Genomic DNA, 41,573 nt, shown 5'->3' with positions numbered 1-41,573 from the left:
TGGATGGGTTGGGAACTCAGGATTGCAATACGCTGTACCTGTAGGAGCGGCCTTGTGCCACGAAACATAAACAACAGCCAAATATGTATAGCCGTATTACTGCTCTTGCTCTTGCTCTTGCTCTTGTTCTGTTTTTGATCTTGATCTTGCTTCTAAGCGCGCAATAGTCCAGGCAACACAAATTGCGACTTCAGGAGGCCGAGCGGAGGTGACTGGAGGGCCCTGGTGCGCAGCACCCTTCGGCGTAAGCCGAAGGCGCGAGATGTAGACTTGCGCAGCAAGTCGTAGGCCGCGCGGGCCCGGAAGGCACCGGAGCGAGGGGACCCCGAAGCGAAGCGTAGGGGCCGTATGATGGGAGCAGGCGGCTTTGCCTACTTTGGCCAAGACCAAAGTAGGCCGCCGTAAGGGCGGAAAGGTGACTAAAAGTCGCCATCGCCGCTGAATGCGCATACATCTATCAAAACAAACACTCTGAAAGCCGAAGCCGAAGCCGAAGCCGAAGCCGAAGCCGAAGCCGAAGCCGAAGCACCCACCTACACCCTCAAAACGGCACAGCCACCGTCAACTGGCTATACACATTGGTCCCACTCCCCACCTGATTCCCCCCATTGCTCTCATCCTTGCGCGGCTTGAACAACCCCACCAGCGGCGTAACGATCAGGTGCTCATTCACCGCCCACTCCACATACACATCCAGCTCCTGGGCATCGAGATCGAGCGTGTCCCGCGTACGCACCGTATTGAAGTCAAAGAACAGCGCCCCGACCGTGACGTTGTCCCGCGGCGTGGCCTTGAGCCCGATATGGTGAATCCCGCTATTGGTATTGAACGGCCCGGCATAGTTGCCCGCCACTTCACCCTGTATCCAGGTGCCATAACCACTGGAAAGCCCGGTAAACAGCAAGTCCCAGCCCGCCGAATAACGCGTGTAGCGATAGGTCAGTTGCGGCGCCCAGGGCGCCTCGGCGAAGGTATAGCCCGCCTCGGCGTACCAGGCCGTTTCATGGCCGCCGCGCTTGTCCTGCCAGGCGTATTCAAAGGCAAGGCGGGTGTTCTCAAGCCCGGCACTGCCTTCGCCACGCAAGCTGTAAACGTCCATGCCTTCGCGGGCCTTCTGGAACTCGCTGGCCCACTGATCGGCAACGTCGATGCCGTGGATGTAGGTCAAACCCAGGGTGCCTAGCTCATGGGTGTAGTCCAGGGTCCCGGCAGCCAGCTCGGTCTCGGCCTGCGCTCGGTTATCGGATTTCAACCACAGCACACTGCCGTGCAAGCCCTCGTTACCTCCCAGGCGCAACATGGCCGTGCGATCGAACGCGTGACGGGCCCCCAGGTAGAAGCCACCACCGCGGTTGAGCTGGCCATCGGCCGGGCCCTTGCCGAGGTTGGGGCCGTCATCGTTGATCAGGAACCCGTTGCCTAGCCTGATCACCTGGCGGCCACCGGAAACGTCCACGCCATCCTTGCCCAGCAGCGGGAACAGGTCGCCCGAGCGCCAGCCCAGGTACGCATCCTCGATCTTGGTGGTGCGTTCGCTGCCATCCTGGTTGCCGCCGGCATCGCCATCGCCCCAGGCGCCGGAACTGACCCAGTTCAACGCGCCATACAGGCTGCCATTGCCGGCCAGGCCCTGGTCGCCGCTAAGGCCGTACTTGATGAAGCCTTCGCGCCAGGTCGAGCCGCCGGGGGTGCCGTCGTAGTTGTGGCGGCTGTTGAACATGCCCCACACCGCCAGCATATCGGCGTTCAGGTGGGTGTCGTCGTCGGCATACAGCTCGTAGGCCGAGGTGGCCTGGCCGTTGACCAGCAGCGCCAGGGCGGTGGCCAGCGCGGTGCGACGTGGAGTGAGACGCATGGATCGTTCCTCGTTTGTTGTGTGCGGTCTTGAGTGCCGCGTTGTTGTGGAGGCAGAGGTGTCTGAAGCGACGGGCCATTAGCGCGTGGATCGCCGGGGCGGGTCTTGCCCGTGGCTGCCAGCCCACTTGCACGCCGCCGCCAGGGCGGTTCAGGGGCTGGCCAGGGTTTCGGGCAGGGTGGCGCCGCCATCGACGATCAGGGTTTGGCCGGTGATGTAGGCCGCCGCGTCCGAGGCGAGGAACAGCATCGCCGCCGCGATATCGCTGGGTTCGCCCAGGCGCCCGAGCGGCACCCCGGCCGCGATCCGCGCATTGAGGGCCGGGTCGCCGAGGTTGCCCATGGCCGGGGTGCGCACCATGCCCGGCTCGACGCCGTTGACCCGCACGTTCAGGGGGGCCAGCTCCAGCGCGGCATTGCGGATGAAGCCATTGACCCCGGCCTTGGACGCGGCGTAATGGCTCAGGCCTGGGTAGGCCACCCGCGGGCCGGTCACCGATGAGGTAGCCAGCACGCAGCCGCCGCCCTGGCGACGGAACAACGGCAGCGCCGCCTGGGTCAGCCAGAACAGCGCGCCCAGGTTGACCGCCAGCGTGCGTTGCAGCAGTGCCGGGGTGATGTCGGTGAAGGGGGTGAGCGGAAAATACGCCGCGTTGTGTACCAGCACATCCAGGCGCTCCAGCCCGGCCAGCAGGGTTGCGATTGCCTGTTCGTCAGCGAGGTCCACGGCCAGCCCCTCCACCTCATGGCCCAGGGCGAGCTGCACCTTGACCACCTGGCGCAGTGCCGCCGGGTCGAGGTCCACCGCAATCACCCGCGCTCCAGCACGGGCAAAGCCCTCGACGATGGCCTGGCCGATCCCACCCGCAGCACCGGTAACCAGCACCGTGCGCCCTTGAAAATCGTAACGGGCGCTCATGGCTGTGGCGCCAGGCGGGTGTAGGGCAGGGTGGGCACATCGACCACGGTCGCGCCGCCGTCGGCGGTGAGTACCGCGCCGGTGACGATGCTTGCCGCCGGGCTGACCAGGAACTCGCACACGGCGGCGATCTCGTCGCTGCTGGCCGGGCGACGCAGCGGCACGTCGGCCGTGACCCTGCGATAGGCCGCGTCGAGGTCTTCCTGGTGATGGGCCATCAGCACCTGCATTTCCTCATCGGCCATGGGCGTGCGCACCCAGCCTGGGCATACGCAGTTCACCCGTACGCCGGCCGGGCCGTAGTCGCGGGCCAGTGAACGGCTCAGGCCGACCAGCGCGTGCTTGGCCGTGGTGTAGCCGCACACTTCGGGCCCGGCTGCCAACGACGCGATGGAGCCCAGCAGCACCAGGCTGCCGCGCCGGCGCAGCAGCAGCGGCAGGCAGGCGCGGGCGGTGTGGAAGGCGCTGTCGAGGTTGCTGCGCAGTGCCGCCTGCCAGGCTTCGTCACTGGTCTCGGTGGCCCGGCCCAGGCCATGGCCGCCGGCGCAGGCGATCACGGCGTCCAGCCCGCCGAAACGCGCATCCACCTGTTCGATGAAGCCGCGCCAGGTGGCGCCGTCGGCCGCATCTCCCGCCAGCACCAGGCCGCCAGTGGCCTTGGCGACACGCTCCAGCGCTTCGCGGCGACGGCCCACCAGCGCCACCTGCCAGCCCTGGGCTGCCAGGCGCAGGGCGCTGGCTTCACCGATGCCGCTGCCGGCCCCGGTGATCAGCACGCTGCGGCTCACTGCGGGTACTCCGTGCGGTTGACCACCCGGCAATACGACGACACCGGGAAGTTGGCCAAGGCATCGAAGCTGCCGCCCTCGTAGCCGAAGATCTTGCCGTCGCTGCGGTGCTGCTGCAGGTCGATCATCACCAGGCCCAGGGTCGGCACGATCTTTTCGCACCAGACGAACAGGTACAGCTGCTCGGCGATCTTGTAGTAATGGGCACGGTCGGTGTCGCACAGCCCCTGCTCGACGCCTTTCAGGCACTGCCAGCTGTAGTAGTCGGGGTTGAGGTAGATGTGCTCGTACTCCTCGGTCGGGCTATAGCGGTAGTGATTGCGCAGGCCTACCAGCTCGCGGGTCGGCGCGTGTGGGCAGGCACCGTCCTGCCAGGGGCGGTCGAGGGTGCCGTGCAGGAACCTGGCCTCGACGCCGGTCAGTGCCTCACCGGCCAGGGCCAGGTCGTACAGGCCACGCTGGGTGTGGGCCTGGCCCGGCAAGCGGCCAAGCACGGCCGTGAAGGATTGGCTGAGGGTGTCGAGCACCAGCGACACCGACCAGGCCTGGTCGCCTTCGTGCTTGATGAAATCCACCAGGTAGATGCCGTCGCGCACCGAGGTGGCGCGGTAGCTGGCCGTGCCCTGGCTGTGGCCGTCGGCGGCGTGCCAGTGCAGTTGATCGGTGTCGAAACGGTGCTCGATCAGCCAGCCATTGGCGAAGTGCAGGGTGAGGCTGCGCCCGCTCAGGTCGGCGCGTTGCGGCAGGATGAAGGCTTGCGGGGCGAAGCCCTCGGCAAGGGCGCCTACGGTGATCCAGTCGGCGGGTTTGGACATGTGCGTGACTCCTGGGGTTAAGGTGCCCACAGGGTGCAACGCGGCGCTGCGGCCCGGTATCAACCGGAAGGTTGAGTCACAGGAACAGCAACGCCACCAGCTCGGTGCGGTTGCTCACCCCGAGCTTGCGGAACAGGTTGATCAGGTGGGTCTTGACGGTGGGCAGGCCGACCTCCAGCGCCCTGGCGATCAGCTTGTTGCTGTGGCCTTGGCGCAGCAGTTCGGCGATCTGCCGTTCGCGGGGGGTGAGTTCGAGCGCTGCCGGCCTTGGCGCCAAGGGCTGGCTGGCCACCGCCAGTTGCATCAGCCCGTGCAAGGGCAGCAGGCGCTGCAGCTCGTCAGGGCGAAACTCGCCCAGGCTTGCACAGCGCAACAGCGACACCCCGGCCAGCGGCCGGCCGCCGACCTGGGCGATGATTTCCACCACATCCACCACCTGGTGCCGGGCCAGGAAGCCCCGGTAGGTGTTGCCCTGGGCTTCGGGCAGGTGGGCCAGGCCCTGGCGCAGCGATACCACCGGCGTGCCGATGGCCAGGCAGCGCGCTGGTTGCAGCGGGTCATAGGCGCGGTAGTGCTGCAAGTAGCGTGCATGCATGGGCGCCTGCAGGTCCTGCAACAGGAAATCGCAGGCCTGCTGCCCGGCATCGATGCGGTAGAACGCCGCCAGCGACGCCGGCACCTGCTGGCTGAACGCCTGCAGGCAGTACCGGCCCAGGTTGTCGTGCAGGTTCAATAGCGGATCATCACGGACTTGAGCTCGGTGAAGTCGTCGATGAACGCCGAGCCGAACTCACGGCCGATGCCGGAGGCCTTGATGCCGCCGAAGGGCACCGCCGGGTCGAGCAGGGTGTGCATGTTCACCCACAGCGTGCCGGCCTGGATCTCCGGGATCAGGCGCATGGCCTTGCCCAGGTCGTTGCTCCACAGGCTGGCGGAAAGGCCGTAGGGCGTGGCGTTCATCAGGTGCAGCAGCTGCTCTTCGTCGTCATACGGCAGGAAGGTCGCCACCGGGCCGAAGGTTTCCTGGTTGAGCAGGGTGTCGGCGGCACTGTTGGCGAGGATCACCGTAGGCTCGACAAAGCAGCCCGGGCCGTCGCCGATACGCCCGCCGTGGATGATCCGGCTGCCTTCGGCGCGGGCGGTGGCGAACAGCTCGGCCAGCTTCAACTGGTGTGGTTTGTTGGCGACTGGGCCGAACTGGGTCCTCTCATCCAGTGGCGAGCCGGTTTTCAGCTGCCCCAAGCGGTGCGACAGCGCTTCGAGCAGCGGCTCGATCCGCGAGCGATGGACAAAGAAGCGCTCGCCCGCCGCGCAGATCTGCCCGGAATGCAGGAAGCCCGCCTCGATGATGCCATCCACCGCCTTGTCGATACCGACATCGGGCAGGAACGCCACCGAGTTCTTGCCGCCCAGCTCCAGGGTTGCGCGGGTCAGCTTGGCGCCCATGGCCGCCTGGCCGACGGCGATGCCGGTAGGCACGGAGCCGGTGAACGACACCTTGTCGGTGCCCGGGTGCTCGACCAGCGCCTTGCCCACCAGGCCGGCGCCAGTCAGCACGTTGAGCGCGCCCGCTGGCAGGCCGGCATCGGTGGCCAGTTCAGCGATACGCAGCAAGGTCAGCGGGGTGAACTCGCTGGGCTTGAGCACGATGCTGCAGCCGGTGGTCAGGGCCGAGGCGAGCTTCCAGATGGCGATCATGGTGGCAAAGTTCCACGGCACGATCCCCACTACAACGCCGATCGGCTCGCGCAGGGTGAAGGCGCTGTAGCGCTCGCCGGCGAACGAAGGCAGCGACGGGGTGATGGTCTGGCCGGTGATCTTGGTCGCCCAGCCGGCGTAGTAGCGCAAGAAGTGCGCGGCCTGTTCCACCTCGAAGGCACGGGCGATGTTGATCAGCTTGCCCGATTGCAGGGTTTCCAGCTGGGCCAGCTCTTCGCGGTTGGCTTCGAGCAGGTCGGCCAGCTTGAACAGCACCGCGGCGCGGGCGGCGGGGCTGGTGCGCGACCAGGTATTGAAGCCTTGGCGGGCGGAGTCGACGGCCTGCTCGACATCGGCCTGGCAGGCGTCGGCCACTTCGGCGATGGCCTCGCCATTGGCCGGGTTGACCACCTTGATCCTGGCGCTCGACTGGCTGGCGATGGTCTGGCCGTGGATGTACAGGCCGTGGTGGCGGGCGAGGAACGCGGTAACGCTGGGGAGGAGAGGGATGTCGCTCATGCTTTGGGCTCCGCAAGTCAGTGTTCAATCGCGGGGCAAGTCGCAGCGGCGAACCGCCGCTCCCACGCCCCCGATTTGCGACCTGGGCGTCTGGTGTGGGAGCGGCGGTTCGCCGCTGCGACTTGCCCCGCGATGGGGACGTATTCATATCCCGAGCCTAACGCCTGCGTTCCCGGCGTTCTTGCCTGCCCCTGCCACCCTCATGACCCTGCCTGCCAGCCACAAAATCACCCCATGAAAAATACAATCCGAGGTGCGGAAGTTGCATTTTCCAGTGCGCCCCAGGCTCCCATACTGACCCGGCATTCATCAGCGAGCCGCCATTACCAGGCAGCGCTCGCCAGGGTCCAATAACAATGAGCCAGACCATGAAAAAGCCAAACTCCCTGCTCGAAGACCTCAAGCCCCTGCTGCCGGCCATCGCCGCGCGCGCCGACCAGGCCGAGCGCGAGCGTACCGTGCCCGCCGAAAACATTGCCCTGCTCAAAGGCATCGGCCTGCACCAGGCCTTCCTGCCCAAGCCTTTTGGCGGCCTGGAAATCAGCCTGCCGCAGTTCGCCGAATGCATCGCCGCCCTGGCCGGCGCCTGCGCCAGCACCGCCTGGGCCATGAGCCTGCTGTGCACCCACAGCCACCAACTGGCGATGTTCCCCAAGCAACTGCAGGACGAAGTCTGGGGTGACAACCCGCACGCCACCGCCAGCAGCAGCATCGCCCCGTTCGGCCGCACCGAAGAGGTCGAGGGCGGCGTGCTGTTCAGCGGCGAGATGGGCTGGAGCAGCGGCTGCGATCATGCCGAGTGGGCGATCATGGGCTTTCGTCGCGCCAACCCGCAGGGCGGCCAGGATTACTGCTTCGCCGTGCTGCCGCGCAGCGACTACCAGATCCGCGACGACTGGTTCGCCGCCGGCATGCGTGCCAGCGGCAGCCGCACGCTGGTGGTCGACCGCGCCTTCGTGCCCGAGCACCGCATCCAGAGGGCCAAGGACATGATGGAGGGCACCTCGGCGGGCTTCGGCCTGTACCCGGACAGCGCGATCTACTTCAACCCGTACCGCCCGTACTTCGCCAGTGGCTTCTCCACCGTCAGCCTGGGCATCGCCGAGCGCATGCTCGAAGCGTTCAAGGACAAGACCCGCAACCGCGTGCGGGCCTACACCGGCGCCGCGGTCGGCGCGGCGACCCCGGCGCTGATGCGCCTGGCCGAGTCCACCCACCAGGTCGCCGCGGCCCGCGCGCTGCTGGAGAAAAGCTGGGAGCAGATCGCCGACTTCAGCGCACGCCACCAATACCCGACCCGTACCGAGCTGGCCTACTGGCGCACCAACCAGGGTTATGCGGTCAAGCTGTGCATCCAGGCCGTGGACCGGCTGATGGAAGCCGCCGGTGGCGGCGCCTGGTTCGACAGCAGCGAGATGCAGCGGCTGTTCCGCGATGCGCACATGACCGGTGCCCATGCCTACACCGACTACGACGTCTGCGTGCAGATCCTCGGCCGCGAGCTGATGGGGCTGGAGCCGGATCCGGCGATGACCTGAGCCAATCATCGCGGGTCAAGCCCGCTCCCACGCCTGTTACCCAGGTCGCGTGGGAGCGGGCTTGACCCGCGATGAGGTCGCAACTGCCCTACACAAGAACAATCCTGGAGCCTTGCATGTCCACCCCTTTCGATACCCGTGCCTTTCGCCGCGCCCTGGGCAACTTCGCCACCGGCGTCACCGTGATCACCGCCGCCGACGCCACCGGCAACAAGGTCGGCGTGACTGCCAACAGCTTCAACTCGGTGTCCCTCGACCCGCCGCTGATCCTCTGGAGCATCGACAAACGCTCCAGCAGCCACGCCGTGTTCGACGCCGCCGAGCACTTCGCCGTCAACGTGCTGGCCGCCGACCAGATCGACCTGTCCAATACCTTCGCCCGCCCCAGTGACGACCGTTTTGCCGGTATCGATTACGAGGCAGGCGAGGGCGGCGCCCCCTTGCTGGCCGACTGCGCGGCGCGTTTTCGCTGCCAGAAGTTCCAGCAGCTGGACGGCGGCGACCACTGGATCCTGGTCGGCAAGGTCCTGGCCTTCGACGACCTCGGTCGCTCGCCGCTGCTGTACCACCAGGGCGCCTATTCCATGGTCCTGCCGCACACGCGGATGACCCGCCGCGCCGAAGGCGCGCCGGCCAGCAGCCACTTCCAGGGCCGTTTGCAGCACAACCTGTACTACCTGATGACCCAGGCCCTGCGCGCCTACCAGGCCAGCTACCAGCCGCGCCAGCTGGCCACCGGCCTGCGCACCAGCGAGGCACGCATGCTGATGGTGCTGGAACACGACGCCGGGCTGGCCCAGGCCGAACTGCTGGGCGAAGTGGCGATGCCCGAGCGCGAGGTGAGCGAGGCCATCGCCAACCTGACCCGCAAGGGGCTGGTCACCGACGACAACGGCCGGGTGTGCCTGACCGAGGTCGGGCGCATCGAGACCGAAGGGCTGTGGAGCATTGCCAAGGCCCAGCAGGATGAGGTGTTCGGCCAGTTCAGCGAAGAACAGCTTCAGACCTTCAAGACCGTGCTCAAGGCGATCATCAGCCGCTGAACCCTGGCAGCCAAGGTCAAGCCAACGGCAGGCCGGCGCAAGACGGCGGCCGCCGACTTGGGTTGAACTCGCGCTTTTGTTCGATGGTTCAAGGGGGCGTGAATGCTGTTTCGCAATGAACGTTGGGTGGCCACGCTGGCCGAGGCGCTGACCCGCTTTGGCCGGGGCGAGATTGCCGAAAGCCTGGTGGAGGTGCGCCGCCACCCGCCCTTGTTGCAGGCCCTGCAAACAGTGGAGCAGCAGCGCCAGGGCCAGGCGCGGGAGCTGCAAGCGCAAGCACAAGAGTTGCGCTTGCTGGGCGAAACGCTGGCCAGCCAGCAACGGATGCACGCGCAGCAGCAAGCGGTGCATCAGCAGTTGCAGGGCGAATGCGCGCTGCTGCGTGAACAACTGGATCAACAGCTGCGGGCCAGCGAAGGGCACCAGCGCCAGGCGCATTTCTGGAGCCTGCTGCAAACCACCCTGACCGAAGGTACCTGGGACATCGAGGTCGCCCAGGGCGATGTGCACCACCCGCACAGTCGCATGCGCCTGTCCGATGCCTTCCGCGCGGTGATGGGCTATGGCCCGAAGGAGCTGGCCGATGGCTGGGATGCCCAGGTCGGCATTACCCACCCTGACGACCTGGCGCAGATCATGGCCATTTTCGAGCGCGAGATCCTGGGCGTGCATGCCAGCGGGGAATACGTGTTCGAGTACCGCATGCGCCACAAGCAGCGCGGCTACATCTGGTGCCGCGAGCGCGGCCGCGCGGTGCGGGACCCGCAGGGCGTGCTGGTACGCGTGTTGGGTGCTGTGCGCGACATCAGCGACGAGCGCAATGCCCAGGCCAGCCACCAGCAATTGCAGGCGCACAACGAGGCCACCTATGCCCGGATCGCCACCGCCGTGGGGGTGATCCGCAGTATTGCCGAGCAGACCAACCTGCTGGCCCTGAACGCTGCCATCGAGGCCGCCAGGGCCGGGGAGGTGGGCCGTGGCTTCTCGGTGGTGGCCGACGAAGTGAAGAAGCTCGCCGAAAGCACCCGCCAGGCCACCCAGCAGATCCAGGCGATGTTGCAGGGCTGAACTGGCAGCCAGCAACAAGCAAGGCGGCAGGCAGTGGCAAGACCGCTGTGGCGGGGAAAGTCAAAGTGATCGGGTAGTGGTGTCGAGCCCAGCGCGGGGCAAGCCCGCTCCCACGAGGTCAAAGCGTGGGAGCGGGCTTGCCCCGCGATGGATGCCAAACATCCTTACCGAACTCGCGGCGATCGCCAGCACTTGCGGCGCGCCCGGCAAGCCGTCATCTTTCCCTCGTCCAGCCAGGGCCCACCCCATGACAATCAACAATAAGCTCACCGAGCACCTCAACCGCGGCAGCGTCGGCTTTCCCACCGCGCTGGCCAGCACCGTCGGCCTGATCATGGCCAGCCCCGTGATCCTCACCGCCACCATGGGCTTCGGCATCGGCGGCAGCGCCTTCGCCGTGGCCATGGTAATCGCGGCAGTGATGATGCTCGCGCAGTCGACCACCTTCGCCGAAGCGGCGGCGATCCTGCCGACCACCGGCTCGGTGTACGACTACATCAACTGCGGCCTGGGCCGCTTTTTCGCCATCACCGGCACCTTGTCGGCCTACCTGATCGTGCATGTGTTCGCCGGCACCGCCGAGACCATCCTTTCGGGGGTGATGGCGCTGGTGAACTTCGAGCACCTCAACACCCTTGCCGAATCCGCCGGTGGCTCCTGGCTGCTGGGGGTGGGCTTCGTCCTGGCGTTCGGCGTGCTCAACGCCTTTGGCGTGAGTGCCTTCGGCCGTGCCGAGGTGGTGCTGACCTTCGGCATGTGGACCACGCTGATGGTGTTCGGTGTGCTCGGCCTGCTGGCGGCGCCGGCGGTGCAGCTGGAAGGGCCGTTCGGGGTATCGATGGTCGGCACCGACCTGATGACCATTCTCTCGCTGGTGGGCATGGCCATGTTCATGTTCGTCGGCTGCGAGTTCGTCACCCCGCTGGCCCCGGAGCTGCGCCGCTCGGCCTGGGTGATGCCCAAGGCCATGGCCCTGGGCCTGTTCGGCGTGGCCAGTTGCATGTTCATCTACGGCGCGGCGATGAAGCGCCAGGTGGAGAACGTGCTGCTCGACGCCGCCAGCGGCGTGCACTTGCTGGACACCCCCATGGCCATCCCGCGCTTCGCCGAGCAGGTGATGGGCGATATCGGCCCGGTGTGGCTGGGCATCGGCTTCCTGTTCGCCGGTGCGGCCACCATCAACACGCTGATGGCCGGGGTGCCGCGGATCCTCTACGGCATGGCCGTGGATGGGGCGCTGCCCAAGGTGTTCACCTACCTGCACCCGCGCTTCAAGACGCCGTTGCTGTGCATTCTGGTGGTGGCGCTGATCCCGTGCCTGCACGCCTGGTACCTGGGCGGCAACACCGACAACATCCTGCACCTGGTGCTGGCGGCGGTGTGCGCCTGGAGCACGGCCTACCTGCTGGTGACGCTGTCGGTGGTGATCCTGCGCATTCGCCGGCCGGACCTGCCGCGTGCCTATCGCTCGCCGCTGTTCCCGCTGCCGCAGATCGTCTCCAGCATCGGCATCCTGCTGGGCATGTGGTTCATCACCCCGCCGGGCATGAACCCCGCCGATGTGTATGTGCCGTTTGCGGTGATGCTGGGCGCTACGGCGGCTTACGCGCTGTTCTGGACGCTTTGCGTGCAGAAGGTCAACCCGTTCCAGCCGGCGCGGGTCGAGGATGTGCTGGAGAAAGAGTTCGGCGCCGAACCCGGCCACTTCCACAGCGAGCAGGTGCAGCATGTCGGCAAGCTGGCTTGAGCGCCTGACCGGCCCCCGCGCCCCGACCGGCTACCGGCCCGGGGCGACCCTGGCGCGGCTGCAGCGCAACCTCGGTTTGACGGATTTGCAATCCGCAGCATCCGTAGTCCGTTTTACCTACCGCAAGGATGGGCCGCACATCGAGGTGCGCGAACGCACCGTAAGCCACCTGCTGATGCACCTGGTGATGTGCGAGTTCAGCCTGCGGATGCCTGCCTCGGCGCAGGGCACGGTGCAGTTGGACGTGCATCACCGCGGGGCATTGCGCCGTACCGGCCTGGGCTGTCGCCAGCGCGGTGGTGACAAGGCGCTGTTCGACCTGCTGCAGGCGCGTATCGGCGGCGACAGCGCCTTGCAGGCTGCTCTGATGCCGCTGGACTTCAAGCGCCTGAGCATTGGCTGCGAAGGTGGCCAGTGGCAGGTCACCCTGGAGCATATGGGGGCCAGTGAAGTGGTCAACCGGGTGCCCGCGTTCCGCCGCTATATCCCGCTCAGCGCTGATCAGCGCGGGCATCTCTGGCAGACCTTCGAGGCGCTGCAGCGAATCTTGCGCGAGCTCTGAAATCGGGGGCCGCTTTGCGGCCCTATCGCGGCACAAGGCCGCTCCTACAGGCGATCGCGTTCCCCTGTAGGAGCGGCCTTGCCGGGGCGCCGGACCGGCCGGAAAGGGCTGCAAAGCAGCCCCAGCATTCTCAACCCCTGCGCAAACCCAGACCCCCTGGCATGGAACCTGCTCTGTACACCGGCCAACAGATGACAGTTGTGCGCCAATGGATAACATGTTAACAATTGACTCATAACAACAATGCCCGCGTGTGGAGGTTGCCATGCCCCAGCCCGTTTCCCACTGCAGCACCCAGCCCGAAATCGACGGCCTGGACCGTTGGACCGCCGCCATGCAACAGGTGTGTGGCCGTTTCCAGACCGAGCTGGCGTTCAACCGAGCGCTGTTCATCGGCGAAATCGCCACCTTCAATCGCGCAGGCCTGGCCCTGGCCAACCTGCGCACCAATGCCGGCAACATTCGCCGCTTTGGCGACAACCCCGACCGCGACGACGACCAGCACTGTTTCCTGGTCAGCCAGCGCATGGGCTATTCGCGGATCACCCAGGGCGGAGTGAGCCTGCAATTGTCGCCCGGTGATCTGCTGTTGATGGACTCTGTCGGCCCGTGCGAGATCACGCCGTTCGGGCTGATCGAGCACGTCTCGCTGTCGCTGTCCCGCGAGCAGGTGCGCAAGCACGTGACCGGGCAAGGCGCCGCCTTCGGCAAGATTTCCTCGACCAACGCCTGTGGGCGCATGCTGCATGTGCTGATGGACCAGTTGTGCCGCGAAGAGGAAGACGCAGGCGGTGCGCAAGGCGATGCCCTGCAGTCGGCGTTCATTTCCTTGCTGGAGCCCGGTTTCGAGCGTGGCGAGCACAATGCCGCCGCGCTGGGCGGTGTGAGTGGCAGCAACCTGCGCGGTTATGTGCAGAAGGTCATCGACGAATCGCTGGGCCAGCCCGGCCTGACTCCGGCCAACCTGGCCGAGCGCCTGAGCATTTCGGTGCGGCATCTGTACCGGGTGTTCGAGGAGGAGGGCGACAGCGTCTGCCGCTACATCCAGCGTTCACGGCTCAAGCGTAGTGCCGATGATCTGTCCAACCCGTTCCTCAAGCGCGAGTCGATCACCTCGATCGCGTTCAAGTGGGGGTTCACCGATTCGGCGCATTTCAGCCGGGCGTTCAAGAAGCAGTTCGAGCAGTCGCCGAAGGACTTCCGGGCGATGGCCCTGATGGCGGGGCGTTAGGGTAAAAAGATCGCGGGGCAAGCCCGCTCCCACGCCAAAAGCAACGTTCGGCGTGGGAGCGGGCTTGCCCCGCGATGGTGTCGATCAGGCTACCGCAAGGTAATGCTTGACGAAGGTCTCGCTCAACACTTCCCACAACACCGGCGTGCCCTTGGTCACGAACCAGGCATCACCTGCCTTGTAACGGGTCACCTGCCCGGTGGACTCATCAGTCAGCTGAATCTCTCCAGTCACAATCATGGCCTGTTCACTGAACGGGTAGACCATGCGGAACTTGCCCTGGGTGGTACCGAAGTAAGCGCTGCTGACCGGGTCGGTCGGCGCGCCGTGGGTCATCTTGCCGTAGCACTTGACCTCGCCTTCGAGGATGGTCGAACCCAGGTCGGCAACGGTGCCCCAGGCATCGAGTTCGGACAGTTGCACACCCTGGCGGACGGCGGTAAGGGTCATGGTGGTTCTCCTGGTCAGTTCAAAAGGATCAACGGCGGCCGTTGAAGAAGCCCGACAGCTGATGCACGGTCTTGCCGGCGGTCAGCAGCAGTGGGCGAATGTGGTCCTTGCCGAGGATGCGCGCGTGCTTGACCGAGCTGATCAGGTCGTAGCGGCTGGAGCCTTCGCTCATGCCTTCGGCGAGGATCTTGCAAATGATGTGGCTGGGGGTGACGCCAAAGCCCGAATAGCCCTGCACGTAGAAGGCGTTGGGGCGGTTGCTCAGGGTGCCGAGCTGCGGGAACAGGTTGGCGCTGGTGGCCATCGGGCCGCCCCAGGCGAGGTCGATGCGCACGTCCTTGAGGTACGGGAAGATCTTCAGCATCAGGTTGCGGTTCCACGCCTTGAGGTCTTTCGGGATGTGCTCCACGAAAGGCGTGGCGGCGCCGAACAGCAGGCGGTTCTCGCGGGTGACGCGGTAGTAGTCGATCACCGGGCGGATATCGCTGTAGGCGCCGCGGATCGGGCTGATGCGCTGGATCAGTTCATCCGACAGCGGCTCGGTCATCAACTGGAAGGCATAGGTGTTGACGGTGCGGGCGTGCAGCTCGGGTTCGAGCTTGTTGAGGAAGCTGTCGCAGGCCCACAGCAGTTTGCTGGCCTTGACCGAGCCACGGCCGGTGCGCACGGTGATGCGCTCACCGTAGTGCACCTCCAGCGCCGGGCTGTGCTCGAAGATCCGTGCGCCATGGCCCACCAGGGCCTGGGCTTCGCCGAGCAGCAGGTTGAGCGAGTGCACGTGGCCGCCGCCCATGTGCAGCAGGGCGCTGCTGTAGGCGTCGGAGCCGATGATCTGCTTGACCTCGGAGCCGCCCAGGAAACGGATTTCGTCCTTGCCGTTGATCGCCTTGAAGTCTTTCTCCCAGGCGCGCAGGGTCTTCTCCTGGCGGGCGTTGAAGCCCATGTAGCCGTAGCCGTGGCAGAAGTCGGCGTCGATGGCGTAGCGGGCGATGCGGTCCTTGATGATGCCGGCGCCCAGTTCGCTGATCTCGAAGATCTCGCGCAGGCCCTGTTCGCCGACGCTGCTCTTGATCTTTTCCAGGTCGTGGCCGATGCCGGCCATGATCTGCCCGCCGTTGCGCCCGGTGCCGCCGAAGCCCAGGTAACGGGCTTCGAGCACGACGACATTGGTGATGCCTTTTTCGGCCAGTTCCAGGGCCGTGTTGATGCCCGAGAAACCGCCGCCGATCACTACCACATCGGCTTCGATGTCGGCTTCGAGGGTGGGGAAGCTGAGGTTGTATTTTTTGGTCGCGGTGTAATAGGTGGGCGTTTCGATGTTGATCATGGCGCAGCCTGGACAGTTGGAATTGTTAGGAAGCAGGGCTTGCACAAGCGCTGGCTGTGGCAGCTATTGGGCACCTAACGTGCGGTAGGTGTCTTGCCTGAGTGTGCCAGGGATTTGATTCTGTGTGACGGGGGGTATGGCGAAAGGGGCAGCGCTCGATCTGCTGGTTGGGCCCTGTCGCGGGGCAAGCCCGCTCCCACGGGGTCGCGTGGGAGCGGGCTTGCCCCGCGATTGTGAGCGTCAGTAAACCCCGCCCTGGGCAGTCGTATTCACCACACCTTCCTTGAATGCCCCCGCCAACCGCTGCAACCCGCGCATCAACACGGTGGTGTCCACCCCTACAGCGACAAACGCGGCCCCCAGCTCGACATAGCGCCGCGCCAGTGTCTCGTCGGCACTGAGAATCCCCGCCGCCTTGCCGGCCCGGGCAATCCGCACGATGGCGTCTTCGATGGCCGCCTGCACTTCGGGATGCCCCGGATTGCCCCGGTGCCCCATGGCCGCGCTCAGGTCCGCCGGCCCGATGAACACCCCATCCACACCGTCAACGGCGCAGATTTCGTCCAGGTTTGCCAACCCCTCGCGGTTCTCGACCTGCACCAGCAGGCACACCTGCTCGTCGGCCAGGTCCAGGTAACCGGGGATGCTGTTCCAGCGCGAAGCCCGGGCCAGCGCACTCCCCACACCCCGCACACCGTACGGCGGGTAGCGCACCGCACGCACCAGCTGGCGAGCCTGCTCGGCGCTTTCGACCATGGGTACCAGCAAGGTCTGGGCACCGATATCGAGCAACTGCTTGATCAGCGCGGTATCGCCGACCACCGGCCGCACCACCGGCTGGCCGGGGTAAGGCGCCACGGCCTGCAACTGGCCGAGCAGGCTGCGCAGGTCGTTGGGCGCGTGCTCGCCATCGAGCAGCAGCCAGTCGAAACCGGAGTTGGCCGCCAGTTCCGCGCAATACGGGTCGGCCAGGCCTAGCCACAGGCCGATCTGCGCCTGGCCGCTGCGCAGGCGTTGCTTGAAGGTGTTGATGGGCATGTCCATGGGCAGTCCTCAGACGAAACGGCAGGCAATCGAGCCGAGCTGGTCGTAGTCGACATGGAAGGTGTCGCCGGGGCGGGCAGCCACCGGGCGGGTGAAGGAGCCGCCGAGGATGATCTGCCCAGCCTCAAGCCCCACGTCATAGGCGGCCAGTTTGTTGGCCAGCCAGGCAACGCCCTTGGCCGGGTGGTTGAGCACCGCGGCGGACACCCCGGATTCCTCGATCACACCGTTGCGATAGAGCACCGCCGGCACCTTTCGCAGGTCGATGTCGCCGGGCCGCACGGCGCGCCCGCCCATGACTACGCCGGCATTGGCGGCGTTGTCGGAGATGGTGTCGAACACCTTGCGGGTGGCGCCGCTGTGCGGGTCGACCTGCTGGATGCGGGCGTCGATGATTTCCAGTGCCGGGATCACCCACTCGGTGGCATCGAGCACATCGAACAGGCTGACGTTGGGGCCCTTGAGCGGCTTGCCGAGGATGAATGCCAGCTCTACCTCGACCCGCGGCACAATGAAGCGTTCGAAGGGGATGTCGCTGCCTTCGTCGAACAGCATGTCGTCGAGCAGCGCGCCGAAATCCGGTTCGGTGATGTTCGAGGAGACCTGCATGGCCCGAGAAGTCAGGCCGATCTTGTGGCCGACCAGTTTGCGACCGTTGGCGATCTTTTGCGCGACCCAGGCGCGCTGGATGGCATAGGCGTCCTCGATGCTGATCGAGGGGTGCTCCAGGGAGAACTGACCGACCTGTTCGCGGCTGCGCTCAGCCTGGTCGAGGCGGCCGGCGGCTTGCTGGATGATGTGGGCGTCGAGCATTGAAGACCTCAGGAATTCCGGTTGAACAGAGGGTGCAGGCTGCTGTGCTTGGCGTCGTACACCTGGGCTTGGCTTTCGTCGATCTGCAGGGTCACGCCGACCGGGCGTTGCCCCAGCAGTGGGTCGAGGTGGCGGCGCAGCACGGCCAGCAGGTTGTCGCCGACCTGCTGGTGCACCGTGGCGCTGCGCCCGCTGCCCATGCGCAGGTTGGCGTAGACGAAGCCGTAGTCGCCCTGGCCATCGGCGATCGCCGCGTGGGCTGCGGGGTAGGCCAGCACCCGGGTGCCGCCGGTGGGGAACACTTGGCGGGCGTTTTCATCGCGTTGTTCGAGCATGCAGTCGGCCAGGGCGCGGCACAGCCCAGGCATGTCGGCGTCGGCTTCGATATCCGGGCTGTAGAGCAGGACCAGATGTGGCATGGCGCGCTCCTTACAGACGGCTGGTCGAGGTGACGCCGGCCGGGTTGGAGGCCTGGGCGGCGGGGATGGTGCTGCCATCCTGCGGGGTGACCGGGAAGATCGCGTTGATTTGGCCGGTGCCGGACGAGCCGAAGTAGGGCGTGACCACCTCGGCTTTACCGTCGTACTTCGACCAGCCCAGGGCGCCGAGCAGCATGGCGGTGTCGTGCATGAAGCCTTCGCCGTGGCCCTTGACCGCGTACTCCGGCAGCATCGCGCAGAAGTCGGCCCAGTCGCCGTCCTGCCACATCTGCACCACGCGATGGTCGAGGGTTTCCAGGAACGGGCTCCACACCTTGGTGGCAAAGTCCGGGGCCTGGCCGTTCTGGGCGAAACGGTGGGACAGCGAGCCGCTGGCGAGGAAGGCCACGGTGCCGTCGTAGTGGTCCTCGACCGCCTTGCGCATGGCCCAGCCCAGGCGGGCGCTGTCGTTGAGGTAATGCGAAGTGCACAGCGCCGAGACCGAGACCACCTTGAAGTGCTGGTCGGTGTTCATGTAGCGCATCGGCACCAGGGTGCCGTACTCAGGGGCGAGCGTGGTGGCGTCGTGGGCCATGGTTTCCACGCCCAGGCGGTTGCATTCATCGGCCAGGATGCGCCCGAGTTCCGGGTTGCCGGGGAAGCCGTAGTTCATGTTGGCGATGAAGTGCGGCAGTTCGTTGCTGGTGTACAGGCCTTCGAAATGCGCGGCGCAGTTGATGTGGTAGTTGGCGTTGACCAGCCAGTGGGTGTCGAACACCACCAGGGTGTCGACGCCCAGTGCGCGGCAGCGCCGGCCGATTTCCAGATGGCCGTCGATGGCCGCCTGGCGAAAGCCCTGGCGCGGGCCGGGCAGTTCCGACAGGTACATCGAGGGTACGTGGGTGATCTTGGCGGCGAGAGCGAGTTTGCCCATGGGTATCTCCTGTGATTGTTGTTGTGGCCGCATCGCGGGGCAAGCCCGCTCCCACGCTGGAACATGTGTAGCGTGGGAGCGGGCTTGCCCCGCGATGGCGTCAGATGCCCCAGCGCGGAATGTGGTGGCTGCCCATGGAAATACACACGTTCTTGATCTCGGCAAACACCTCGAAGCTGTACTGTCCCCCTTCGCGGCCAGTGCCGGAACCCTTCACCCCACCAAACGGCTGACGCAGGTCGCGCACGTTCTGGCTGTTGATGAACACCATCCCGGCCTCGATGCCCCGGGCCAGACGATGTGCCTTGCCGATGTCCTGGGTCCAGATGTACGAGGCCAGGCCGTATTCGGTGTCGTTGGCCAATTGCAGCGCCTCGGCCTCGTCCTTGAACGGGATCAGGCACGCCACCGGGCCGAAGATCTCTTCCTGGGCGATGCGCATGCGGTTGTTCACATCGGCGAACACCGTGGGCTGGATGAACTGCCCCTTGGCCAGGTGCGTCGGCAGGCCCGCCGGGCGCTCCAGGCCACCGGCCACCAGGCGCGCACCTTCCTCGATGCCGATGCGAATGTAGCCGCTGACCTTGTCGTAGTGCTGCTGGGTGATCATCGAGCCGACCTGGGTTTTCGGGTCGGTCGGGTCGCCGACGATCAGGCGCCGGGCACGGGCGGCGAACTCGCTGACGAAGCGCGGGTACACGCTTTCCTGGATGAAGATGCGGCTACCGGCGGTGCAGCGCTCGCCGTTGAGCGAAAAGATGGTGAACAGCGCGGCGTCCAGGGCACGGTCCAGGTCGGCGTCTTCGAAGATCAGCACCGGCGACTTGCCGCCCAGTTCCATCGAGTACTTTTTAAGCCCCGCGGTCTGCATGATCTTCTTGCCGGTGGCGGTGCCGCCGGTGAAGGAGATGGCGCGCACGTCCGGGTGGCGCACCAGGGCATCGCCGGCGGTAGCGCCGTAGCCCTGGATCACGTTGAGCACACCATTGGGGATGCCGGCCTCGACGGCCAGGCGGCCCAGCTCGTTGGCGGTCAGCGGCGACAGCTCGCTCATCTTCAACACCGCCGTGTTGCCCAGCGCCAGGCACGGCGCGGTCTTCCAGGTGGCGGTCATGAACGGCACATTCCACGGCGACACCAGCCCGCACACGCCCACCGGCTGGTACAGGGTGTAGTTGAGCATCTGGTCGTCGACCGGGTAGCTGTGGCCGTCCATGCGCGTGCACACTTCGGCGAAGAAGTCGAAGTTGTGCGAGGCGCGGGGGATCAGCACGTTGCGGGTCTGGTGGATCGGCAGGCCGGTATCGAGGGTTTCCAGCTCGGCCAGTTGCGGCACGTTCTGGTCGATCAGCTCGCCGAGGCGGCGCATCAGCCGGGCGCGTTCCTTGGCCGGGGTGTTGGCCCATTTCGGGAAGGCCTCTTTCGCCGCGGCCACGGCCTGGGCGACTTCCTCGGCGCCGCCGCTGGCAACTTCGCCGATGGCTTCACCGGTGGCCGGGTTGTAGTTGATGAAGGTGTCACGGCTCTCGACTTCGCGGCCGTTGATCCAGTGCTTGATCATGTTCATGCCTCTTGGGTTTTACGGGCGAAGAACTCGGCTTCGCTGACGATACGGTTGACCAGGCGGCCGACGCCTTCCACTTCCACCACCACCTCATCGCCCGGCACCACGTCGGCCAGGCCTTCCGGCGTGCCGGTGGCGATCATGTCGCCGGGCTGCAGGGTCATGAAGCTGGAGAAATATTCGATCAGGTAGGGGATGTCGAAGATCATGTCGGCGGTGGTGCCCTCCTGCTTCAGCTCGCCGTTGATCCAGGTGCGCAGCTTCAGGTTCGACGGGTCTGGCACATCGCTGGCATCGACGATCCACGGGCCGACCGGGGTGGTGGCGTCGCGGTTCTTCACCCGCAGGTTGGGCCGGTAGTAGTTCTCCAGGTAGTCGCGGATGGCGTAGTCGTTGCACACCGTGTAGCCGGCCAGGTAGGCGAGGGCGTCCTCGCGCTTGACGTTGCGCGCCGGCTTGCCGATCACCGCCACCAGCTCGCACTCGTAGTGCATGTACTTGACGTTGTCCGGGCGCCAGGTGACCTGGTCGTGGCCGGTGTAGGTGCCGGGCGACTTGATGAAGGCCAGCGGCTCGGTGGGCGGGGTGAAGGCCAGCTCGGCGGCGTGGTCGGCGTAGTTCAGGCCCAGGGCGAACATGCTGCCGGTGGCCGGTGGCAGCCAGGTCACCTGGTCTTGATGCACCAGACGGCCATCGGCCAGGCGCAGGTGGTCGTCTTCGACCGTGACGGCGTGGACCTGGCCGTCGAACTGGATACGGGCATGCTTCATGGGGCGAGTCCTTGTTCGGCGACGATGGGGTTGGTCAGTTGGCCGAGGCCGTCGATCTCGACGGTCACGCGGTCACCGGGCAGCACATCGACGCGGCCTTCCGGGGTGCCGGTAATCAGTACGTCGCCGGCATGCAGGGTCATGAACTCGCTGATTTCGGCGATCAGCCGGGCCACGCTGCGCACGCAGTTGGCGGTGTTGTTGTGCTGACGCAGTTCGCCGTTGACCCACAGGCGGATGCCCAGCGCGTCGGGGTTGCCCACCTGCGCCGCCGGTACCAGCTGCGGCCCAAGCGGGCAGAAGCCGTCGCGGCACTTGGCCTTGACGGCCGGGCGGTAATAGCTGTCTTCGGGCAGGCTGAACTCGTTGACGATGGTGTAGCCGGCCACGTGCTCGAGGGCGTTTTCGACGGTTACCCGACTGGCGTCCTTGCCGATTACCACGCCTAGCGCCGGGCCAGGTTGCAGGCGCTCGACTCCCGCAGGGTAGGTAACTGCCTGGGCATGGCCATTGCGGGTGTTTGGGGTCTTGATGAACAGCACCGGCTTGACCGGCGGCTGCTGGTACGGGGCTTCATGGAAGGACGCCAGGTGCTGCTGCAGCAAGCCCTGGTAGTTCAGGGCAACGCCGAACAGGCTGCCGGTGGCGACCTCGTGCAAGGCACGGCTCATGCTTTTCTCCTGCGGAAGGCGAAGCGCCCGGGGACGCTTCATTGCGTTTTTGTTAATGTGTTAACGTTATAATTAAGATGTTAACGATCGTCAAGGCATTCCCCGCTCGCCGGGCAGTGCTACGATGCATCGCCCGGCCTGTTCCACCGGTACGAGAACAACAATGAAAGAACGACAGCCGATCCCCAACATCAACATCGGTCAGGTCTACGACCAGCGCTACAGCGACAGCGAGGTGCACTACGACCGGCTCGGCAACCTGGCCGGCTTTTTCGGTCGCAACATGCCGGTGCACCGCCATGACCGCTTCTTCCAGGTGCACTACGTGAAGACCGGCAGCGTGCGGGTGTACCTCGACGAACAGCGCTACCACGAGGCAGGGCCGATGTTCTTCCTGACCCCGCCGACCATCCCCCATGCCTTTGTCACCGAGGCCGACGCCGATGGCCATGTGCTGACCGTGCGCCAACAACTGGTGTGGCAACTGCTGGAGGCCGAGCCCGGGCTGATCAGCGCGCCGCGACTGCAACCTGCGTGTGTTGCCCTTGGGCATTTGCAAGGGCAGGCGCGCGAAGAGGCGCATCGGCTGGCGCAATTGTTCGACCTGCTCGGCAGTGAGGTCGGCCATGGCCTGGCGGGGCAGGGCACCGCCCTGCAGGACCTGGCGCGGCTGGTGATGATCAGCCTGCTGCGGCTGTGTGCCAACTCGCTGGAGGCGATGCCGGCGCGGCACGAGGACTTGCAGCTGTTTCACCGCTTCAACGAGTTGATCGAGCGCCATTACCTGGAGCACTGGGCGTTGCCGGCTTACGCCACGGCGCTGGGCGTGACCGAAGCGCGGCTGAATGACGTGTGCCGGCGCATCGCCGACCTGCCGTCCAAGCGCCTGGTGTTCGAGCGCTTGATGCAGGAGGCGCGGCGCCTGTTGCTGTATACGGGCGGTTCGGCCAACGAGATCTGCTACCAGCTGGGCTTCAAGGACCCGGCGTATTTCAGTCGGTTCTTCCAGCGCCATGCGCAGATGACGCCGGGGGAGTACCGCCAGCGGCAAGCGGCGTTGCGGTGATGGGTGCATCGAATGACCTGCTCCAAGCCTTGAGCTTCAAGCCAATCGTGCAATGGCCCGGTTGCAGCGAGAATGGGCGTTAGCCAGGAGCGCTGGTACTTTTCACAGGGGCTGGACAGGCCGGGTGCAAATGTATTTCACTTCATTAATATCTTAATAAAACCAGCTGAGCCCGATGACCATCCCAAGACCCTCCCTGACATTGACCCTGCTGCAGGCCCGTGAAGCGACCATGGCGTTCTTCCGCCCGGCCCTCAATGCCCATGACCTTACCGAACAGCAATGGCGGGTGATCCGCATCCTGCGCCAGCAGGGCGAGCTGGAGAGCCACCAATTGGCGGATCTGGCGTGCATTCTCAAGCCAAGCATGAGCGGCGTGCTCAAGCGCCTGGAGCGTGATGGGCTGGTGGGGCGGCGCAAGTCGCCTGAGGATCAGCGGCGGATCTTCATCAGCCTGACCGTGCGCGGGCAGCAGGCGTTTTTGGCGATGAGCGAGGAAATGGAGCGCAATTACCAGGAGATCCAGCGCCAGTTCGGGGCGGACAAGCTGGAGCAGTTGATGGGGTTGCTCAATGAGTTGAAGAAGATCCAGCCGTGAGGGGGCGGGGGCGTTGGTGGGCATGGTTTGAGTTGGTATGTGGGCCACCAGGTGCATGTCGAAAGATTGGGTGAGGGCCACCAGGTGCCCGCCACAATCCTTGCAGCGCCCTCAAGATCGAGCGCCGCCCGCGCGGCGCTTCGCGGGTAAACCCGCTCCCACAGTCTGTTTCGGGCCAGTCTCTCCTGTGCCATCACCAGGTCCGCCTTGTTGGCACGACGCGGTTTCAGCGTGTGCGTTGCCGCCGCCCCACATGACTCAAGACATGCACCAAGGCAGGCGCCGGTACTTTCACAGGAATAATTGGCCCGAAACAAACGGTGGGAGCGGGTTTACCCGCGAAGCGCCGCGCGGGCGGCGCTCGATCTCATAGGCGCTGCAAGGATTGTGGCAGGCGCCTGGCAGCCCTCACCCTGTCTCCCGCCCTGTACCCACCGGCCCCGTCACCCCGCCAACCCCAACGAATCATCCAGAATCTTCAACAACGACGCCGCCCGCCGCGCATACACCGCCGGGTTCGCATACAGCAGCTCCACATGCAGGCTGTCGATAATCCCCAGATAAGCATCCCCATACAGCTCCAGCTTGTTGCCATCGCTGCGCGCCCAGGCATGCCGCTCGCGCAGGGCCTGGCAGAAGCCCAGGCGAATCTGCTCCAGATAGGCCTCGAACCCGCTGGTCACGATCGACCGTATCGGCGCCGGCGGCAGGAACGCACTGCGCAGCACGAAGCGCAAATTGGCCGAGCCCGCGTAACGTTCTGCCAGGTGCAGCGGATGCCAGTGCCCCGGTGCCTCGCGGCCAGCGGCCTCATGGCCGAACCCGGCTTCGACATAGGCGGTCTCCTCGGCCAGGGCACGCTCGAACGCACACACGAACAACGCATCCTTGTTGGCGAAGTGCGCATACAGCGAGGCCTTGCGCATGCCCGCCTGGGCCGCGATTTCGTTCAGCGACGAACCGTCGTAGCCATGTTCGGCAAAATGCTCGGCGGCGTGGTCGCAAATGCGTGCGGCGGAAGGGGTCAGGGCTTTCAAGGCGGTCACTCCGGGTTGACGCTGCAGTTCGAGGCGCTGATTGTCTTTGCCAGGGCGGCGCGGGTCAAACCCAGGATGACCACGGCGGCTGCGGCCAACAGCCAGGCCCAGGCCTGCGGGCCGAGGGTCGCCAGGTGCCCGGCCAAGGGCGTGGCGCTGGACGAGATCACCAGTTGCAGGGCACCGAGCAGCGCGGCGGTGGAGCCGACATCGCGGTGTTGCGAGGACATCGCCAGGGCCATCAGCGTGGCCTCGCAGATGCCCAGACCGAACAGTGCAAGCACCACGCCGCCCAGCAGCACCGGCAAACCGCCGCCCACCACCGTCAGCAGTGCACCCGCACCCATGCACAGCGCGCCCCACCAGGCCATCCGGGCCACGCCGTGGCGCTTCACCCAAAGGCCCGAGCCTGCAGCGCCCAGCAGAATGGCCACGCCACAGGCGCCGAACAGCATGCCGAACTGGGTGCTGGTAAGCCCGAAATGCTGCTGGTACACGTAGGCGGAACCGGCGATGTAGGCGAACAGGAAGAAGAACACCGCCGACAGCGCCAGCGCCGGGCGCAGGAAAGCACCGTCACGGGCGATGCGCGCATAAGTGCGCAACACGCTGCGCGGCGCCAGGCGCACACGCTGCGCGATGGGCAAGGTTTCACCCAGCGCCAGGGCCGAGTTGAGCAGGGTCAACAGGCCGAGCCCAGCGAGCACCAGCATGATCGCCCGCCAGCCCCAGGCGGCATCCACCACGCCGCCCAGCGCCGGGGCGAGGATCGGTGCCAGGCCTTCGATGGTCATCAGCAGGGCGAAGATCTGTGCCGCCCGTGCGCCGTCGGCGACGTCGCGCACCATGCTCATGATCACCACCAGGGTCAGCGCGCTGGCCAGGCCCTGGATCAGCCGTGCCAGCAGCAGCGCCTCCAGTGAGTTGGCCGCCGCCGCAGCCAGCGAGGTGACCGTGAACACCAGCAACCCCACCAGCAACGGCCGGCGCCGTCCCAGCGCATCCACCAGCGGGCCGAACAGCAGCTGCCCGGCGCCCATGGCCAGGAGGAACACGGTCAGGGTCAGTTGCACCTGGGGATAGCCGGTGCCGAAGTCGCGAGCCATCTCCGGGAGGCTGGCCAGGTACATGTCGATGGCCGAAGGGCCGAGGGCGCCGATCAAGGCGAGGGAGGCGGCGAAGCGCAGGTTTGAGTGGGTGGGCATGACAGCGAAATCCATTGGGCAAAAAGAAACCTACCGACCGGTAGGTTGCGCAAAGGTTAAGCACATTCATGGAAGGGGTCAACAGATGTGTCGCGAAGCAGGCGTCCCCTCGTTCTGTGGGAGCGGGTTCACCCGCGAACAGGGGCATAGCCCGTGCCAGGCACCGAGGTAAATCGCAGCGGCAGTGCGCCGATGCAATTTCTGCTTGCGCACCAAATACACCGTCGTCGCTTGTTTAGCGCCACCGGTCCGATGAATCCGCAATAAACCGAATCCACCGTTATCGCCGTACTCCCACACCATGTACGGCACGTAACCGTGCATCCCCAAGCCAAACGAGGTTGATGATCATGGCTAACAAAGACAATGACCGGATGGGCAAGGACAGCGACAAGATGGGCCACCAGGGAGGCAGCAAGAACCCTGGGAATTTCGCCAATGACCGCGACAAAGCCGCCGAAGCCGGGCGTAAAGGTGGGCAAAGCACCGGTGGAGATAACCGCCAGAGTAGCGAGTCGGGCCGCAAGGGCGGCCGCTCGTAAGTGAGGCCCAGCAGTGCCAGGGGACCTGGCACTGCGTTTTGAACACTACCCAAAGCGCTACGCCCTGACGCCTCTCAACATCAAGGCATAGCGCGGTGGGTTAGCGGAACTGCCGGCTAACCGGTGGATTGTCTCCAGCGCCAGCATTTCGGCGTTTCTCGAACAGGGACGGGGCCCCAGATCGACTGATGATTTCGGTTATTCGTTGCGACGGCCCGGTCTCGGCTCGCTGCGAGGCTGGCAGTGAAGCCCGATTGGCTTGGGCCACTTGTTCCTCACGAGGACCGATCTGCCTGGACTGGCTATTGGTAGCAGCCACAGGGCCTTGTTGTGCTGTCTGGACAGGATCTTCCTGGGCTGGTGCCTTGGCAGGTGGCGCGGTGAACTTTTCCACAGTAGTTAATGTCGATGCCACAGCTGCAGCGGGGGCACCCAAGGGTTTAAGCCAGGTCTCGGCGTTGTGAAGGGTTTGATATACGCCTTTGGACGATTTGAAAGCCTCGTAAGCCTTAGGCGCCGCACTACCAAAGGAGGCGGCAGTTCCAACAAGACCTGCACCAAATTCCACATATCCAAGAATTTTTGCGGCCTTTGAGTCGGGGTTATTCGCCGTGATTGCTAGGCCGGCTACCATGGTGCCTAATTTTACGACACTGGCTGCTGCCGCAATCGTTCCCAGTACGCCTGCAGTCGTATACGCGGTGACGCCGAAGGCCAAACCAGCAGCGGCAACTGTCCCGACTACGCCACTACCCAACGCACTGGCCGCTGCTCCAGCGGCGAAAGCGGCAGTGAGCGCTGGCGCAAGGGGAGCAAGTGCTATGGCCATGGCGGCCACGGCAAACCCAAGGGCAACCCATTTGAACCAACTGTGCCCATCCGGGTCGTAGCGGTTGACCGGGTCCCCGCCGCAATAACCGTAGGGGTTGAGCCCACCCCGCCCGAAGGGGCTGGCGCTATCAGGCGCAAGGAAAGTCATCAGCACCGGGTCATAGGGCCGGTAACCTGCCGCGATGTACCAGCCAGTGAGTGGCTCACGGCGCTCGCCTGCAAAGCCGAACGGGTTGGCGGCGCTTTGCGATGGGCCTGCATCGGCCCCGTGGGCTGTGTAGTGGTACTGGCGCAACGCCTCATCGGCCTCCAGCCGCACACTGCCCTGGGCATCGCAGCCGAGCAGGGTAGCCCGATGAACACCGGCGGCCAGCCGGTCGACTGCGAACAGCTGGCCAGCATCGCCGATCAGCCGCAACTGTTCCTCACCGCGCAGTTCGTGGGTGAGGCTGTTGGCGGCGTGGAAGCTGCGGGTAAGCTGGCCATCGACCCTGCGGTCGCACAAATTGCCAGCCGGGTCATACCCGTAGGTGCAGGTCTGGCCCCGGTAGCTGACGCTGAGCAGGCGGTCCTGGCCATCCCAGGTCAGCACGCGGCCCAGGCTGTCACGCTCGAGGCGCCCGCGTGCGTCATAGGTCAGGTCGATCTGCCTGGGCCAGCTGGCATGGGTGTGAGCTATGCGGGTGACCTGGGTTGGGTCGCTGCCGTTTTGGTACTCGAAGGTCGCGGTATCGCTGCTGTTGTCGGCGAACGTAGAGACCACGTCTATATAGCAATCCAGTGCATCCAGGCGGAACACCTGCTTGACCACCAGGTTACCGAAGGGATCCTTCGGCGCCACCGCGGGGTCGGCCTCGTAGGTGTTCAAACGGCCGTGGCGATCATAGGTGAAGCGCTCCTCACCCTGCACCGAGCTGTCGTCCCAGCGGCGGCTCTTGAGCTGGTCGAGGTCGGTGTAGGTCAGCGTCTGCACCTTGCGGCTGGATTGGCCTTCGACCACGGCGTCATAAGTCCGGGTATGTTCCCGGCCAAGGCCGTCATAGGTCAGGGTCTGGGTCAGGCGGGTACCGCTGACCGTGTCACGGGTGGTGTAAGTGTGCGGGCGGGAGAAGGCATCGTAACCGATCTCACTGGTGACGCTGCCGACGGTGATCCGTTGCAGGCGGCCGGCGCTGTCGAACGCGCGCTGATGGTCCACACCGGCGGCGTCTTCGAAGCCAAGCTGCAGGCCACCGAGGCTGTGGCGCCAAGTGGTGACATGGTCCTGGCCATCAACCGTCCAGGTGTCGGTCCGCGGCTTGCCGGCAGCGGTGAAAGTCATCTGCTGTACGCCCAGCGGGCCGCTGGCCGAGGTGGTAGTACCCAGGGTGCGGTCATAGCTGAAGCCATGGGCGGCTTCACCGGCGGGGAGAATCTGTTCGACCAGGTTCTCCAGGGCCTTGAGATAACGGAAATCCACACGTTTGCCATCAGCCAGGATGTTATGGGTGGGCGGCAGCTGGCCGGCGGCATAGTGATACTCAGTGGTGCGGCCACCGCATTCGATGTTCAGAGGGCGGCCGAGGCCGTCGAACTGCTGGCGACCTACGGTCACGGGTTGTGCATAGTTGTTCATCATGGGTTCTCCACGGTTTGCATGGCCACCGACTCAGGGTGCTCGCTGTTGCTGTGCGGGGCGTAGGTCCAGAGGGTCTTGCGGGCTTGTGAATCGCCGACTTCGAGGCGCTCGACCACACGAGAGAAGGCGTCGTAAGTGGTGTGGGTGCTGCTCCCCGCGCCAACGGCGGGTACGACGCTCTGCTCGATGACACGGTCCAACCCATCGCGGTATTGATAGGTTGTCCGCACCAATCGTCGCTTGCCAGGGTCGCCGCCCCCGTCGTCATAGAGCTCGGTCTTCACCGGGCTGCCATTGAGGTTCTTGTGCACGACCTCCAGGCTGCCTGCCTTGCCCTGGGCGGATTGCCAACGTTGCTCGGTCTGGGCAATCGGGTCGTGCACGGTATGCGTGGTCACACCATTGCCCGCAGTTACCTGCGCGACATTGCCCCAATGGTCGTAGGTGGTGGTGCTGGTCGGGCTGAACAGCGGCTGACCGTCGGTTGCCCAATCTGCATCGCTGCGTGAGACTTCCCGCCCCAGGGCGTCATACTCGATGCTGCTCATGCAGCGAAAAGGTGCAGCCTCGTGATCGAGGTCTTCGAGCTCTACCCGTACCGTACGGCCGGCGCCGTCGAGCCAGGTACGCTTGCGCTGGCCAGTGGCGTCGCGTTCTTCGAGGCCGACGCTGGCAATGAGCGGGGCGCGACCGTTGCCGCCCGGTATTCGCGGGGCATGTTGCATGACGAATGCGTCGCTGAGGTGGTAGCTGGCGGTGCGGGTCACTTCATACGCGGTGCCGCTGGCGATGACACTGCTTACCACGCGTCCGAGCCCGTCGTAGGCGTGGTCGGTGTGCACGCCGGCGGCACTGGTCTCGCGCAGGGTCTGGCCGCTGGTCAGGGAGCGGGCGGTGCTGGTGCGCAGGTGCTGCTTTTCATCCAGCGCATCACCTTCGATGACGGTGCTGACCAGCAGCGCCGCCACGCCGTTCACGGGCTCGATACTGTAGCTATGGCGGGTGGTGATCGGCTGCCCCGCCACGGTCTTGGTGGCGCTGGCCAAGCGGGCGTAGTGCTGGCCAACCGCATCGATGTACGTGTTGCAGGTGGTTTCGATCACGGCCCCGGCCGTTTCGTCTTCCAGTTGCTCGCGCTCGACCAGTTGCAAAGCAGGGTCGCCTGCTATCAACGAAGGCAACGCGGCATAGGTGTAGCGGGTGACCATGACCGGCGCAGCGCCTCGCGCCGGTTTGGCCGGGGTGACCCTGCGCAGTTTCAAGCGGCGCACCATGCCCAGGGCATCTTCAGGCGCGCTGCCGGGCTCGCCTTCGAGCGGGTAGTACTCGTTGAACTCGATCACGCCATTGGCCTGGACCGACTCGAGCGGGTTGCCATAGCGGTCGAAGGTGGAGGTGGCAACCTCGCTGCGTTCACGTTTGACGGTATCGCCCTGCCACTCGATGTAGGTAGTGGTCACCTGGCGCGGCATCTGGCAGAACGCCACCTGCTCTTCCCAGGATTTGTCGTAGTCGACGTGGTAGCGGGTGTCGACACGGGTTTCATGGTCGCCGGAGCGGCGTCGCTCGAGGGTTTGCAGGTGGTAGCGGTCCCAGTGACGCTGTACGGTCTGCTCGACCGAGCCGCTCGAGTTGGTCAGGGTTTCAGTGACGGAATACTCGTAGCGCTCTCGCAGTTTGTAGAGGTTGTCGCGGCCCGACTCCCACTGGAAGCCCAACTGGCTGCCAAAGCCGAGGTAGTTGTAGACGCCCGTCCAGGCGTAGCTATACGACAGCGTGCCCGCCGCCTCACTGTCGCTGTGCTCCCAGCGCAGCACACGTGGCAGGAAACTGATCGGCGCGCCGCTGGGCAGGCGGTGCGAGGTCGCAGCGGTTTTGCTCCAGAACAGCGTGTCGGTGGCTCCGAGCGGGCCGCCGACTGCCTTGGGAAATAGCAGCGACTGGCCGTTGCCGACATCGATAGCCTCATAGCTGAAGGCATACGGCGCTTCGATTTCAGGCAGGCGCAACTTCGCCAGGCGGTTGTTCGCTTGTTCGAAGACGTAAACCGCTTCATCGGCAGTCCCTGGTGCAAGCAGCAACTTAGGTGAAGTGCCGCTGCGGTCGATCCGGGCCAGTACGTATTGGTTGTCGTCGGTAATCTCCCTGAGCAAGTTGACACCGTTGGCCGAGCTCCATTGCAGGTGCAGGCGGCGGCCTGCATCGCTGCGCAGTTCATGCAGCACATAGGGGCCGCTGCCATTGACCCGCTTGAGGACCTCGGTACGGCCGTCTTTGTGGGTGATCCGATAATTGCCATCATCGGTACGCACTACCCGCAGCGACTGCAGTTTGTAGTCGTGGAACGTCACCTGGCCGTCCACGACGGCTTGCACGGCGTACTGTTCGCCCGTGCCAAGGCGCAGAGACTGGGCGCCTTGTGCCAGTGACAGTTCGCTGAACAGCAGCGACCAGCCCAGGCCAAAGCCCTGGTTGCGATGCGAGCCCAGGCTGCTGAACGCCAGGGTGAAGGGCAGGGAAGGACCGCCAAGGTCATTGGCGATACCCAGCTCGATGTTGAAGACCAGGTTGAACTGGCCCGTTCGTGGGTCGACCGCTGATTGCATGGCCGAAAGGAAGTTGCCGGCCTGTGTGTGGATGCCGCCCGTGTTGAGGGACAGTTCAGGTGCTTGGGAAGTTTCATTGATGGGGTCAGACATTTTTTCTCTTCTGTAAAACAAAGGGTGTGAGCAGTCGTTGCCGCTGGTGCGGCACGCAATAAGTCACGCCTTTTTAAGGGGTTGTAGGATTAAAGCTCTGACAACGCCGAGGCCTCTACAGCCCGTTGCCGGAGGTCAGGATTTTTATTGCTAATTGATGTCCAATGTGTCTGCCTGGTTAAACTTTTCTGGTGCGTGCAGTGCACGCTGCTTGCACGATTAATTTAATGTTGTGAGCACTAACGCGTCGTTGCCATTAAACGATATTGGGTTTCTAGGCTTCGGTGCTGTGAGAACTTTCTGGTGCAGCGAGGGGAATAGTCGTAGGTATTAAGTGCGCCCTGAGCATCAAACTAAGCAGGCACGACAAAGTGCAAGCCGCTCAGAGATTGAGGCTTGCATATTGAGGAAGCAAAAAACGACTGACAATATTTACGGAACTGCTAGCGGGAGGGAGTCGCATTTCCTTGGCTCTCACTGTCGGCGACAGCACGGTACTGCGACTTTTTTATATTTGGCTATATAACATGTGTCCAGTCACCTGATGCTTATGTGCGAGAGGGCCCGTAATCCTTATGGTTGGCGTAGGTGGGTGCCCATGCCTTTCAGAATTCGGTATTCCAGCCGCACGGCCTGATCTTGTCGAATCTGCCGAATATTTTGATTGCTCCAACGGGTTGTCGTACTGTCGGCAGCAGGCTGGCGAACTCTTCGGGTGTGACTGTCTCCTCCGTTTGGGACTCGACTGTCAGGGTGGTCATGACTTGCTAATTGCCATTGCTGTAGGTGCCTTCGATTACGAATAGGCTTAGCCAATCTGCAATGCTTTCAAGTTGCTCGCCCATAGTCTGTCTCCATTAGTTGATAAGGCATGGACAGGGTAAAAGGTCCTACAGGAGAAAACAGATGGTAAGATTTCCTGGTGGCCTGGCCTGACCTTTCGCTTTCGCGCTTAAACAAGTAAGTCGGCTCACTTTACTGTTGCCAATGTGGCCATGAACAAGTGCAGTGTCGTTGAGCGCGCTGTAGACAATGAAGTAAGGAAGGGCGGCATCGCTGAGTGAGGGGGTAGGGTATTGTTCAGGCCGTTTCCCATTGCAGTCATGTGCCTTCAATAGCGGCCGGCAGCTAATGTGAAGGGTTCAGCACGATTGACCAGCGAGGCCATGGAACTTTGCCCCTGCCTTGAGCCTCCACCGCTAGCAGGACATCGCGCAGGATCAGCCACCCAGCAACCCGAATGACCGGGAGCCCCCTATGGCCAGGCACATCATCCACTACACCGGCCCCATCAACTCGTCTACCTGCGGCAACCTGATCAACACTTGCTCGCGCGCCTTGCAGCAAGGCGCCGAGCTGCTGCAACTGAACATCGCCACCATGGGCGGGGAGTGCAGTTATGGCTTCACCCTGTACAACTTCCTACGCAGCCTGCCGGTGCCGGTGCACACCCACAACCTCGGCACGGTGGAGTCGATGGGCAACATCATCTTCCTGGCCGGCAGCCACCGTACCGCCTGTGCGCTGAGCAAGTTCCTGTTCCATCCGTTCCACTGGACCTTGCACGGTGCGGTGGACCATGCGCGCATGGCCGAGTACGCCATGAGCCTGGACTACGACCTGCGGCTATATGAGCAGATTGTTGTCGAGCGCACTGAGGGCGCCAGCGAGGCACTGGATGTGCCGCGCTACCTGATGGCCTATCCACGCATCCTGGGGCCGGAAGAAGCATTGCGCTGCGGGCTGATCCAAGCCATCGACGACTTGCCGATTGCAGCGGACAGCACGCAGTGGAGTGTGCATGCGTGAGGCGGCGACTGTCTGGATAAGGTGCATGCGAGATCGAGCGCCGCCCGCGCGGCGCTCGATCTCATAGGCGCTGCAAAATCACCGGCGAACACCCGGTGGCCTTCACCCAACCTCAAACCAATCAACCCCCCCGCTTCACCACCAAGGTCAAAATGTCATAGCTCGCCACCAGTTCCCCATCCTGATTGGTCACCTCCACATCCCAAGCCACCACCCCTTGCGGTTGCCCCTGGGGGCTGGTCTTGCCCTGGTCGATCTTGCGCTTGCAGGTCAACCGCGCCTGGATGGTGTCGCCAATTCCCACCGGGGTAATGAAGCGCAGGGTATCCAGGCCATAGTTGGCCAGCACCGGCCCTTCACCCGGCGAAACGAACAGCCCGGCCGCCGCCGACAGCACGAAATAGCCGTGGGCGATGCGCTTGCCGAACTGCGACTGCTTCGCCGCGATCTCGTCGAAGTGCATGTAGAAGTGATCGCCAGACAGACAGCCGAAGTTGACCAGATCGGCCTCGGTCACCGTACGGCGGTGGGTAAGCAACGACTCACCGATGCGCAGGTCATCGAAGTGGCGGCGGAACGGGTGCACCTCGGTTTCGATCACCTCGGCGCCGCGCACGTATTCGCCGGTCACCGCCATCAGCATGCTCGGCGAACCTTGCACCGCGGCGCGTTGCAGGTAGTGCTTGACCGCGCGTAGGCCGCCCAGCTCTTCACCGCCGCCAGCGCGGCCCGGGCCGCCGTGCTTGAGCTGCGGCAGCGGCGAGCCGTGGCCGGTGGATTCCTTGGCCGCTTCGCTGTCGAGCACCAGCAGGCGCCCATGCCAGGCAGCAGCGGCCGGGATGGCCTTGGCTGCCACCGTGCGATCGGCAGTGACCAGGGTCGCCACCAGGCTGCCCTTGCCACGGGCCGCCAGGGCAAGGGCTTCGTCGAGGTCGTCGTAGGCCATCAGCGTACTGACCGGGCCGAATGCTTCGATATCGTGGGCGCCGCCCTCGGCGTGCGGGTCGCGCGCCAGCAGCAGGGTCGGGGCAAAGAACGCGCCTTCGGCCACGCCGTCACCCACCGGGGTGAAGCCATCGCTGGCGCCCAGCAGCTGGTCGCAGCTGTCCAGCAGCATGCGCACGCGTTCACCGACATCGCGCTGCTGCTCGTGGGAAGCCAGGGCACCCATGCGCACGCCCTCGACCGACGGATCGCCGACCACCACTTTGCGCAGCCGATCGCGCAGGCGAGTCGCCACGGCATCAATGTACTTGGCGGGGACGATGGCGCGGCGGATCGCCGTGCATTTCTGCCCGGCCTTGGTGGTCATCTCCCGCGCCACTTCCTTGATGAACAGCTCGAATTCTTCGCTGTCGGGGCTCACGTCCGGGCCGAGGATGGCGCAGTTGAGCGAGTCGGCTTCGGCGTTGAACGGCACCGAATTGCGCACCAGGTTCGGCGTGACGCGCAGCTTGGCGGCGGTGTCGGCGGAGCCGGTGAAGGTCACCAGGTCCTGGCCCTGCAGGCGCTCGAGCAGATCGCCCGTGCTGCCGATCACCAGTTGCAGGCTGCCGGCCGGCAGCAGCCCGGATTCGTTCATCAGCCGCACCACGGCTTCGGTCAGATAGCTGGTGGAGGTGGCCGGCTTGACGATGCATGGCATGCCGGCGAGGAAGGTCGGGGCGAACTTCTCCAGCATCCCCCAGATCGGGAAGTTGAAGGCGTTGATGTGCACGGCCACGCCGCTGCGTGGCACCAGGATATGGCTGCCGGCGAAGTGGCCTTGCTTGCCCAGGGGGATCGCCGGGCCCTCGTGCACCAGGTTGCCCGACGGCAGCTCGCGGCGGCCCATGCTCGAATAGGCGAACAGCGTAGCGTTGCCGCCTTCGATATCGATCCAGCTGTCGGCGCGGGTGGCGCCTGAGTGGTGAGACAGGGCGTAGAGCTGTTCCTTGCGTTCGGCCAGGTACAGCGCCAGGGCTTTGAGGCGCGCGGCGCGTTGCTGGAAGTCCATGGCCAACAGGGTTTGCAGGCCCTGGGCCCGGGCGAAGTCGAGCGCTTCGGCGAAGTCCGGGCGTTCTTCGTGGCTGTAGGCCAGGACGTGGCCGTCGAGGGCGCTGCGCAGGGCCTGGGCGCCGTGCTGGCCGATCCAGCGGCCGGCGATGAAGCTTTGCAGGGTAGGGGCGGCGGACATGCTGTTCTCCATGCTGTTCTGATAGACAGGGGGCGCGCTTACCAGAGCGCCAGGGTGTAGCCGATGATCAGGCGGTTCTCGTCCACGGCATTGGTCAGGCCATTGCCGGAGCGGAAGGTAACGTTGCGCCAGCGCAGGCTGACGTCCTTGAACGGGCCGCTCTGGATGACGTAGGTGATGTCGGTGTCGCGTTCACGCTCGCGGCCATTGCTGACGGTGGCGGTCTCGGCATGGCGGCCGTCGGTGTAGCGGGTCATGAAACTCAGCCCGGGGATGCCCATGGCCACGAAGTCGTAGTCGTAGCGCAGTTGCCAGGAGTCGAGCCCGGCACGGGTGAAGGTGTTGTAGGTGACCAGGTTGACGGTGTACGGGTCGCCGCCGTTGAGGAACGGGAACGCGCTGTCGCCGGACATCTGCTGCCAGGTGGCGGTGAATTTGTGGGCCTTCACGCCGAGGGTGAACATGGCGTTGAAGTTGCGGTTGTCGATGCGCCCGGCCCGCTCGGCGCCATCGCCGCGGCTGTCGAAGTAGCGCAGGTCGCTGCGCAGGCTCAAGCCCTCGGCCAGCGGTTGGGTGTGCAGCAGGCCGACATACTGCTGGCGGTAGATCTCTTCGAGCTTGGCGTAGTAGTAGCTGACGCTGGTCTGCGGGGTGAAGGCGTAGCTGCCGCCACCGAAGTCGAAGTGATCGCTGGTGGCGGCGCCATAGCCGATATCGTCGCGCCCGGACGAATCACGCAGGTTGGCCTTGGTCAGGCGCCCGCCGTTGAAGGTCAGGCCGTCGAGCTCCTGGCTGGTCAGCAGCCCGCCCTGGAAGGTCGAGGCCAGCAAACGGGTGTCGTTGTACACCACCACCGGCAGGATCGGCTGCAGGGTGCCCAGGCGCAGGGTGCTCTTGGACACCCGCAGTTTGCCGGTCAGGCCCAGCTCGCTGTAGTCGTCCACCGGCTCCTTGCTGTCGGGGCCGAACGGCAGCAGGCCAGTACCGCGCCGGTCGCGGCTGGAGTCGAGCTTGATGCCCAGCTGGCCCATGGCATCCATCCCGACGCCGACCGGGCCGTCGGTAAAGCCCGACTCCAAGCGTGCGGTAAAGCCCTGGCCCCATTCCTCGGCCTTGTTCTGCGGCGCGTTGTCCTGGCGAAAATCGCGGTTGATGTAGTGGTTGCGCAGCTCGACGCGCGCGTGGCTGTCGCCGATGAAGTCCGCCAGGGCCGGCAAGGGCAGGGCGAGGGTGGCCAGCCAGGCGGCCGAGGTGAGGCGTGTGCGGCTCATTGTTGTTGTCCCCGTCGTTCTTATTGTTCTTGTGTTCAATGCTTGCTGGCGCCGGCGGCGCCGATACCGGTCATGGAGCGGATGAACTGCGCCAGGTAGCGGCCACGTTCGTCCTCGGCGCGTTGCGAGCTGTCGGTGACCGAGAAGGCCCAGGCGCCGAGGAACGCCAGCGACATGGAGAACAGTGCCGGGTTGCTGTAGGGGAACAGTGCGTGCTCGTTGTGCAGTACGTTGACCCACACCGCCGGGCCCAGCACCACCAGCACGATCGCCGAGACCAGCCCGGCCAGGCTGCCGCCCACCGCACCGCGTGTGGTCAGGCCTTTCCAGAACATCGACAGCAGCAGCACCGGGAAATTGACCGAGGCGGCCACGGCCAGTACCAGGCCGGAAAGGAACGCGATGTTCTGCGATTCGAACATCAGGCCCAGCAGCACCGCGAACAGGCCGATCACCAGGGTGGCGATGCGCGACACGCGCATTTCCTGCTGCTCGCTGGCCTGGCCTTTGCGCATGACGCAGGCATACAGGTCGTGGGACACCGCCGAGGCGCCGGACAACGCCAGGCCGGCAACCACGGCCAGGATGGTGGCGAAGGCCACCGCCGAGATGAAGCCGAGGAACAGGTTGCCGCCCACCGCCTGCGCCAGGTGCACCGCGACCATGTTGCCGCCGCCGATGATCGCGCCTGCGGCATCGCGGTAGGACGGTTCGGTGCCGACCATGACGATGGCGCCGAAGCCGATGACGATCAGCAGCAGGTAGAAGTAGCCAATGAAGCCGGTGGCGTAGAACACGCTCTTGCGTGCTTCCTTGGCGTCGCTGACGGTGAAGAAGCGCATCAGGATATGCGGCAGCCCGGCAGTGCCGAACATCATCCCCAACCCCAGTGAAATCGCATCCACCGGATTGGACAGCAGCGCCCCCGGCGCCATGATCGCCTGGCCCTTGGCATGCACGGCCACGGCGCTGGCGAACATCGCCTCGGTGCTGAAACCGAAGTGCTTGAGCACCATGAAGGCCATGAAGCTGGTGCCCGACAGCAGCATCACCGCCTTGATGATCTGCACCCAGGTGGTGGCGAGCATGCCGCCGAAGGTCACGTACAGCACCATCAGCACGCCCACCAGCATCACCGCGTACAGGTAGCTGATGCCGAACAGCAGTTCGATCAGCTTGCCGGCGCCGACCATCTGCGCCACCAGGTACAACAACGCCACGGTCAGGGTGCCGAACGCCGAGGTGATGCGCACCGGGCCCTGGGCCAGGCGGTAGGAGACCACGTCGGCGAAGGTGTACTTGCCCAGGTTGCGCAGGCGCTCGGCGATCAGGAACAGGATGATCGGCCAGCCGGCCAGTACGCCCAGGGCGTAGAGCAGGCCGTCGTAGCCGTTCATGAACATCATCGCCGAGATGCCCAGAAAGGACGCGGCGCTGATCATGTCGCCGGCGATCGCCAGGCCGTTCTGCATGCCGGTGAGGCCACCGCCGGCGGTGTAGAAGTCGCTGGCCGAGCGGGTGCGCAGCGCCGCCCAGCGGGTGACCAGCAGGGTGAAGCAGACGAACACCAGGAACATCGAGATGGCGGTCCAGTTCATCGTGCGCACTCCTGCTTGACCTTGTCGTTGAGCGGGTCGAGCACGGTGTTGGCGCGATGGGTGTAGATCCCGGTGAGGGCGAAGGACAGCAGCACCATCAGCACCCCGACCAGCATGCCGACACTGGTCACCCCGCCGCTGAGGGACTGGCCGAGCACGCCGGGGGCGAAGGCCACCAGCAGGACGAAGCCGTAGTAGGCGGCGAGCATGGTCAAGGTGAGCGTGCCGTTGAGGCGGCGCTTGCGCTTGATCAACTGCTGGAAGTCAGGGTGGTTGTTGATGCTCTCGAGGTGTTCGGGTGTCATGGCTGGCGTTCTCTCTGGCTGTTGTAATTGTTTTTCAGGTCACGCGGGTGTTGCGGGTATCGGTGTTGGTTTCTTCGCGGGTAAACCCGCTCCCACAGGTTTGTCGGTGCCTTCAGGATCAGCACTTATCTTTCGGTGCCTCCGGGGTCAGCACAAATCCTGTGGGAGCGGGTTTACCCGCGAAGCAGGCGACGCGGTGTCAGAGCTGATCGAAGTCGAGCACCACCTTGTCGCTCAGGGGGTAGGTCTGGCACGACAGCACGTAGCCGGCGGCCACTTCGTAGTCTTCCAGGGCATGGTTGCTGTCCATCTCCACCTCGCCCTCGATCACCTTGCACTTGCAGGTCGAGCACACCCCGGCCTTGCACGAGTAGGGCAGCTCGGCACCGATGGCGTTGCCGGCATCGAGCACGCTGCGGGTGTTGCGCGGCAGGTCGAAGGCCAGGGCGCGACCATCGCTGATCACCGTCACATGGCTGACCGCCGAATCCAGCTCACGCGCCGCCTCGCGGGCTTCGCGACGGGCTTCGCTGCCGGCGGCGGCGAACAGCTCGTAGTGGATGCGCGCGTTGTCCATGCCGTTGGCGCGCAGGCTGTCGCGCACGGTCTCGGTCATGGCCTGGGGGCCACAGATGAAGGCGGCGTCGAGCTGCTTCACATCCAGCCAGCGGGAGAACAGCTGGCCGCACTTGTCGGCGTCGATGCGGCCGTTGTACAGGTCGACGTCCTGTTGCTCGCGGCTGAACACGAAGATCAGGTTCAGGCGGTCCAGGTATTGGTTTTTCAGGTCTTCCAGGCGGTCGCGGAACAGTGCGCTGTTGCTGGCGCGGTTGCCGTACAGCAGGGTGAAACGGCTGTGCGGCTCGCTGGCCAGGGTGGTGGCGACGAGCGAAAGGATCGGGGTGATGCCACTGCCGGCGGCGACACCCAGGTAATGACCGTGGCGCAGGGGATCCAACGGCACGAAGAAGTTGCCCGATGGCGGCATCACCTCCAGTTGCTGGCCCGCCTTGAGCGCTTCGTTGGCGAAGGCCGAGAAGCGTCCGCCGGGCACGCGCTTGACCGCCACGCGCAGCTCGCCATCCTGCACGGCGCTGCAGATCGAATAGGAGCGGCGCACTTCCTCGTCATCGAGGTGGGTGCGCATGACCAGGTACTGGCCCTGGGTGAAGCGGAACGCTTCCTGCAGATGTGCAGGCACGTCGAAGGCGATGGACACCGCGTCGCGGGTTTCCTGGCGCACTTGCTTGATGGTCAGGCTGTGAAACGGGCTCATGGCGTTCTCCACGGCTCAAAGGCATTTGAAATAGTCGAACGGCTCCAGGCACGCGCGGCAGCGGTACAGCGCCTTGCAGGCGGTGGAGCCGAACTGGCTGAGCAGTTCGGTATGGGCGCTGCCGCACTGTGGGCAGCACAGGCTCGGTGCCGCGCCGCGCAGGCTGGCGCTGCCCGCGGGTGGGGCGATGCCATAGGCGCGCAGGCGCTCACGGCCTTGCGCGCTGATCCAGTCGGTGCTCCAGGCCGGCATCAGCCGGCGCTCAAGCGCGGGTTCGGCGAAGCCGGCCTGCTCCAGGGCCTGGCGGATGTCGCCCTCGATCACCTCGGTGGCCGGGCAGCCGGAGTAGGTCGGGGTGACCACCAGGTGCAGGTGGCCGGCGCGCCAGTCGAGGTCGCGCACGATCCCCAGGTCCACAACGCTGACCACCGGCACTTCCGGGTCCATCACCTCGGCGAGCACCGCCCAGGCATGGGCCAGGTCGTCGTGCTGCTGGGCCCGGGCGCCGCGGTCGCCGGCAATCAGCTCACCAGGTTGCATCGGGGTAGGCTCGCGGCAGGAACTGCATTTCGGCCAGCAGCAGGCCGAGGTGTTCGGTGTGCAGGCCCTTGCGCCCGTCCAGGTAAAAATGGCTGGCGGCCTTGGGCAGGGGCAGGTCGACCGAGGCGAAGATAGCCGTGACGGTGTTCAGCCAGTGATGGGCAATCTGCGCCGGGTCGGCGGCGATACCGGCCTGGGCCAGCTGGACTTCGCCGTCGTTGGCGACGCTCAGCTCGACCGTGAAGCGCCACAGTGCCGGGATGGCCTCGAGCGTGCGCGCACGGCTGTGTTCAGTGCCACCACCCAGGCGTTGCACCCATTCGCCGGAGCGGCGCAGGTGGTAGGTGACTTCTTTCAGGGCCTTGGCGGCGATGCCGGCGATGCGTTCGTCGCTGGAGGCCGTGAGCCCTTCAAGCGTGGCGTGGTGCCAGGCGTCGTAAAGGAACTGCTTGAGCATGGTGACGGCGTAGTCGCCGTTGGGTTGCTCGACCAGCAGCAGGTTGCGGTAGGCGCGTTCGTCGCGACGGAACGCCAGGGCATCGGCATCGCGGCCGTCACCCAGCAGTTCGGCGGCGTAGTCCAGCCAGTTGCGCGCCTGGCCCACCAGGTCGAGGCCGACGTTCATCAGCGCCAGTTCTTCTTCCAGCGCCGGGGCCTTGCCGCACCACTCGCACAGGCGCTGGCCCTGGATCAGGGCGCTGTCGCCGAGCAGCAGCAGGTATTGGATGAGTGCTTGCTTGTGCATGGCGGGCCTCACATGTGTCCGACTTCGGCGGGCAGCTCGTAGAAGCTGGCGTGGCGGTAGACCTTGTCGTCCGCCGGGGCGAACAACGGGTCTTTCTCGTCAGGCGAGGAGGCGGTGATCAGCGCCGAGGGCACCACCCACAGGCTCACGCCCTCGCTGCGGCGGGTGTACAGCTCGCGGGCGTTCTCGATGGCCATGGCGGCATCGGCGGCATGCACGCTGCCGACGTGCTTGTGGTTCAGGCCGTGCTTGCTGCGCACGAATACTTCGTAGAGGGTCCAGTCAGACATGCTCGATCTCCGCATCGATGGCCGCTTCAGGCGGCGTTCTTGTTCTGTTGTTTGCGTGCGTAGGCCACGGCGGCCTCGCGTACCCAGGCGCCGTCTTCGATGGCCTTGCGGCGGGTGGCGACGCGTTCCTGGTTGCAGGGGCCGTTGCCCTTGATCACTTCGTAGAACTCGTCCCACTGGATATCACCGAAGT

36 protein-coding genes and 3 pseudogenes (1 of these 39 only partly in view) are annotated in these 41,573 nt (G+C 65.1%); 11 read left to right on the top strand and 28 right to left on the bottom strand.

Annotated features, from left to right (window positions below; all coding sequences use genetic code 11):
* Positions 1 to 541: 541 nt before the first annotated feature.
* The 6 genes from DM373_RS12470 to DM373_RS12445 form a co-directional block, all read right to left on the bottom strand.
* Positions 542 to 1,855 carry an alginate export family protein gene (locus DM373_RS12470; protein WP_110993876.1) on the bottom strand — a complete coding sequence of 438 codons (1,314 nt, stop codon included), beginning with the start codon at positions 1,853 to 1,855 and terminating at the stop codon, positions 542 to 544.
* Positions 1,856 to 2,005: 150 nt separating this feature from the next.
* Positions 2,006 to 2,773 carry an SDR family oxidoreductase gene (locus DM373_RS12465; RefSeq protein WP_110993875.1) on the bottom strand — a complete coding sequence of 256 codons (768 nt, stop codon included), beginning with the start codon at positions 2,771 to 2,773 and terminating at the stop codon, positions 2,006 to 2,008.
* Positions 2,770 to 3,561 carry an SDR family NAD(P)-dependent oxidoreductase gene (locus DM373_RS12460; RefSeq protein ID WP_244215067.1) on the bottom strand — a complete coding sequence of 264 codons (792 nt, stop codon included), beginning with the start codon at positions 3,559 to 3,561 and terminating at the stop codon, positions 2,770 to 2,772. The genes DM373_RS12465 and DM373_RS12460 overlap by 4 nt, the downstream gene beginning before the upstream one ends.
* Entirely contained in the window at positions 3,558 to 4,376 is an 819-nt protein-coding gene (locus DM373_RS12455; protein WP_110993874.1) for a molybdenum cofactor biosynthesis F family protein, read from the bottom strand. The genes DM373_RS12460 and DM373_RS12455 overlap by 4 nt, the downstream gene beginning before the upstream one ends.
* A 76-nt stretch (positions 4,377 to 4,452) precedes the next feature.
* Positions 4,453 to 5,109 carry a helix-turn-helix transcriptional regulator gene (locus tag DM373_RS12450; RefSeq protein ID WP_110993873.1) on the bottom strand — a complete coding sequence of 219 codons (657 nt, stop codon included), beginning with the start codon at positions 5,107 to 5,109 and terminating at the stop codon, positions 4,453 to 4,455.
* Positions 5,106 to 6,593, bottom strand: coding sequence for an aldehyde dehydrogenase family protein (locus DM373_RS12445; RefSeq protein WP_110993872.1), 1,488 nt, complete (start codon positions 6,591 to 6,593; stop codon positions 5,106 to 5,108). Before DM373_RS12445 ends, DM373_RS12450 begins: the two co-directional genes overlap by 4 nt.
* A gap of 368 nt (positions 6,594 to 6,961) precedes the next feature.
* Here DM373_RS12445 and DM373_RS12440 point away from each other — a divergent pair, with 368 nt between their 5' ends.
* The 7 genes and pseudogenes from DM373_RS12440 (at position 6,962) to feaR (ending at position 13,782) form a co-directional block, all read left to right on the top strand.
* Entirely contained in the window at positions 6,962 to 8,131 is a 1,170-nt protein-coding gene (locus DM373_RS12440) for a p-hydroxyphenylacetate 3-hydroxylase oxygenase component (RefSeq protein ID WP_110993871.1), read from the top strand.
* A gap of 116 nt (positions 8,132 to 8,247) precedes the next feature.
* Positions 8,248 to 9,174, top strand: a complete 927-nt coding sequence (locus DM373_RS12435; protein ID WP_110993870.1) for a p-hydroxyphenylacetate 3-hydroxylase reductase component — start codon at positions 8,248 to 8,250, stop codon at positions 9,172 to 9,174.
* A 102-nt stretch (positions 9,175 to 9,276) separates the two neighbouring features.
* Positions 9,277 to 9,945, top strand: a pseudogene (locus DM373_RS29495) (PAS domain-containing protein); the annotation flags it as partial.
* A gap of 99 nt (positions 9,946 to 10,044) precedes the next feature.
* Positions 10,045 to 10,233: pseudogene (locus DM373_RS29640) on the top strand (methyl-accepting chemotaxis protein); the annotation flags it as partial.
* Between the two features lie 256 nt (positions 10,234 to 10,489).
* Positions 10,490 to 11,989, top strand: a complete 1,500-nt coding sequence (locus DM373_RS12425; RefSeq protein ID WP_110993868.1) for an APC family permease — start codon at positions 10,490 to 10,492, stop codon at positions 11,987 to 11,989.
* On the top strand, positions 11,970 to 12,551 hold the full coding sequence (locus DM373_RS12420; protein ID WP_110993867.1) for a DUF3156 family protein: 582 nt from the start codon (positions 11,970 to 11,972) through the stop codon (positions 12,549 to 12,551). The genes DM373_RS12425 and DM373_RS12420 overlap by 20 nt, the downstream gene beginning before the upstream one ends.
* Before the next feature lie 265 nt (positions 12,552 to 12,816).
* Positions 12,817 to 13,782: a transcriptional regulator FeaR gene (gene feaR, locus DM373_RS12415; RefSeq protein ID WP_110993866.1), complete on the top strand. Its 966-nt coding sequence runs from the start codon at positions 12,817 to 12,819 to the stop codon at positions 13,780 to 13,782.
* Between the two features lie 84 nt (positions 13,783 to 13,866).
* On the opposite strand, the gene DM373_RS12410 is transcribed toward feaR, so the two are convergent.
* The 9 genes from DM373_RS12410 to DM373_RS12370 form a co-directional block, all read right to left on the bottom strand.
* A complete protein-coding gene (locus DM373_RS12410; RefSeq protein WP_110993865.1) occupies positions 13,867 to 14,232 on the bottom strand; it encodes a cupin domain-containing protein in 366 nt (121 codons plus the stop codon).
* Between the two features lie 28 nt (positions 14,233 to 14,260).
* A complete protein-coding gene (locus DM373_RS12405) occupies positions 14,261 to 15,559 on the bottom strand; it encodes an NAD(P)/FAD-dependent oxidoreductase (protein WP_110993864.1) in 1,299 nt (432 codons plus the stop codon).
* A 240-nt stretch (positions 15,560 to 15,799) separates the two neighbouring features.
* The gene (gene hpaI / locus DM373_RS12400) at positions 15,800 to 16,603 is read right to left on the bottom strand and encodes a 4-hydroxy-2-oxoheptanedioate aldolase (RefSeq protein ID WP_110993863.1); all 804 of its coding nucleotides are present in this window, start codon (positions 16,601 to 16,603) and stop codon (positions 15,800 to 15,802) included.
* 9 nt (positions 16,604 to 16,612) lie between these two features.
* Entirely contained in the window at positions 16,613 to 17,416 is an 804-nt protein-coding gene (gene hpaH / locus DM373_RS12395) for a 2-oxo-hept-4-ene-1,7-dioate hydratase (RefSeq protein WP_110993862.1), read from the bottom strand.
* Positions 17,417 to 17,424: 8 nt separating this feature from the next.
* Positions 17,425 to 17,835 carry a 5-carboxymethyl-2-hydroxymuconate Delta-isomerase gene (locus DM373_RS12390; RefSeq protein ID WP_110993861.1) on the bottom strand — a complete coding sequence of 137 codons (411 nt, stop codon included), beginning with the start codon at positions 17,833 to 17,835 and terminating at the stop codon, positions 17,425 to 17,427.
* Positions 17,836 to 17,845: 10 nt separating this feature from the next.
* Positions 17,846 to 18,769 carry a 3,4-dihydroxyphenylacetate 2,3-dioxygenase gene (gene hpaD, locus DM373_RS12385; protein WP_110993860.1) on the bottom strand — a complete coding sequence of 308 codons (924 nt, stop codon included), beginning with the start codon at positions 18,767 to 18,769 and terminating at the stop codon, positions 17,846 to 17,848.
* A gap of 100 nt (positions 18,770 to 18,869) precedes the next feature.
* Entirely contained in the window at positions 18,870 to 20,330 is a 1,461-nt protein-coding gene (gene hpaE, locus DM373_RS12380) for a 5-carboxymethyl-2-hydroxymuconate semialdehyde dehydrogenase (protein WP_110993859.1), read from the bottom strand.
* Between the two features lie 2 nt (positions 20,331 to 20,332).
* The gene (locus tag DM373_RS12375; RefSeq protein ID WP_110993858.1) at positions 20,333 to 21,103 is read right to left on the bottom strand and encodes a fumarylacetoacetate hydrolase family protein; all 771 of its coding nucleotides are present in this window, start codon (positions 21,101 to 21,103) and stop codon (positions 20,333 to 20,335) included.
* Positions 21,100 to 21,774, bottom strand: coding sequence for a fumarylacetoacetate hydrolase family protein (locus DM373_RS12370; protein WP_110993857.1), 675 nt, complete (start codon positions 21,772 to 21,774; stop codon positions 21,100 to 21,102). Before DM373_RS12370 ends, DM373_RS12375 begins: the two co-directional genes overlap by 4 nt.
* Positions 21,775 to 21,937: 163 nt before the next feature.
* Between DM373_RS12370 and hpaA the strand changes: the two genes are divergently transcribed.
* Both hpaA and hpaR read left to right on the top strand, forming a co-directional pair.
* Positions 21,938 to 22,840 (top strand): 4-hydroxyphenylacetate catabolism regulatory protein HpaA, encoded by a 903-nt coding sequence (gene hpaA, locus DM373_RS12365; protein WP_110993856.1) that lies wholly within the window; start codon positions 21,938 to 21,940, stop codon positions 22,838 to 22,840.
* A gap of 175 nt (positions 22,841 to 23,015) precedes the next feature.
* Positions 23,016 to 23,438: a homoprotocatechuate degradation operon regulator HpaR gene (hpaR, locus tag DM373_RS12360; RefSeq protein WP_110993855.1), complete on the top strand. Its 423-nt coding sequence runs from the start codon at positions 23,016 to 23,018 to the stop codon at positions 23,436 to 23,438.
* A gap of 443 nt (positions 23,439 to 23,881) precedes the next feature.
* Here the strand turns inward: hpaR and DM373_RS12355 are convergent, their stop codons facing one another.
* Both DM373_RS12355 and DM373_RS12350 read right to left on the bottom strand, forming a co-directional pair.
* Positions 23,882 to 24,475, bottom strand: a complete 594-nt coding sequence (locus DM373_RS12355; RefSeq protein ID WP_167409832.1) for a TetR/AcrR family transcriptional regulator — start codon at positions 24,473 to 24,475, stop codon at positions 23,882 to 23,884.
* 5 nt (positions 24,476 to 24,480) lie between these two features.
* A complete protein-coding gene (locus DM373_RS12350) occupies positions 24,481 to 25,680 on the bottom strand; it encodes a multidrug effflux MFS transporter (RefSeq protein ID WP_110993853.1) in 1,200 nt (399 codons plus the stop codon).
* A 350-nt stretch (positions 25,681 to 26,030) separates the two neighbouring features.
* On the opposite strand from DM373_RS12350, the gene DM373_RS12345 reads away from it, so the two are divergent.
* A complete protein-coding gene (locus tag DM373_RS12345; RefSeq protein WP_110993881.1) occupies positions 26,031 to 26,222 on the top strand; it encodes a con-10 family general stress protein in 192 nt (63 codons plus the stop codon).
* Positions 26,223 to 26,322: 100 nt separating this feature from the next.
* On the opposite strand, the gene DM373_RS12340 is transcribed toward DM373_RS12345, so the two are convergent.
* Both DM373_RS12340 and DM373_RS12335 read right to left on the bottom strand, forming a co-directional pair.
* Positions 26,323 to 28,671: an RHS repeat-associated core domain-containing protein gene (locus DM373_RS12340; protein WP_110993852.1), complete on the bottom strand. Its 2,349-nt coding sequence runs from the start codon at positions 28,669 to 28,671 to the stop codon at positions 26,323 to 26,325.
* Positions 28,668 to 31,370, bottom strand: a complete 2,703-nt coding sequence (locus DM373_RS12335; RefSeq protein WP_110993851.1) for an RHS repeat domain-containing protein — start codon at positions 31,368 to 31,370, stop codon at positions 28,668 to 28,670. The genes DM373_RS12340 and DM373_RS12335 overlap by 4 nt, the downstream gene beginning before the upstream one ends.
* A 1,257-nt stretch (positions 31,371 to 32,627) precedes the next feature.
* Between DM373_RS12335 and DM373_RS12330 the strand changes: the two genes are divergently transcribed.
* Positions 32,628 to 33,179 (top strand): ATP-dependent Clp protease proteolytic subunit, encoded by a 552-nt coding sequence (locus DM373_RS12330; protein ID WP_110993850.1) that lies wholly within the window; start codon positions 32,628 to 32,630, stop codon positions 33,177 to 33,179.
* A 121-nt stretch (positions 33,180 to 33,300) separates the two neighbouring features.
* Here the strand turns inward: DM373_RS12330 and paaZ are convergent, their stop codons facing one another.
* The 9 genes and pseudogenes from paaZ to paaA all read right to left on the bottom strand — a co-directional run.
* Positions 33,301 to 35,355, bottom strand: coding sequence for a phenylacetic acid degradation bifunctional protein PaaZ (gene paaZ / locus DM373_RS12325; RefSeq protein WP_110993849.1), 2,055 nt, complete (start codon positions 35,353 to 35,355; stop codon positions 33,301 to 33,303).
* Between the two features lie 38 nt (positions 35,356 to 35,393).
* The gene (locus DM373_RS12320) at positions 35,394 to 36,626 is read right to left on the bottom strand and encodes an OprD family porin (protein WP_110993848.1); all 1,233 of its coding nucleotides are present in this window, start codon (positions 36,624 to 36,626) and stop codon (positions 35,394 to 35,396) included.
* Between the two features lie 35 nt (positions 36,627 to 36,661).
* A pseudogene (locus DM373_RS12315) lies at positions 36,662 to 38,230 on the bottom strand (cation acetate symporter); the annotation flags it as partial.
* Positions 38,221 to 38,529: a DUF485 domain-containing protein gene (locus DM373_RS12310; protein WP_110993846.1), complete on the bottom strand. Its 309-nt coding sequence runs from the start codon at positions 38,527 to 38,529 to the stop codon at positions 38,221 to 38,223. The pseudogene DM373_RS12315 and the gene DM373_RS12310, both read right to left, overlap by 10 nt.
* Before the next feature lie 199 nt (positions 38,530 to 38,728).
* Positions 38,729 to 39,805, bottom strand: coding sequence for a 1,2-phenylacetyl-CoA epoxidase subunit PaaE (paaE, locus tag DM373_RS12305; protein WP_110993845.1), 1,077 nt, complete (start codon positions 39,803 to 39,805; stop codon positions 38,729 to 38,731).
* 15 nt (positions 39,806 to 39,820) lie between these two features.
* A complete protein-coding gene (gene paaD / locus DM373_RS12300; protein ID WP_110993844.1) occupies positions 39,821 to 40,345 on the bottom strand; it encodes a 1,2-phenylacetyl-CoA epoxidase subunit PaaD in 525 nt (174 codons plus the stop codon).
* Complete coding sequence (gene paaC, locus DM373_RS12295; protein ID WP_110993843.1) at positions 40,332 to 41,090, bottom strand: 1,2-phenylacetyl-CoA epoxidase subunit PaaC; 759 nt, start codon at positions 41,088 to 41,090, stop codon at positions 40,332 to 40,334. The genes paaD and paaC overlap by 14 nt, the downstream gene beginning before the upstream one ends.
* An 8-nt stretch (positions 41,091 to 41,098) precedes the next feature.
* A complete protein-coding gene (gene paaB / locus DM373_RS12290; protein WP_023631078.1) occupies positions 41,099 to 41,380 on the bottom strand; it encodes a 1,2-phenylacetyl-CoA epoxidase subunit PaaB in 282 nt (93 codons plus the stop codon).
* Positions 41,381 to 41,406: 26 nt separating this feature from the next.
* A protein-coding gene (gene paaA / locus DM373_RS12285; protein ID WP_110993842.1) for a 1,2-phenylacetyl-CoA epoxidase subunit PaaA crosses the window boundary here: on the bottom strand, positions 41,407 to 41,573 show its 3' portion. 823 nt of this gene lie beyond the right edge of the window; 167 of the gene's 990 nt are visible here — the last part of the coding sequence; its start codon lies beyond the right edge, outside the window; the stop codon is at positions 41,407 to 41,409.

It is taken from the genome of Pseudomonas sichuanensis, from assembly GCF_003231305.1.
Lineage (GTDB): Bacteria > Pseudomonadota > Gammaproteobacteria > Pseudomonadales > Pseudomonadaceae > Aquipseudomonas > Aquipseudomonas sichuanensis.
The sequence above is the reverse complement of the archived record's forward strand: the minus strand, read 5'-3'. Positions and strand labels throughout refer to the sequence as shown.

Excerpts from the sequence above, each read along its gene's own strand:
- paaZ (WP_110993849.1), bottom strand. The coding sequence starts at position 35,355 with ATGTCCGCCGCCCCTACCCTGCAAAGCTTCATCGCCGGCCGCTGGATC.
- DM373_RS12405 (WP_110993864.1), bottom strand. The coding sequence starts at position 15,559 with ATGATCAACATCGAAACGCCCACCTATTACACCGCGACCAAAAAATAC.
- DM373_RS12345 (WP_110993881.1), top strand. The coding sequence starts at position 26,031 with ATGGCTAACAAAGACAATGACCGGATGGGCAAGGACAGCGACAAGATG.
- hpaD (WP_110993860.1), bottom strand. The coding sequence starts at position 18,769 with ATGGGCAAACTCGCTCTCGCCGCCAAGATCACCCACGTACCCTCGATG.
- DM373_RS12370 (WP_110993857.1), bottom strand. The coding sequence starts at position 21,774 with ATGAGCCGTGCCTTGCACGAGGTCGCCACCGGCAGCCTGTTCGGCGTT.
- DM373_RS12420 (WP_110993867.1), top strand. The coding sequence starts at position 11,970 with ATGTCGGCAAGCTGGCTTGAGCGCCTGACCGGCCCCCGCGCCCCGACC.
- hpaI (WP_110993863.1), bottom strand. The coding sequence starts at position 16,603 with ATGGACATGCCCATCAACACCTTCAAGCAACGCCTGCGCAGCGGCCAG.
- paaC (WP_110993843.1), bottom strand. The coding sequence starts at position 41,090 with ATGCACAAGCAAGCACTCATCCAATACCTGCTGCTGCTCGGCGACAGC.
- paaD (WP_110993844.1), bottom strand. The coding sequence starts at position 40,345 with ATGCAACCTGGTGAGCTGATTGCCGGCGACCGCGGCGCCCGGGCCCAG.
- hpaA (WP_110993856.1), top strand. The coding sequence starts at position 21,938 with ATGAAAGAACGACAGCCGATCCCCAACATCAACATCGGTCAGGTCTAC.
- DM373_RS12350 (WP_110993853.1), bottom strand. The coding sequence starts at position 25,680 with ATGCCCACCCACTCAAACCTGCGCTTCGCCGCCTCCCTCGCCTTGATC.
- hpaH (WP_110993862.1), bottom strand. The coding sequence starts at position 17,416 with ATGCTCGACGCCCACATCATCCAGCAAGCCGCCGGCCGCCTCGACCAG.
- DM373_RS12465 (WP_110993875.1), bottom strand. The coding sequence starts at position 2,773 with ATGAGCGCCCGTTACGATTTTCAAGGGCGCACGGTGCTGGTTACCGGT.
- DM373_RS12455 (WP_110993874.1), bottom strand. The coding sequence starts at position 4,376 with ATGTCCAAACCCGCCGACTGGATCACCGTAGGCGCCCTTGCCGAGGGC.
- DM373_RS12340 (WP_110993852.1), bottom strand. The coding sequence starts at position 28,671 with ATGATGAACAACTATGCACAACCCGTGACCGTAGGTCGCCAGCAGTTC.
- paaE (WP_110993845.1), bottom strand. The coding sequence starts at position 39,805 with ATGAGCCCGTTTCACAGCCTGACCATCAAGCAAGTGCGCCAGGAAACC.
- DM373_RS12390 (WP_110993861.1), bottom strand. The coding sequence starts at position 17,835 with ATGCCACATCTGGTCCTGCTCTACAGCCCGGATATCGAAGCCGACGCC.
- DM373_RS12440 (WP_110993871.1), top strand. The coding sequence starts at position 6,962 with ATGAAAAAGCCAAACTCCCTGCTCGAAGACCTCAAGCCCCTGCTGCCG.
- DM373_RS12310 (WP_110993846.1), bottom strand. The coding sequence starts at position 38,529 with ATGACACCCGAACACCTCGAGAGCATCAACAACCACCCTGACTTCCAG.
- DM373_RS12445 (WP_110993872.1), bottom strand. The coding sequence starts at position 6,593 with ATGAGCGACATCCCTCTCCTCCCCAGCGTTACCGCGTTCCTCGCCCGC.
- DM373_RS12435 (WP_110993870.1), top strand. The coding sequence starts at position 8,248 with ATGTCCACCCCTTTCGATACCCGTGCCTTTCGCCGCGCCCTGGGCAAC.
- DM373_RS12330 (WP_110993850.1), top strand. The coding sequence starts at position 32,628 with ATGGCCAGGCACATCATCCACTACACCGGCCCCATCAACTCGTCTACC.
- feaR (WP_110993866.1), top strand. The coding sequence starts at position 12,817 with ATGCCCCAGCCCGTTTCCCACTGCAGCACCCAGCCCGAAATCGACGGC.
- DM373_RS12320 (WP_110993848.1), bottom strand. The coding sequence starts at position 36,626 with ATGAGCCGCACACGCCTCACCTCGGCCGCCTGGCTGGCCACCCTCGCC.
- DM373_RS12335 (WP_110993851.1), bottom strand. The coding sequence starts at position 31,370 with ATGTCTGACCCCATCAATGAAACTTCCCAAGCACCTGAACTGTCCCTC.
- DM373_RS12470 (WP_110993876.1), bottom strand. The coding sequence starts at position 1,855 with ATGCGTCTCACTCCACGTCGCACCGCGCTGGCCACCGCCCTGGCGCTG.
- hpaR (WP_110993855.1), top strand. The coding sequence starts at position 23,016 with ATGACCATCCCAAGACCCTCCCTGACATTGACCCTGCTGCAGGCCCGT.
- DM373_RS12375 (WP_110993858.1), bottom strand. The coding sequence starts at position 21,103 with ATGAAGCATGCCCGTATCCAGTTCGACGGCCAGGTCCACGCCGTCACG.
- paaB (WP_023631078.1), bottom strand. The coding sequence starts at position 41,380 with ATGTCTGACTGGACCCTCTACGAAGTATTCGTGCGCAGCAAGCACGGC.
- DM373_RS12410 (WP_110993865.1), bottom strand. The coding sequence starts at position 14,232 with ATGACCCTTACCGCCGTCCGCCAGGGTGTGCAACTGTCCGAACTCGAT.
- hpaE (WP_110993859.1), bottom strand. The coding sequence starts at position 20,330 with ATGATCAAGCACTGGATCAACGGCCGCGAAGTCGAGAGCCGTGACACC.
- DM373_RS12425 (WP_110993868.1), top strand. The coding sequence starts at position 10,490 with ATGACAATCAACAATAAGCTCACCGAGCACCTCAACCGCGGCAGCGTC.